Source organism: Eubacterium sp. 1001713B170207_170306_E7 (genome assembly GCF_015547515.1).
Taxonomy (GTDB): domain Bacteria; phylum Bacillota; class Clostridia; order Eubacteriales; family Eubacteriaceae; genus Eubacterium.
Genome location: NZ_JADMVE010000007.1, coordinates 173,014 through 230,684, shown reverse-complemented (window position 1 = coordinate 230,684; position 57,671 = coordinate 173,014). Strand labels below are relative to the sequence as shown.

47 protein-coding genes and 1 riboswitch (2 of these 48 only partly in view) are annotated in these 57,671 nt (G+C 48.7%); of the genes, 13 read left to right on the top strand and 34 right to left on the bottom strand.

The genetic code is table 11. The annotated features are described in order from the left end of the window. The 5 genes from I2B62_RS17035 to leuS form a co-directional block, all read right to left on the bottom strand. Window positions 1-229 carry the 5' end (the start) of a sugar transferase gene (locus tag I2B62_RS17035; RefSeq protein ID WP_207736042.1) on the bottom strand. 383 nt of this gene lie to the left of the window's left edge, so 229 of the gene's 612 nt are visible here — the first part of the coding sequence; the start codon lies at window positions 227-229; its stop codon lies off the left edge, out of view. Window positions 230-300: 71 nt separating this feature from the next. Continuing rightward, window positions 301-1,437 (bottom strand): DegT/DnrJ/EryC1/StrS family aminotransferase, encoded by a 1,137-nt coding sequence (locus I2B62_RS17030; protein ID WP_195270235.1) that lies wholly within the window; start codon window positions 1,435-1,437, stop codon window positions 301-303. Between the two features lie 305 nt (window positions 1,438-1,742). Further along, window positions 1,743-3,047: a hypothetical protein gene (locus tag I2B62_RS17025; protein WP_195270234.1), complete on the bottom strand. Its 1,305-nt coding sequence runs from the start codon at window positions 3,045-3,047 to the stop codon at window positions 1,743-1,745. 529 nt (window positions 3,048-3,576) lie between these two features. Further along, window positions 3,577-4,035 carry a ribonuclease H gene (locus I2B62_RS17020; protein ID WP_195270233.1) on the bottom strand — a complete coding sequence of 153 codons (459 nt, stop codon included), beginning with the start codon at window positions 4,033-4,035 and terminating at the stop codon, window positions 3,577-3,579. Window positions 4,036-4,037: 2 nt separating this feature from the next. Then, the gene (leuS, locus tag I2B62_RS17015) at window positions 4,038-6,449 is read right to left on the bottom strand and encodes a leucine--tRNA ligase (RefSeq protein ID WP_195270232.1); all 2,412 of its coding nucleotides are present in this window, start codon (window positions 6,447-6,449) and stop codon (window positions 4,038-4,040) included. A 178-nt stretch (window positions 6,450-6,627) separates the two neighbouring features. On the opposite strand from leuS, the gene I2B62_RS17010 reads away from it, so the two are divergent. Together I2B62_RS17010 and I2B62_RS17005 are read left to right on the top strand one after the other, a co-directional pair. After that, entirely contained in the window at window positions 6,628-7,689 is a 1,062-nt protein-coding gene (locus tag I2B62_RS17010; protein WP_195270231.1) for an alanine/ornithine racemase family PLP-dependent enzyme, read from the top strand. A 125-nt stretch (window positions 7,690-7,814) separates the two neighbouring features. Then, complete coding sequence (locus tag I2B62_RS17005) at window positions 7,815-8,759, top strand: DMT family transporter (protein ID WP_195270230.1); 945 nt, start codon at window positions 7,815-7,817, stop codon at window positions 8,757-8,759. 96 nt (window positions 8,760-8,855) lie between these two features. Here the strand turns inward: I2B62_RS17005 and I2B62_RS17000 are convergent, their stop codons facing one another. The 13 genes from I2B62_RS17000 to I2B62_RS16940 all read right to left on the bottom strand — a co-directional run bounded on the left by I2B62_RS17000 (window position 8,856) and on the right by I2B62_RS16940 (window position 25,866). Continuing rightward, window positions 8,856-9,536: a putative ABC transporter permease gene (locus I2B62_RS17000; protein ID WP_243259577.1), complete on the bottom strand. Its 681-nt coding sequence runs from the start codon at window positions 9,534-9,536 to the stop codon at window positions 8,856-8,858. Window positions 9,537-9,630: 94 nt separating this feature from the next. Continuing rightward, window positions 9,631-11,661 (bottom strand): ferrous iron transport protein B, encoded by a 2,031-nt coding sequence (gene feoB, locus I2B62_RS16995; RefSeq protein ID WP_195270228.1) that lies wholly within the window; start codon window positions 11,659-11,661, stop codon window positions 9,631-9,633. 117 nt (window positions 11,662-11,778) lie between these two features. Next, complete coding sequence (locus I2B62_RS16990) at window positions 11,779-12,003, bottom strand: FeoA family protein (RefSeq protein WP_013381339.1); 225 nt, start codon at window positions 12,001-12,003, stop codon at window positions 11,779-11,781. A gap of 96 nt (window positions 12,004-12,099) precedes the next feature. Then, a complete protein-coding gene (gene uvrA / locus I2B62_RS16985) occupies window positions 12,100-14,916 on the bottom strand; it encodes an excinuclease ABC subunit UvrA (RefSeq protein ID WP_195270227.1) in 2,817 nt (938 codons plus the stop codon). Beyond that, window positions 14,913-16,874, bottom strand: a complete 1,962-nt coding sequence (gene uvrB, locus I2B62_RS16980; RefSeq protein ID WP_195270226.1) for an excinuclease ABC subunit UvrB — start codon at window positions 16,872-16,874, stop codon at window positions 14,913-14,915. Before uvrB ends, uvrA begins: the two co-directional genes overlap by 4 nt. Before the next feature lie 140 nt (window positions 16,875-17,014). After that, on the bottom strand, window positions 17,015-18,235 hold the full coding sequence (locus tag I2B62_RS16975; RefSeq protein WP_243129363.1) for a S41 family peptidase: 1,221 nt from the start codon (window positions 18,233-18,235) through the stop codon (window positions 17,015-17,017). Between the two features lie 98 nt (window positions 18,236-18,333). Then, a complete protein-coding gene (locus I2B62_RS16970) occupies window positions 18,334-19,605 on the bottom strand; it encodes a peptidoglycan DD-metalloendopeptidase family protein (RefSeq protein WP_195270225.1) in 1,272 nt (423 codons plus the stop codon). Between the two features lie 22 nt (window positions 19,606-19,627). Beyond that, on the bottom strand, window positions 19,628-20,545 hold the full coding sequence (gene ftsX, locus I2B62_RS16965) for a permease-like cell division protein FtsX (protein ID WP_096920439.1): 918 nt from the start codon (window positions 20,543-20,545) through the stop codon (window positions 19,628-19,630). Next, window positions 20,535-21,224 carry a cell division ATP-binding protein FtsE gene (ftsE, locus tag I2B62_RS16960; protein WP_096920438.1) on the bottom strand — a complete coding sequence of 230 codons (690 nt, stop codon included), beginning with the start codon at window positions 21,222-21,224 and terminating at the stop codon, window positions 20,535-20,537. The genes ftsX and ftsE overlap by 11 nt, the downstream gene beginning before the upstream one ends. Before the next feature lie 518 nt (window positions 21,225-21,742). After that, window positions 21,743-22,924: a methionine adenosyltransferase gene (metK, locus tag I2B62_RS16955; protein WP_195270250.1), complete on the bottom strand. Its 1,182-nt coding sequence runs from the start codon at window positions 22,922-22,924 to the stop codon at window positions 21,743-21,745. 118 nt (window positions 22,925-23,042) lie between these two features. After that, a riboswitch (SAM riboswitch) is annotated at window positions 23,043-23,138 on the bottom strand. Between the two features lie 77 nt (window positions 23,139-23,215). After that, complete coding sequence (locus I2B62_RS16950; protein WP_195270224.1) at window positions 23,216-24,448, bottom strand: aminopeptidase P N-terminal domain-containing protein; 1,233 nt, start codon at window positions 24,446-24,448, stop codon at window positions 23,216-23,218. A 124-nt stretch (window positions 24,449-24,572) separates the two neighbouring features. Beyond that, window positions 24,573-25,370 (bottom strand): HAD family hydrolase, encoded by a 798-nt coding sequence (locus I2B62_RS16945; protein ID WP_195270223.1) that lies wholly within the window; start codon window positions 25,368-25,370, stop codon window positions 24,573-24,575. A gap of 4 nt (window positions 25,371-25,374) precedes the next feature. Continuing rightward, the gene (locus tag I2B62_RS16940; protein WP_195270222.1) at window positions 25,375-25,866 is read right to left on the bottom strand and encodes a small multi-drug export protein; all 492 of its coding nucleotides are present in this window, start codon (window positions 25,864-25,866) and stop codon (window positions 25,375-25,377) included. A 224-nt stretch (window positions 25,867-26,090) separates the two neighbouring features. Here I2B62_RS16940 and I2B62_RS16935 point away from each other — a divergent pair, with 224 nt between their 5' ends. The 5 genes from I2B62_RS16935 (at window position 26,091) to I2B62_RS16915 (ending at window position 31,882) form a co-directional block, all read left to right on the top strand. Further along, a complete protein-coding gene (locus tag I2B62_RS16935) occupies window positions 26,091-26,801 on the top strand; it encodes an ATP-binding protein (protein ID WP_195270221.1) in 711 nt (236 codons plus the stop codon). A 54-nt stretch (window positions 26,802-26,855) separates the two neighbouring features. Continuing rightward, window positions 26,856-27,542 carry a response regulator transcription factor gene (locus I2B62_RS16930; protein ID WP_195270220.1) on the top strand — a complete coding sequence of 229 codons (687 nt, stop codon included), beginning with the start codon at window positions 26,856-26,858 and terminating at the stop codon, window positions 27,540-27,542. Then, window positions 27,542-29,344: an ATP-binding protein gene (locus I2B62_RS16925; RefSeq protein ID WP_195270219.1), complete on the top strand. Its 1,803-nt coding sequence runs from the start codon at window positions 27,542-27,544 to the stop codon at window positions 29,342-29,344. Before I2B62_RS16930 ends, I2B62_RS16925 begins: the two co-directional genes overlap by 1 nt. Continuing rightward, on the top strand, window positions 29,331-30,479 hold the full coding sequence (locus I2B62_RS16920; protein ID WP_195270218.1) for a hypothetical protein: 1,149 nt from the start codon (window positions 29,331-29,333) through the stop codon (window positions 30,477-30,479). Before I2B62_RS16925 ends, I2B62_RS16920 begins: the two co-directional genes overlap by 14 nt. 134 nt (window positions 30,480-30,613) lie before the next feature. Beyond that, window positions 30,614-31,882, top strand: a complete 1,269-nt coding sequence (locus I2B62_RS16915) for a hemolysin family protein (protein WP_195270217.1) — start codon at window positions 30,614-30,616, stop codon at window positions 31,880-31,882. Window positions 31,883-31,936: 54 nt separating this feature from the next. On the opposite strand, the gene pyk is transcribed toward I2B62_RS16915, so the two are convergent. The 3 genes from pyk to I2B62_RS16900 are packed head-to-tail and all read right to left on the bottom strand — an operon-like array spanning window position 31,937 to window position 38,202. Then, on the bottom strand, window positions 31,937-33,679 hold the full coding sequence (gene pyk / locus I2B62_RS16910) for a pyruvate kinase (protein WP_195270216.1): 1,743 nt from the start codon (window positions 33,677-33,679) through the stop codon (window positions 31,937-31,939). Window positions 33,680-33,730: 51 nt separating this feature from the next. Next, on the bottom strand, window positions 33,731-34,687 hold the full coding sequence (gene pfkA / locus I2B62_RS16905; protein ID WP_013381359.1) for a 6-phosphofructokinase: 957 nt from the start codon (window positions 34,685-34,687) through the stop codon (window positions 33,731-33,733). Further along, window positions 34,684-38,202, bottom strand: a complete 3,519-nt coding sequence (locus I2B62_RS16900) for a DNA polymerase III subunit alpha (protein WP_195270249.1) — start codon at window positions 38,200-38,202, stop codon at window positions 34,684-34,686. The genes pfkA and I2B62_RS16900 overlap by 4 nt, the downstream gene beginning before the upstream one ends. Window positions 38,203-38,423: 221 nt before the next feature. On the opposite strand from I2B62_RS16900, the gene I2B62_RS16895 reads away from it, so the two are divergent. Continuing rightward, window positions 38,424-39,365 carry an LCP family protein gene (locus I2B62_RS16895; protein WP_195270215.1) on the top strand — a complete coding sequence of 314 codons (942 nt, stop codon included), beginning with the start codon at window positions 38,424-38,426 and terminating at the stop codon, window positions 39,363-39,365. Between the two features lie 59 nt (window positions 39,366-39,424). On the opposite strand, the gene I2B62_RS16890 is transcribed toward I2B62_RS16895, so the two are convergent. The 9 genes from I2B62_RS16890 to dhaK form a co-directional block, all read right to left on the bottom strand. Continuing rightward, window positions 39,425-40,144, bottom strand: a complete 720-nt coding sequence (locus I2B62_RS16890; RefSeq protein ID WP_195270214.1) for a hypothetical protein — start codon at window positions 40,142-40,144, stop codon at window positions 39,425-39,427. After that, window positions 40,145-40,966 (bottom strand): CpsB/CapC family capsule biosynthesis tyrosine phosphatase, encoded by an 822-nt coding sequence (locus tag I2B62_RS16885; RefSeq protein ID WP_195270213.1) that lies wholly within the window; start codon window positions 40,964-40,966, stop codon window positions 40,145-40,147. It abuts the gene before it with no gap. A gap of 12 nt (window positions 40,967-40,978) precedes the next feature. After that, entirely contained in the window at window positions 40,979-41,713 is a 735-nt protein-coding gene (locus tag I2B62_RS16880; protein ID WP_195270212.1) for a CpsD/CapB family tyrosine-protein kinase, read from the bottom strand. Next, window positions 41,713-42,423, bottom strand: coding sequence for a Wzz/FepE/Etk N-terminal domain-containing protein (locus I2B62_RS16875; protein WP_195270211.1), 711 nt, complete (start codon window positions 42,421-42,423; stop codon window positions 41,713-41,715). The genes I2B62_RS16880 and I2B62_RS16875 overlap by 1 nt, the downstream gene beginning before the upstream one ends. 120 nt (window positions 42,424-42,543) lie before the next feature. Next, complete coding sequence (locus I2B62_RS16870; protein ID WP_195270210.1) at window positions 42,544-44,418, bottom strand: nucleoside-diphosphate sugar epimerase/dehydratase; 1,875 nt, start codon at window positions 44,416-44,418, stop codon at window positions 42,544-42,546. Between the two features lie 184 nt (window positions 44,419-44,602). Continuing rightward, entirely contained in the window at window positions 44,603-45,994 is a 1,392-nt protein-coding gene (locus I2B62_RS16865; RefSeq protein WP_195270209.1) for a VanZ family protein, read from the bottom strand. A gap of 169 nt (window positions 45,995-46,163) precedes the next feature. Further along, the gene (gene dhaM, locus I2B62_RS16860) at window positions 46,164-46,547 is read right to left on the bottom strand and encodes a dihydroxyacetone kinase phosphoryl donor subunit DhaM (RefSeq protein ID WP_195270208.1); all 384 of its coding nucleotides are present in this window, start codon (window positions 46,545-46,547) and stop codon (window positions 46,164-46,166) included. Window positions 46,548-46,550: 3 nt separating this feature from the next. Next, window positions 46,551-47,192 (bottom strand): dihydroxyacetone kinase subunit DhaL, encoded by a 642-nt coding sequence (gene dhaL / locus I2B62_RS16855; protein WP_195270207.1) that lies wholly within the window; start codon window positions 47,190-47,192, stop codon window positions 46,551-46,553. A 182-nt stretch (window positions 47,193-47,374) separates the two neighbouring features. Further along, window positions 47,375-48,367, bottom strand: coding sequence for a dihydroxyacetone kinase subunit DhaK (dhaK, locus tag I2B62_RS16850; RefSeq protein ID WP_195270206.1), 993 nt, complete (start codon window positions 48,365-48,367; stop codon window positions 47,375-47,377). A gap of 553 nt (window positions 48,368-48,920) precedes the next feature. Here dhaK and glpK point away from each other — a divergent pair. The 5 genes from glpK to I2B62_RS16825 all read left to right on the top strand — a co-directional run bounded on the left by glpK (window position 48,921) and on the right by I2B62_RS16825 (window position 54,476). Then, entirely contained in the window at window positions 48,921-50,417 is a 1,497-nt protein-coding gene (glpK, locus tag I2B62_RS16845) for a glycerol kinase GlpK (protein WP_195270205.1), read from the top strand. A gap of 162 nt (window positions 50,418-50,579) precedes the next feature. Next, window positions 50,580-51,212, top strand: coding sequence for a glycerol-3-phosphate responsive antiterminator (locus I2B62_RS16840; protein ID WP_195270204.1), 633 nt, complete (start codon window positions 50,580-50,582; stop codon window positions 51,210-51,212). A 142-nt stretch (window positions 51,213-51,354) separates the two neighbouring features. Further along, window positions 51,355-52,842, top strand: a complete 1,488-nt coding sequence (locus I2B62_RS16835) for an NAD(P)/FAD-dependent oxidoreductase (protein ID WP_195270203.1) — start codon at window positions 51,355-51,357, stop codon at window positions 52,840-52,842. A gap of 3 nt (window positions 52,843-52,845) precedes the next feature. Further along, on the top strand, window positions 52,846-54,120 hold the full coding sequence (locus tag I2B62_RS16830) for an FAD-dependent oxidoreductase (RefSeq protein WP_195270202.1): 1,275 nt from the start codon (window positions 52,846-52,848) through the stop codon (window positions 54,118-54,120). Continuing rightward, on the top strand, window positions 54,117-54,476 hold the full coding sequence (locus I2B62_RS16825; RefSeq protein ID WP_195270201.1) for a DUF1667 domain-containing protein: 360 nt from the start codon (window positions 54,117-54,119) through the stop codon (window positions 54,474-54,476). Before I2B62_RS16830 ends, I2B62_RS16825 begins: the two co-directional genes overlap by 4 nt. 84 nt (window positions 54,477-54,560) lie before the next feature. On the opposite strand, the gene I2B62_RS16820 is transcribed toward I2B62_RS16825, so the two are convergent. The 4 genes from I2B62_RS16820 to I2B62_RS16805 all read right to left on the bottom strand — a co-directional run. After that, on the bottom strand, window positions 54,561-55,196 hold the full coding sequence (locus tag I2B62_RS16820) for a chitobiase/beta-hexosaminidase C-terminal domain-containing protein (protein ID WP_195270200.1): 636 nt from the start codon (window positions 55,194-55,196) through the stop codon (window positions 54,561-54,563). Between the two features lie 142 nt (window positions 55,197-55,338). After that, entirely contained in the window at window positions 55,339-55,851 is a 513-nt protein-coding gene (locus I2B62_RS16815) for a transcription repressor NadR (protein WP_195270199.1), read from the bottom strand. A gap of 29 nt (window positions 55,852-55,880) precedes the next feature. After that, window positions 55,881-56,741, bottom strand: coding sequence for a carboxylating nicotinate-nucleotide diphosphorylase (gene nadC / locus I2B62_RS16810; RefSeq protein ID WP_195270198.1), 861 nt, complete (start codon window positions 56,739-56,741; stop codon window positions 55,881-55,883). Next, a protein-coding gene (locus I2B62_RS16805) for an L-aspartate oxidase (protein WP_195270197.1) crosses the window boundary here: on the bottom strand, window positions 56,719-57,671 show its 3' portion. The gene runs 346 nt beyond the window's last position; the window shows 953 of its 1,299 coding nt (coding positions 347-1,299); its start codon lies off the right edge, out of view; it ends in the stop codon at window positions 56,719-56,721. The genes nadC and I2B62_RS16805 overlap by 23 nt, the downstream gene beginning before the upstream one ends.

The window sequence follows — 57,671 nt, the reverse complement described above, 5'->3', positions numbered from 1 at the left end:
CGGGTAATAACGCTCCCTTTTCGTCCCGCTCATCGGTCATGGTTCTGAATTTATACATGGTAAAGATTTTTTCGTCCTTACCCGGCCGTTTCTGTTTGAAGATCACGGGGCTTCCCAGTTTCTTTTTGACAAGGATGGCGGTGATGCCCATCACGGGTGACAGCACGATGATGGCCGCACCGGACAGGGTGATGTCGAGTATACGTTTGATGTATTTCTGATAGATCATTTTGAACCTCTAGAGTTTGACTTTGTTTTGCGGAACGACGAGGGTGTCGTTCCCTACACGCTTGCTATAAACTAAAACAATTTTTTGACAATTTTGATAATGCGCTGTTGGTCTGCTTCGATCATTTTGGTATCGCTCGGCAGGCAGACGCCCCGGTTAAAGATGTCTTCTGCAATGCTCTGTTCATTCTCTTTGTCGCAATGGCTGAAGAAATCAAAGGCTTTAAAGTAAGGTTGCAAGTGCATGGGTTTCCAGACTGGCCGTGATTCAATGTTTTCTTTTTCCAGAGCCAGCATGATATCTAACGGCTTAACTGTACTGCCTTCTTTTAAGGTCATGCAGCTGAGCCAGTAATTGGGCTTGCCTTTATCGGAAACGGGCATCATTTCAATATCGCTGATTTGTTTAAAGGCTTCTTGATAGGTCTCAAAGATTTGCTTTTTCTTTGCAACGCGTTTTTCGAGGACTTTTAACTGTCCTCTTCCGATACCGGCAACGATGTTGCTCATGCGGTAGTTGTAGCCTAATTCTTTGTGCTCATAGTGGCGTTCATTCTCTCTGGACTGGGTGGACCAGAAGCGGACTTTCTGGATGAGGGCTTCGTCATTACCGAGGAGCATGCCCCCGCCGGAGGTGGTGATGATTTTGTTGCCGTTAAAGGATAGAACGGACAGATCGCCAAAGTTCCCGCATTTCTGGCCCTGGTAGGTCGCACCTAAGGCTTCGGCGGCGTCTTCCAGTACTGGCGTGTGGTGGGCTTTACATAGGACTGACAGCTTTTCATAATCGGCGGCCTGTCCGTATAAATCCACAATGATCACGGCTTTGGGATTGGGGTATTTTTCATAGGCTTTTTTAAGAGCGACCGGGCTCATGTTCCAGGTCTCGGGCTCGCTGTCGATGAAAACGGGCTTTGCGCCCAGGTAGATAATGGGGTTGGCGCTGGCTGAAAAGGTCAGGCTGGAACAGAAGACCACGTCGCCTTCCCCTACCCCCAGTGCTTTTAAGCCGAGATGCAGGGCGGCTGTTCCGGCGGATAAGGCGGCTCCTGCTTTAAGTCCCACATAGTCTGCCATTTCTTTTTCGAACTGGTTGACATTTTTGCCCAGGGGGGCGATCCAGTTGGTGTCAAAGGCTTCCTGTATGTATTTCATTTCTTCGCCGCCCATGTGGGGCGAGGAAAGGTAAATTTTTTCTTGTTTTTCCATGGTAGTTCCTTTTTTCGGAACGGTGAGGGCACCGTTCCCTACATTACATTATGATTTATCATTTAATTTAAAACTCGTAGCACTCATGACCATCAACGGATCCTTTAATCTCTACTTTCATCGCATTGCGGCTGCTTTCTTTAATAAATAAGTAAGAAAACAAACACAATGCGACGCGAAATAAAAACAGGCGGTGCTAAGCCTGTACTTTTGGCCTTATAGGCGAAAAGCACACCTCCGGCTTTCACCAAAGGCTTTGATTTTACGTTTTATTTATTACTCATCTAAATATAATAATTAAAAAATTAAGACGCTTTTTCATAAAAGGTCTGATAAAAACTTTCTCCCAGATTTCTGGCGGTATTTAATATGGTATTGCCCTGATGGCCGTTTTTGCAGACAAAGTTTTGTCCGCCGTAGAACTTCTGGCTGGGGTTTTGATACTCAGTATTGTACTTGGCAATGTTTTCTCCGCATTTGGCGCAGTGTTTTGCGCTATCGCGCATGTTGCTCTGCTGTACCACGATACCGCACTGCCAGGCTTTGTACTTGACATCGTTGATGATCCGGCGGCCGATGAAGTCATAGACGCTGGTTTTCAAATAATGCTGTGTGCCTTTGGCAAAGGTATTGCCATAGTCGGGCATGACGATGATTTTGGCGTTATGGCTTTTGGCGTAGTCCACGATTTTTCTGGAAACTTCATGGGCATAGTGATCAGTGACACAGGTGATTTTTTGATAGTATTTCGTGTTTGTTCTTCCAGCCTTATCTCCATCCTCTCTCAATGGAGAACTCTGGAGCAAAATGCCTTTGGTATTTTGATTAGATTTCCCGCGTTTGATATACCCTATCAGCTGCTTCCTACGGTGTGCCAGTGCTTTTCCACCTTTGATAAAGGTTGGATGGCTAGCGCTACCGTCAGCTTTGATGGTTGTACAAACGGCCAGGGTATCGGCGTTGCTTAAAGCAACGGCTACAAAGCTTTCGCTCTGTTTAACACGTTCTTTCGCAGTTCTTGTGTCCTCTATTTTTTCTTTTACAGGAACGTGGAGCATCACCTTTTTTCCTCTGATAACAACAGTCGGGCTCATAATCTCGGTATTTTCCGGAAAAGATCTTCCGGTAATACGGTGCTTGACCCATACCCAGGCTTTTCCCGTATAGAGCTTAAGCATGATGCTTCTGTCGTCAAAGTTCTTATACATACCTTTGTAATAGAGCATAGATGCATGCAGCCTGCCTGGTGGGTTGGGTTTTCCTTTTCCTACTTGGTCTTTCTGCTTTTCTTTCCAAGCTTTGAGGCGGCTGTCATAGCTTCTGTACAGACTGATGGCCACATTGATGGCAGAACGTCTGAAGTACAGCGGTACTTTTTCATAAGGAATCGGATTTTCCGGCTGAGTGCCGTCCCGCTGCGGGATGGTTTTCAGCTCCAGATGGCGCAGTAAATTTTGATTCGTTAGACTTAATGTCTGGGGGGCTTGATCAATCTGCCCGTAATAAAAGGCCAGTACTGCGTCAAAAAGAGACTGGGTTTGCTTAAACCAGTCAAGATGCTTATAGCACAGCTGCATTTTGTACGTCGTAATGGCGTATCCAGCACTCATAATTGACCTCACCTTTTTTCGCAGACTGTTGGTAGTCTGCGAACTTTTTGTATTTTTTTTCCTAAGAAAATAATCTGTTTTTCAACTGCGTGATTTATTATAACATTCCCTCATTAAAAATGCACCACTTTTTTAAAAAAATTAAATAATTTTATTTAAAATCACTTTTATGTCTGGAATTTAACAATAATCAATTTCTCTACCCAAATAATCTTGTTTTTTTCCTTTCTGGCGATCTTGTCAAAATATGGTCAGAATTCTTTGTTATATACCGCGGATTTAAGCGAATTTTAAAAGGTTTAGTTCTCCTATATTTCTTCCCTAATCTGGTCAAGGCTATGGTCAGATTCTAGATCGGCATCACTGTTCACGGCGTTTCAGACAGCCTATTCGCAGACTACCAACAGTCTGCGAACTTTTTTTACTTCACCGCCACTCTCCGAACATCTTTCAAATACATCAAAAAAGCACGTCAAAGCCCCTTTTATAAAGGCTTTAACGTGCTTTTATTTGTTACTAATTAATTTCCTTACTTCCCATACGCGTCCATCGCCTCATTTACCAAAGCGTCGGCGCGGTTGTTGAGCGCGTTATCGGCGTGGCCCTTGACCTTGGCGAAGCGGGCGTCATGGGTGTTGACCAACTCGTCCAGCTCCATCCAGAGCTCCCTGTTTTTCAGGGGGCCTGCCTTGCCGCGGCTCCAGTTCTTGGCCTTCCAGCCGGCAACCCAGTTCTGGTTATAGGCGTTGACCACATAGGCGGAATCGCTGTGGATCACGACCTCACAGGGCTCTTTGAGCATCTTGAGGCCAGTGATGACTGCCAGCAGCTCCATCTGGTTGTTGGTAGTATTGGGGTAGGCTTTTTTATATTCCCTGCGGATATTTTTTTCCGGATAGATGAGGATACCGCCAATGGCGCCGATGTTGTCACCGGCCTGTCCATTGCCGCGGCATCCGCCGTCTGTGTACAGCTCGACATACTTCATGTTTATTTCACAACCAGGTTAAAGATTTTGCCTGGCACAAAGATTTCCTTCACGATATTTTTGCCTTCCACATAACTGCGGATATTTTCATGCTCAAGGGCGATGGCCTTGGCGGCTTCCTTGTCCGCGTCGGCGGGCAGGCTGATCTTACCGCGCACCTTGCCGTTGATCTGAACAGCCATCTCGATGACGTCGTCCACGGTTTTGGCTTCGTCATAAACCGGCCACGGGCTGTCGTGCAGGCAGCCCTCCAGTCCGGCGATTTCCCAAAGCTCCTCGGTGATATGGGGCGCTACCGGGTACAGCAGCTGCAGATAGGTTTTGAACTCGTCCTTTGTCACCTTGCCCACGCTGTTAAACTCGTTGAGCAAGGTCATCAGGGCCGCGATGGCGGTGTTGAATTTCATTTCCTCATAGTCGCTGCTGACTTTCTTGATGGTTTTGTGCATCATGCCTTCCAGCTCTTTACTGTAGCCTGTTTCGTCTGTCACAATTTCCTGAAGCTTCCAGACACGGTCCAGGTAACGCTTGGCGCCCTTGGTGCCATTTTCGGACCACGGAGCGGGCTTTTCATAGTCCCCGATGAACATGACATAGGTTCTCAGGGTATCGGCGCCGTATTCGTCGATAATATCGTTGGGGTTGACCACATTGCCCTTGGATTTGGACATTTTTTCGCCGTCGGAGCCCAGGATCAGGCCCTGCATGGTCCGTTTTTTGTAAGGCTCGGCTGTGGGTACCACGCCGATATCATACAGGAATTTATGCCAGAAACGGGAATAGAGCAGATGGCGTGTGACGTGTTCCATACCGCCGTTATACCAGTCGACTGGCATCCAGTATTTCATTTTATCATAGTCGGCCAGTGCCTGGTCGTTTTTGTTGTCAAAATAGCGCAGGAAATACCAGCTGGAGCCGGCCCACTGCGGCATGGTGTCGGTTTCGCGCTTGGCTGGGCCGCCGCAGTGCGGGCAGGTGGTATTGACCCATTCCGGGATACCGGCCAGCGGCGATTCGCCCGTGTCGGTGGGTTCATAGCTCTTGACCTTTGGCAGCTCTAAGGGCAGCTGGTCTTCCGGTACAGGGACCATGCCGCATTCTGGGCAGTGGACAATGGGAATGGGCTCGCCCCAGTAACGCTGGCGGTTGAAGGCCCAATCCTTCATTTTATAGTTGATGGTCTTTTTGCCAAGACCCTTTTCTTCCAGGTATTCGATGGTTTTGGCGATGGCTTCCCTGACTTCCAGCCCGTTTAAGAAGCCGGAGTTCACCATCTCGCCGCTGGCCGTATCGGTATAGGCTTCCACGCTCACGTCGCCGCCCTTAATGACCTCAATGATCGGCAGGCCGAATTTCTTCGCGAATTCCCAGTCACGGGTATCATGGCCCGGAACGGCCATAATGGCGCCGGTGCCATAGCCCATCATAACATAGTCCGCGATAAAAATGGGGACTTCTTCCCCGCTTAAGGGATTGATGCCGCGGATGCCCTCGATCATGACCCCGGTTTTTTCCTTGGCCAGCTGCACGCGCTCAAATTCGGTCTTGCGCTTGGCGGCTTCCTGGTAATCCACAATGGCGTCCATGTTGGTGATGCGGTCCTGCATTTCTTCGATCAGCGGATGCTCCGGCGCGATGACCATAAAGGTCACGCCGAACAGGGTGTCGGGACGGGTGGTGAAAACGCGGAGCTTCTGATCTGCGCCCGCGATGTCAAAATCGACCTCGGCGCCGATGGATTTACCGATCCAGTTTTCCTGCTCCAGGCGGATACGCGGCAGGTAATCCACATCGTCCAGGCCTGCCAGAAGCTTTTCGGCGTACTCGCGGATTTTCAGGAACCAGACGTCCTTTTCAAGCTGTACGACCTCGCTGCCGCAGATGGAGCATTTGCCCTCGCGGAAGTCTTCGTTGGCCAGCACGACCTTGCAGCCGCTGCAGAAATTGACGTAGGTGCGGTCTCTGTAAACCAGTCCGTGTTTAAAGAGCTGTAAGAAGATCCACTGGGTCCATTTAAAATAGTTGGGGTCCGTGGTGTCAATCTCGCAGTCCCAGTCAAAGGAGTACCCAATGGATTTCAGCTGCTGGGTAAATACCTTGATGTTTTCGTCGGTGACTTCTCTCGGATGGCGGCCGGTCTTGATGGCGTAGTTTTCTGTCGGCAGGCCAAAGGCGTCCCAGCCAATGGGAAACAAGACGTTAAAGCCCTCCATCCGGCGTTTTCTTGAAATGATTTCAAGGGATGTGTAGGCTCTGACGTGGCCGACGTGCAGTCCGGCTCCTGACGGATACGGGAATTCTACCAGACCGTAGAACTTTTCTTTATCCGAGTCCTGCTCGATTTTAAAGGTATCGTGATCCTCCCAGTACTTCTGCCATTTTTTCTCAATGTGATGATGGTCGTATATCTTCATGGGTTCCTCCAAATTAATAATCAAAATACGTGTATAAGTGCACCCTTAATTATAAACAAGGCGGAAAATACTGTCAACCTAAAGCCACGGAAAGGGCGTAATTATTTTAAAAATCTTCATACACTCTTTATAAAAACATGGTATACTAAGAGAACGTATAAAATTTTTGAGGTGAACCATGTATCCATTATTGCGATTTAACAAACAGCAAATTCTTGAAAATACACAGACGGTTGTAAAGGCCGCGGCGGAAAAGGGCATCTGCGTAACTGGCATTACCAAATGCACCGGCGGCAACTATGAGATTGCCGAAACCCTGCTCGCAGGGGGCGTTACCGCCCTTGGCGATTCCCGTGTCCAGAATCTCATCACCCTCGCAGACCTTAACTGCCCCAAGTGGCTGATCCGCATGCCCATGCTCTCCGAGGTTGAAGAAACCGTCCAGTACGCCACCCTTTCCTTAAACTCTGAGCTGAAAACCGTCCAGGCTCTGGACGCCGCGGCCGCCAGGCACCATAAAAAGCACGAGGTGCTGATCATGGTGGATCTGGGCGACCTGCGCGAGGGCTATTTCACAGAGGAATCCCTCTGTGCGGATATGGCCGAGATGCTGAAGCTTAAAAACATTGACATCCGGGGTATCGGCGCCAACCTGTCCTGTACTGGCGCCATCGTGCCCACCGTGGAAACCTACGAGCGCTTTGACGATTTCCAGACCCTTCTCAGAAAACGCTTTGGCCTGGACTGCGCCATCACCTCCGGCGGCGCGTCCAGCACCTATTTTATGGTGGAGGACAGCACCATCCCGGCCTGTATCAACAACCTGCGCATCGGCGAGCTGATCCTCATCGGAAACGACACCTCCAACAACCTGCGCTATGAAAAGCTTCACGATGACAATTTTATTTTGGATGTGGAAATCATCGAGATCAAGGATAAGCCCTCCATGCCCATTGGCAAAATCGGCTGTGACGCCTATGGCTGCACCCCGGTATTTGAGGACCGCGGTATCCGCAGGCGGGCCATCTGCGCCCTGGGCAAGCAGGATACCACCATGGAGGATCTGACCCCGCTGGATAAAGACCTTGAGATCATCGCCTCCAGCTCAGACCACCTGATTGTGGACATTACCGAATGCGGCCGTGATTACCAAATCGGGGATATTGTGTCCTTCCGCTGCAATTACGTCAGCGCCCTTCACGCCTCGACCTCGGAATACATTGACAAATGCGCTTTTTAAAAAGACTTATTTAAAAAGGGCCTGCCCATCGCGCAGGCCTTTTTTACTTTTTTGACCCCTTGTTTTTCCCCGGATTATGGTGTATGCTTGTGCTGTTGGGAAGCATTTATATCGTTGGAGGAAAAATGAAAAGCTTAAAAGGAAATTTGTTTATCATACTCTCGGCCTGTATCTTTGGCTTTACACCGATCATGGGGAAAATCACCTACCTTAACGGCAGCAATTCCATCATGCTGACTTTTTTAAGGACCTTTTTCTGTGTACCGGTTTTATGGCTTATCCTCAAGCAGCAGAAGGTGTCCTTTAAGCTGACCAGAAGCCAGCTCAGGCAGCTTCTGATCATCAGCTTTATCGGTTCCGCAGTCACCACCCTCATGCTGTACCAGTCCTATAACTATATTCCGGTGGGCACTGCCACCACCCTGCACTTTGTCTATCCGGTGTTTGTGGCCCTGGGCGCCATTCTGATCTTTAAAGAGCATCTGACCAAACCCAAGATACTGGCCCTGGTCATCGCCACGGCCGGCATCAGTTTTTTTATGGGCGGCAAAATTGAGGGCGGCCTGCTGGGGATCCTCCTGGCCCTGGTTTCCGGCCTGACCTATGCCTTTTATATCCTGTATCTGGATAAAAGCAGTCTTTTAGAACTGCACCCCCTCAAGCTGTCCTTTTACATCAACCTGTTTGTGGCCGGCTTTGTCTTTATCTACGGCCTGTTCACCGGCACCCTGACTCTTGCCATCACCCCTATGGGCTGGCTGCTCTCCTTTCTGGTGGCCATGCTCTGCGGCTTTCTGGGCATTACCCTGTTCCAGCTGGGCGTCAAGCTGTCCGGCGGCACCACAGCCGCCATTCTCAGCATGTTTGAGCCCATCACCAGCGTGGTCTGCGGCATCATCTTTCTGGGAGAACCCGTTACGCTGAAAAGCGTGCTGGGCTGTGTGCTGATTCTGACCGGCGTCACCATATTGACGGTCTTTAAGGAAAAGGCACCGGAATATGAAGGCCTTGACCTCAAAACGCCAGAGCCAGGCTTGGGCCTGGAACCAAACCGGGAAATCGAAAACTGACGGCGGACCGCCCGAAACCAACGCCCAAAAAGCCCCTGGCTTTTGATTGAGCAGCCGCTTCATCAAAAGTCAGGGGCTTTTTTTATGGTGCCTTTGCTAAAGGATCATATTCGGGTAAATCTTCCGCATAAAATCGTCAGGATAGGTCTTATCCAGAAATTCCTCAAAGGCATTGTCCGCCTTCACGCCGTGGTCACGCTGGTCCCAGCGCTGAACCGCCAGGGCGGAGATCGCCATGTTAAAGACCATAAACACCACCAGCACCCAGGTCAGCACTACCCCCACCTTATTGGGGATTTTTTCGATCCATCTGGAGAAATACGGGTAAATATCCTTTACCCACAAAAGCCCCAGAAGCCCCCAGAACAGGCCGTACAGCAGGCAGGTGCGCCCGCCGATGTTAAGGGGCAGATTGCTGTAATCCCAGGACACGGTCCCCATAAAATACTGCTGAAAGGCCGAACAGAGATACTCGAAGCCTGAGCCGATAACCATACTGAAAAGAAAGATGATCAGGTCTCTTTTGTGGGCCAGGGGCCTTAAAACAATGGTCAGCACCACGGCCCCAAAGCCGTAGACCGGGTTAAGGGGACCGTAAATCAGACCCGACCGGCTCTCAATCAGGCCATGCTGGGTGACAAAGCAGAAAATCATTTCAAGAATCGTCCCTAAAAAACAGCCGATCATAAAAATCCAGAATAATTTATAAAAATTCAAGCCCGCCGCAAAGGAGCGGCCGCCTGAATCGTTTTGGGCAGATGCCTGTGTCTTTTTCATGGTTTCCTCCATTTTGCTTTTATATTGCTATGATTATATCTACCCAAAGATGCTAAAGTGTTAACAAAAAAAGCGGCCCAGGGCCGCAGATAAATCAAATAAACAGGCTTCCGACCTGATAAACCAGCATGGAGATCAGATAGGCGGTACCCGTCTGGTACAAAATGGCAAAGCCAAAGGTTTTCCAGCTTCCCAGCTCCTTTTTCATGGTCGCCAGCGCCGCCATGCAGGGCGAGGCCAGAAGCACAAACAGGATAAAGCTGTAAGCCGAGAGCGGGGTGAAAATCTGTCCCAGCGCCATGGTAAAGCCGCCGTCAAAGGTACTGGTCAGAACACTCATGGTACTGATGATCATCTCCTTGGCCGCGATGCCGGACAATACCGAAACGCTGGCCACCCAGTTGCCAAAGCCCAGAGGGGCAAAAACCGGGGCGATGATTTTGCCAAAGGTTGCCAGAATGCTTTCATCGGCATTGGCGGTCATCTGGAAATCCGTGCCGAAATTCTGGAGAAACCACAGAATAACCGAAGCCGCGAAGATAATGGTGCCGGCCCGCACGATAAATTCCTTCACACGCTGCCATACCTGGGTGACCGTGTTTTTAAGCACCGGCAGGCGGTAGGGCGGCAGCTCCAGCAGATAACCGGAATCCTGCCCCTTAAACACCGTCTTGGATAAGACCACACCCGAGACAAAAACCACCAGCAGGCTTACGATATATAAGGAAAAAACCATGACCGACTGGGCCTTTGAGAAAAAGGCCGACGCCATAAGCACATAGATCGGCATCTTGGCCCCGCAGGAAATAAAAGGCGTCAGGATAATGGTGAGCTTGCGCTCCCGCTCATTCTCCAGGGTCCGTGTCGCCATAATCCCCGGCACCGAGCAGCCAAGCCCCACCACCATGGGGATAAAGGATTTTCCTGAAAGGCCGAATTTCCGGAACACACGGTCCATCATAAAGGCCACCCGCGCCATGTAGCCGCTGTCCTCCAGCACAGAGACGAAGATGAACAGCACGGTAATCTGTGGGATAAAGGTCAGCACCGCCCCCACGCCGGTAATGGCCCCCTCGGTGACCAAAGCGATGAGCCACGGGGCCACGTTCAGCCCCTCCATGAAGCCCGTTACACCCGGAATCAGCGTCTCGCTGATAAAGCCCTCGATCAAGCCCGTGGTGCCGTCTCCCACCACATTGATGGATACAAAGTAAATGATGAACATAAAGACAAAGAAAATGGGCAGGGCTGCGTAGCGGTTCATCAGCACCCTGTCCAGGCGGTCCTCAAAGGCCAGATGGCTCTTGCCGATCTTTTTCGTCGCCTTTGCCACCTGGCCGGTGATAAAACGGTAGCGGTAATCCGCGATGGTGCTGTCCACATCCTGTCCGCTGATCTCGTGGATCTTTTCCCGGGCGTCGTAAATATCCTGATCCAGGCCAAAGCAGTCCCCCACCTTTTTCAGGATTTCCTCATCCTTTTCAATGAGCTTGATGCTTCTGAACAGCTTTGGATAGCCGGGCAGAATATCCGGGTAGGACCGCTGTACCAGGTTGTCGAAGTCCATGATGGCCGCTCCGATCCGGTCTGGAAAAACCGGACGGAATTCCGGTGTTTTTCCGGCTTTCCGGTCCTCCTCCAGCTTTTTCTCAACCGCCTTGATCAGCGCCTCAATGCCCACCCCTTTTTGGGCCGATATCTCCACAAATGGGAAGCCAAAGCCTCTGTTCAGGGAATGAAGGTCCAGCTTCAAGCCCTTTTTCTCAACGATGTCCATCATGTTCAGCACACCGATGATGGGAATCTTCAATTCCATCAGCTGGGTGGTCAGGTACAGGTTCCGCTCGATGTTTGACGCGTCTAAAATATTGATGATCAGGTCCGGCGGTTCATTCAGCAAAAAATCCCTTGACACGATCTCATCCATCGAATAAGGCGCCAGCGAATAAATGCCGGGAAGATCCACCAGGGTGATCTTGTCCGTGGTATTTCGCAGGTCCCCCTCCTTTTTTTCAATGGTGACGCCCGGCCAGTTCCCCACATACAGATTGCTTCCGGTCAGGCTGTTAAATAGGGTGGTCTTTCCAGAGTTCGGATTTCCCACCAGTGCAACACGATAATTCATAAAATACTCCTCGGTTTTTAGGATGTCACATAAAACTAACTTACCCTTACAAGAGAAAAACCACCTTAAAAAAAGGCGGTTTTTGTGATTTAATATTTATTTTGACTCTTAAAACAATCAGGCGATCAATATATTTTCAGCATCGTTTTTGCGCAGGCTCAGTGCATAGCCTCTAAGGTGAATTTCAATCGGATCTCCAAAAGGCGCTACCTTATCGACCATGACCTCAACACCGGGGGTTACGCCCATATCCATGAGCTTGCGGCGCATGAGGCCCTCCACCGAAATTGTATCAACCACACCTGATTCACCAGGTCTTAAATCCTTCAATGTTGTTTTCATCTTTATCACCCACTGTCTGTTAAACTCTTTTGTTAGCTTTATTATACTTAATTAGACAGTACCTGTCAACGCATTTCGTGAAAAGATCGGTAATATTTAGTATTTTTTATGTAAAATCTTAGCCAGATACTGCCCCGTGTAGGATTTCTTCACCTTGGCGACTTCCTCAGGGGTGCCGGTGCACACCACCATGCCGCCGCCGTCGCCGCCCTCGGGTCCCAGATCAATAATATGGTCGGCAACCTTAACCATATCCAGCTGATGCTCAATGACCACCACGGTGCTGCCCGTATCGGCCAGACGCTGCAATACGTCGATCAGCCTCGAGACATCGGCCATATGAAGCCCGGTGGTCGGTTCATCCAGAATATAGAGGGTGCGGCCCGTATTGCGCTTTGAGAGCTCAGTGGCCAGCTTGATCCGCTGGGCCTCCCCGCCGGAAAGCTGTGTGGACGGCTGTCCCAGCTTCACGTAGCCCAGGCCCACGTCATACAGCGTCTGCATTTTATTGCGGATATTGGGCAGATGCTCGAAAAACTTCAGGGATTCCTCGACCGTCATATCCAGCACATCGGCAATGTTCTTGCCCTTGTACTTGACCTCCAGGGTTTCGCGGTTATACCGCTGCCCGTGGCAGACCTCGCAGGGCACATAGACGTCGGGCAGGAAGTGCATCTCGATTTTGAGGATGCCGTCGCCGCTGCATTTTTCACAGCGGCCGCCCTTCACGTTAAAGCTGAAGCGGCCCTTTTTATAGCCCCGGGCCTTGGCCTCGGGGGTCTTGGCGAAAAGGTCCCGGATCATGTCGAACACGCCGGTATAGGTGGCCGGATTGGACCTTGGCGTCCGGCCGATGGGTGACTGGTCAATGGCGATAACCTTGTCGATCTCATCCAGGCCTTCGATGCTTTTGTATTTTCCGGGCTTCTTAAAGCTGCGGTATAGCTTCTGGGAAGCGCCCTTGTATAAAATCTCATTGACCAGCGTACTCTTTCCGGAGCCGGAAACCCCCGTGACACAGATAAACTTGCCCAGCGGGAAGGACACGTCAATGTTCTTCAGATTATTCTGGGTCGCGCCCTTGATGGTGATGGCCGTGCCTTTACCGGCCCGGCGCTCCTTTGGCACCGCAATCTGCTTTTTACCGCTCAGGTACTGGCCGGTAATGGAGTCCGGTGCCTTCTTGATATCCTCAACCGTCCCCTCGGCAATGATCTCGCCGCCGTGAACGCCAGCGCCCGGGCCGATGTCCACAATCCAGTCCGCTTCCTCCATGGTTTCGTCATCATGCTCCACCACCACCAGGGTATTGCCCAGATCGGTGAGGCGGCGCAGGGTTTTCAGCAGCTTCTGGTTATCCCGCTGGTGCAGGCCGATGCTGGGCTCATCCAGCACATAGAGCACCCCCACAAGACCGGAGCCGATCTGGGTCGCCAGGCGGATACGCTGGGATTCGCCGCCGGACAGGGTTCCCGCGGCCCGGGACAGGGTCAGGTATTCCAGGCCAACATCCTGTAAAAATTTCAGGCGGGCGTTGATCTCGATAAAAATCTGTTCGCCAATCATCTGTTCCGTTTCCGTGAGCTCCATGTCTGAAAAGAAGCCTAAAAGCTCCCTGACCGACATATCGGTCAGATCGATAATGTTTTTGTCCTGCACGGTGACCGCAAGGCTGGTGGGGTTCAGGCGTTTTCCCTTGCACTTCGGACAGGGGATTTCGGACATGTACTTGTCGATAAGGCTGCGCATGCCCTCGGAGTGGGTTTCCTGATAGCGGCGCTCCATATTGTTGACAAGGCCTTCAAAGGTGGTCGTATAGGTGCCTGAAAACTTGCCCTCGTACTCAATTTCCAAAATTTCGTCCGAGCCGTAAAGCAGCTCCTGAAGAAAGGCCTCCGGCGCTTCTGTCAGGGGCTGGTCCAGGGTAAAGTTGTATTTTTTCGCAATGGCACGTATGAGGTTGACCATGATTTTCGAGTCGTTCTTCAACCCGAAAAACTTGATGGCCCCCTGTTCCACGGACAGGCTCTTATCCGGGATCAGCAGATCCGGGTCAATCTCCTTATGAAAGCCAAGGCCGTGGCACTCGGGGCACATCCCGAAGGGGTTGTTAAAGGAAAAGGTCCGGGGCTCCAGAGTATCCATGGCAATGCCGCAGTCGGGACAGGACAGCTTTTCGCTGAAAAGCTGCTGTTCGCCGCCGATTATGTCGCAGATTACCAGACCGTTGGCCAGGTGCAGGGCTGTCTCGATGGAATCGGTCAGGCGCTTGGTCATGTTTTCCTTGCTCTTAAGGCGGTCAACTACGACCTCGATGCTGTGCTTCTTATTTTTTTCCAGCTCGATGTCCTCACTGGTCTCTCTGGCCTCACCGTCCACGATCAGGCGCACATAGCCTTCTTTTTTCAAATGGTCCAGTAGTTTTTTGTGCTGTCCCTTTTCGCCGCGCACCACGGGCGCCAAAATCTGGAACTTGGTACCGGGCTCCAGGGCCTGGACCGTGTCCACGATCTGGTCCACACTCTGGGACTCAATGACCTTGCCGCATTTTGGGCAGTGCGGGATACCGATCCGGGCATAAAGCAGACGGAAATAATCGTATATTTCCGTCACGGTCCCCACGGTGGAGCGGGGGTTGCGGTTGGTGGTTTTCTGGTCAATGGAAATGGCCGGCGACAGGCCGTCAATGCTTTCCACGTTGGGCTTTTGGGTCTGTCCCAGAAACTGTCTGGCGTAGGCGGAGAGGGACTCGACATAGCGTCTCTGCCCCTCCGCGTAAATGGTATCAAAGGCCAGCGAGGATTTGCCCGAGCCGCTCAGGCCAGTCAGCACCACCAGCTGGTCCCTCGGTATTTTGACATTAATATTTTTAAGGTTGTGCTCTTTGGCACCCTTGACATCTATGTATTTCATTTATTTCCTTTCAATTCTTTAATCCGGTCACGCAGGGCCGCGGCCTTTTCAAACTCAAGATTTTCCGCGGCGGCCAGCATTTCTGCTTCAAGGTTCATGAGCTCAGCCTGTACGTCCATCACTTCGTCTTCCACCACATAGGATGCCTGATCCTCGGCCACCTTTGTGACCTCGAGGGAATCGCGGATTTCCTTATGGACCGACTGCGGTACAATACCGTGGGCCTCGTTAAATTCGCTCTGAATCTTGCGGCGGCGGTTGGTTTCGCTGATGGCGTAGTCCATGGATTTGGTGATCCGGTCTGCGTACATAAGCACCTTGCCCTCCACATTTCTGGCCGCCCGGCCAATGGTCTGGATCAGCGAGGTTTCAGATCGCAGGTAGCCTTCCTTATCCGCATCCAGAATCGCGACCAGTCCAACCTCTGGCAGGTCCAGCCCTTCTCTTAAAAGGTTGATGCCCACCAGCACGTCAAACTCGCCCATGCGCAGCTCCTTGAGGATTTTTGTCCGTTCGATGGTGTCGATATCGGAGTGCAGGTAATTGACCCGAATGCCGTTTTCCTTGAAATACTGGGTCAGATCCTCGGCCATCTTCTTGGTTAAGGTGGTCACCAGCACCCGGTTGCCCTTTGACACTGTCTCATTGATCTCACCCATCAAATCGTCGATCTGTCCCTTGATGGGCCGCACAAAGATTTCAGGATCAATGAGGCCTGTGGGCCGGATAATCTGTTCGACGGTTTGTTCGCTGTGTTCTTTTTCATATTTACTCGGCGTGGCCGAGGTAAAGACCATCTGGTTGATCTTGCCCTCAAACTCCTCAAAGTTAAGGGGGCGGTTATCATAGGCCGAGGGCAGCCGGAAGCCGTAATCCACCAAATTCTGTTTTCGGGCCCTGTCGCCCGAGGACATGCCGCCAATCTGCGGAATGGACACGTGGGACTCATCCGCGAACATTAAAAAGTCCTTTGGAAAATAGTCGATCAACGTATAGGGCGGCGCGCCCGGGGGCGAGCCGTTAATATAGCGCGTATAGTTCTCAATGCCGTTACAGTAGCCCATCTCCTTGAGCATCTCAAGGTCATAGTTGGTCCGCTGCAGGATACGCTGGGCCTCGACCAGCTGGTTGTGTTCGGTAAAATAATCGTAGCGGTCGGCCAGCTCGTCGCGGATCCCCTTGATGGCCACCTCCAGCTTTTCGGGCGTGGTGGTGTAATGCGACGCGGGAAAGATGGATACGTGGCTGAGCTCACCGGTAATCTCGCCCGTGATGGTGTCAATCTCGGTGATCCGGTCGATTTCATCGCCGAAAAATTCCAGGCGCACAGCCTTTCCCGACGATGCCGCTGGATAGATTTCCAGAATATCGCCCCTTACCCGGAAGTTGTTACGCTCAAAGGCGATGTCGTTGCGGGTATACTGGATGTCCACCAGCTTCCGGATTACCGCGTCGCGGTCCTTTTCCATGCCCGGACGCAGCGAAAGCACCAGATTTTCGTAATCGATGGGGCTCCCAAGTCCATAAATACAGGACACGCTGGCCACCACGATCACGTCACGGCGCTCGAAAAGAGCCGCTGTGGCCGAGTGGCGCATTTTATCAATCTCATCATTGATGGAGGAATCCTTCTCAATGTAGAGATCCGAGTGCGGCACGTAGGCCTCCGGCTGGTAATAATCATAATAGGATACAAAATACTCTACTGCGTTTTCCGGAAAAAAGCTCCGGAACTCGTTGGCGAGCTGTGCCGCCAGTGTTTTATTATGGGCGATGATCAGCGTCGGCTTCTGGACGGCTTCGATCACCTTGGCCATGGTATAGGTTTTCCCGGAGCCGGTGACACCTAAAAGGGTCTGAAATTTGAGCCCTCTGTCAATGCCGTCGGCCAGCTCCCGGATCGCTTTTTCCTGGTCGCCCTTTGGTTCATAGTCGGATACTACTTTAAATGGTTTCATTCAATCACCTTTGTAACCCTTCAATCCAAGAAACATGTGTTCTCTTATTGTACCACTTTTGCCGTTTTTGTCAATGGGAATCAGTTCAATATAGCAGAAAAAAGGATCGAAGTTTTAAAACTCCGATCCTCCCCTCCTTTTTACTTGCCTTTTAAAATCTCAAGCGCCTTCTGAAGCTGTGAATCCTGATCTTCCGGGACATTCAGCGTATTCTTGTAGGCTTCGTTCTGCTCAACCACCACGTCGGGCGTCAGGCCCTTTTCGTTAATGTTGCGGCCGTTCGGGGTAAAATATTCCGCATTGGTCAGCTTATAGCCGCTGTTATCCTTGAGCGGAACCACCTCCTGAACAATGCCCTTACCGAATGTTTGTGTTCCTAACAGCTGTCCGGCCCCAGTATCCTGGATGGCCCCGGACAGAATCTCGGAGGAACTGGCGGTCCCTTCGTTGACCAGCACGATGATTGGCAGATCCAGCTTCACCTCGCCGGTCGAGGTGTAGTCCTTCCGGCTGCCGTTTTTGTCAACTGTGTAGACCACTGTCGTGTCCCCCAGCAGACGGTCTGCCACTGCCACCGCGGAGGTAACGACACCGCCGCCGTTGTAACGTAGGTCGATGATCAGTCCGCTGATATTCTGGCTCAAAAGATTTTCAAGCTCTGCGTTAAAATCCTCTGAGGTCTTGTTGGTAAATTCAGAAATCGAGATATAGCCAATACCGTCGATAACGCTGGACTCAACCGTCGGGGTGTCAATGCTCTTTCTGGTCAGGTTATAGGTTTGTTCCTGCCCGTCCCGCAGCACCGTGACTTCCACCGCCGTTCCCGGATCGCCGCGCATCAGGCTCACGGTATATTCCGAGCCCTTTCCGCTGACATCCTCGCCGTTTACCCTGACGATCTTATCGCCGATCTGCATGCCTGCATCGCCCGCCGGGGTGTTTTTATATGGTGTGACCACCGTGGTCGTGCCGCTCTCATCCTCGGTTACCACCACGCCGATGCCGCTGTAGGTGCCCGTGGAGCTTTCCATCAGCTTCTGAAATTCTTCCTCGGTATAGTAACCGCTGTAGGGGTCGCCGGTGGCCTCAAACATGCCCTTCATGGCCCCTTCCATCAGGGTTGTGTCATCCATATCCTTGTAATATTCCTTATCGATGTGCCCCTTTAAGCTTACCAGCTTTTTAAGTCCATCGGCCATTTCTGTGCTGTCAACATTTAAAATCACCTTATTGCCCAGCGCCACGCCGGCGCCGGTTGTCAGGCAAAAAGTTAAAATATTTGTGACAATAAGCGCGATTACCGCTATAACGATAAACTTTTTTCTCTGCCCTTTATCCATTGTCAATCCTTTCAAATCCATTCTATTCTATACTCACCTGAAAAGAATACACTAAAAGCCTTAAAGAAACAATAAAAAAGGAAAGAATCAGACGATTCTTTCCAAATTCTGTCTTTATTTTAATAATAAATGTAATCCCACGGGTCAACTGAAGTGCTATTGTTTAACAGATAGGTCAGATGCAGGTGTGGTCCGGTGGAATTTCCGGTGCTGCCCACATAACCGATGATATCGCCCTGGTTGACACGCTGGCCATAGGATACGTTATAACCGCTTAAATGCCCGAATAACAGGGTATCGCCATTGTCCATGGCCACCATGATACAGTTGCCGTAGCCCCCGTTCCAGGATGCCATCGTGACATAACCGCCAGCCGGCGCGTGAATCGGTGTGCCGGTGGAGGCGGCGATGTCCATGCCGCCGTGGTTGGTGGAGCCGATCCCGTTGGTATCAGACGCCGGACGGTAGCCAAACCAGCTGGTGATGGTGTAGTTGCCCGGTAATGGCCACATAAAGCCGCTGGATACCACGACGTTGCTGCTGCCGCCGGAGGAACCGCTGTCCTCACTGCTGCCGCCGCCGGAGGAACCGTTTTGGGCTGCCTCTTCCGCTTCCCGCTGCTGTCTTTCAGCTTCTTCCTGCGCCAGACGCGCTTTTAACGCTTCGGCTTCCTGCTGCGCGATGACCGCCAGTTCGGCATTGGCCTGATTCAGAATTTCATCCTGTTTGTTGACTTCCGCCTGGTATTGCTGAACCACCTGCTGGTTCTTGGCCAACAGCTCATCCTTCTGTGACTTTATGCTCTGCTGGCTTTGCAAAGCGGTTTCCTGGTCGGCCTTTGCCTGTTCGACCTGGGTTTTGTTGGATTCAATGGTTTCTTTTTTCTCCTGTACCTCCGCACGGGTTTTTTCCAACGCGGTTGCACAGTCCTTATCGGCCTGTACGATGGATTTCATCATATCCGCCTTGGCGATAAAATCCGCAAAGTCGGTGGCTGAGAAAAGCACCTGCATATAGCCTTCGTTTCCGTACATGTACATGACACGGACACGCTCTTTTAATTCTTCTTCCTGTTTCGCCTGTTTTTCTTCAGCCGCTTCCAGTTCTGCCGTGGTTCTTTCCAGATTAGCGGTCAAATCACTGATCTGGCCATCCAAGGTATTGATCTGACCGTTGATCTTATCCATCTCTGCGTTGGCCTTGCTGATTTCAGCCTGAATCCCCTCGATGGTGTTCTGGGTCATGTCCACCTGGTACTGGGCAGCCTCTTTTTTTGCAGTCGCGTCGTCTTTTTGCTGCTGCAGTTCATCCTTTGTGGCTGCGTAAACCGGAGAAATAAATATTGATAAACAAAATAATGCCGTTACAATTAAAGAAATTTTCTTCTTCATTTTCTGAAGTCCCCTCCTGTTTTTATACGTCTAAGAATTTTCGGATCGCGAACACACTGCCCACCGCACCGATCACAACACCATAAACTGTAAAGAAAAAGATCAGCTGACCCATTACCTGATCCGGTGTCGCCAGTGCCGAGGTCATCGGAAGCAGTACACTGCCGCCGAGCATGCCCAATATATAGTAATAAGCCAAACGCACGATCATCACCGCCACGACAGCCGCGATGAGTCCCAGAAAAGTTCCCTCCAGGACAAAGGGCGTTCGGATATAAGCGTCGGTCGCGCCGACGTATTTCATGATACCGATCTCCTTCCGGCGCGCGAACACCGTGAGCTTGATGGTATTATAAATTAAAAACAATGAAATAACCGACAGAACAATCAGCACAACAATGCTCATGGTATTGGCGAAATGGTTAAAGTTCAGCAGCGCGTTAATGTATTCCTCGCCGTATTTGACATATTCCACCCCTTTGTCCTGATAGGTCAGCGCAAAGGCCTTGACATCGTCCATGCTTTCCGAGTCCTTTACCTGAACGATAAAAGAGGCGGGCATGGGGTTGTTCTCGGAACTGAAATCACTGAGAAGGCCGGTATAGTCCTCCAGTGAGCTTGAAAAGTTTTGCAGGGCCTCATCCTTTGTTTCAAAGCGAACCTCCGAAATAAGCGGATTAGCCTTCAGGTCCCGCTCCAGGTCGGCGCGCTGTTCCTCGGTGTAATCTACCTTCAGGAAAATTTTCATTTCCAGCTGAGACTCCACATTCACCGTCGCCTGGCGGATATTGATGGTAAGCACCAGAAAGATTCCCAAAATGATCAGCGCCGCAATGATGGAAAAAACAGCCGCAATACTCATAAGACTGTTTCGCTGCATGCTCTGTGCTGTATCGCGAAGGATCGTCCGGGGCATGGTTTTCCAGTGATTACTTCGCATTGCGGTACCGCCCTTTGACGTCATCGCTGGCAAGATAGCCATTTTCGAGGGTCAGAACCCTCTTTTTCATAATATTTACCATTTCACTGTCATGGGTTACCACCACCACCGTGGTGCCATGCTTGTTAATTTCTTCCAGAATACGCATAATATCACGCGATGTTTCCGGGTCAAGGTTCCCTGTCGGTTCATCACAGATCAAAATGCTGGGGTTATTGATAATGGCCCTGGCGATAACAACACGCTGCTGCTCCCCGCCGGAAAGCTCATTGGGATAGTGGTTTGCCCGGTGCGAAAGCCCGACCATTTCCAGCGCCAGAGGCACCTTCTTGCGGATCTTGCGCTCGGGCCGGCCAATGATCTCCATGGCATAGGCCACATTTTCATAGACACTTTTATTCTCAAGCAGCCGGAAGTCCTGGAAAACCACCCCCAGCTTTCTTCTCAGATACGGAATCTCTTTTTTGGAAAGCTTGGAAATATCGTGGCCCTTGATCTTAACCGTGCCCATGCTCGCGTCGATTTCACGAAGCAAAAGCTTGATAAAGGTAGACTTTCCGGCGCCGCTGCGGCCAACCAGAAATACAAATTCACCCTTGTCGATAAACAGGTTTACATTTTTTAAGGCGTCTTTTTCATTTTTATCATACGTTTTTGTAACATTTATAAATTCAATCATTCAATCATCTTCCTAGCAGCTTGGTCTTTTGGCAGTTGCCAATGATGCTGTACCGTTTATTTTATACTTTTTAACGCACAAAAACAAGATTTTCTATCCAAGTTTTATCTAAAAGTATTCAAATTATTACTCGAACGCATTAATTATACACAAAATGGTCGCACCTTGCCTTAATTTTTTGATACTTTATAGCCCTTTTAAGAAACAAAAAGATAAAGGATCACAACTTTTCAGCTGTGATCCTCTCATCATGCAAAAAACAAAGAAACGGAGCCTTTTACCTAAGGAAGAGAAAAGCGTCCTGCGGCGGTTATACCGGCACCTGCATCTTCTTTTCGAAAGTTGACACTTTAGCTCTCCGGTGTCCGGCTGCTCCGGTAACGCGATACGATTCCTGGCCGTTTACCGCGGCGCCTGGACCTTTTTTCTTATCTGGATAAAAGGCGCAGTCCCCGGCCGCACCCTTTTTGCAGCCTAAAAATAAGGATCACAACTTTTCAGCTGTGATCCCCGGTCTTTTAAGCCTCTGCTTTTAATTTTTCGGCAACGTCGGTTTTTTCCCACGGTAAATTCAGATCGTCTCTGCCAAAATGGCCGTAGGCCGCAACCTGCTTGTAGATTGGTCTTCTCAGGTCAAGGTTTTTGATGATGGCAGCCGGTCTTAAATCAAAATGCTTTTTCACCAGCTCCGCAATCCTGTCCTCAGCCACCTTGCCGGTTCCAAAGGTATCGACAAACACCGATACCGGCTCAGCCACACCGATGGCGTAGGCCAGCTGAACCTCGCATTTATCAGCCAGGCCTGCCGCCACAATGTTTTTAGCCACATAACGGGCCGCGTAGGCGGCCGAACGGTCAACCTTTGTCGGATCCTTTCCGGAGAAAGCGCCGCCGCCGTGGCGGCCATATCCGCCGTAGGTATCCACGATAATCTTACGTCCGGTTAAGCCGGCGTCCCCCTGTGGTCCGCCGATAACAAAGCGGCCGGTCGGGTTGATGAAATATTTGGTGTTTTCATCTAAAAGCGCCGGATCGATCACTGGCTTGATGACCTTTTCGATCATGTCCTCGCGGATGGTGGCCGCGTCCACATCGGCGCTGTGCTGAGTCGAGATAACCACTGTATCTACCCTGGTGGGCACACCGTCGTTGTATTCAACCGTCACCTGAGATTTTCCATCGGGTCTCAGATAATCCACAACGCCCTCTTTGCGCACGTCCGAAAGCTTTTTGGTCAGCTTGTGGGCCAGCGAGATGGGCATGGGCATGAGCTCGGGGGTTTCGTTGCAGGCAAAGCCGAACATCATCCCCTGGTCGCCGGCGCCGGTCGCCAGGTCTTCCTCCGCAAGCGTGCCTTCCTTGGCTTCAAGAGCCTTGTCAACGCCCATGGCAATGTCCGAGGACTGTTCGTCGATGGAGGTTAAAACCGCGCAGGTTTCACAGTCAAAACCGTATTTCGCGCGGTCATAGCCAATGCCGCGGATGGTTTCCCGGACAATTTTGGGAATATCCACATAACAGTTGGTCGTAATTTCACCGGCCACTAAAACCAGGCCGGTCGATACAGACGTTTCACAGGCAACGCGGGCCATTGGGTCCTGTTCGACGATTGCGTCCAGCACCGCGTCAGAAATCTGGTCACAGATTTTATCCGGATGGCCTTCAGTAACAGATTCTGAGGTAAATAATTGTTTCATTATTCGCTCCTTAAAAATAGTATTGTCGTAATTCTATTTACCCTTGAGAAAGATCACAGATTTTTTTAAATCCTTAAATAAAAATAACCCCATGCGCGCATGGGGTTTGATTCGTTCAAAAACCCCATCATTACAGTTTGACTGCAGGTATTGGCACCATGCTCACGCTGGTTGCCGGGTTTCATCGGGCCTGTCCCTCCACCTCTCTGGATAGGTAAATATTCAATTACTTGTACTAGGATAAACCTACAGGGCTTTTTTGTCAAGCCCCTTTCTTGGAAAAAACCAAACGGCTTATGGATTCATCCGCTTTTCAATCGCGTCAATATCCTTTGGAATCTGCGGCGACAGGTTTTCCGGTCCCTTTTCTGTGACAAGGATATCGTCCTCAATCCGCACGCCCATGCCCATTTCCGCAATGTAAAGCCCGGGCTCGCAGGTGAGGACCATGCCCGGCTCCAGGATGTATTCCCGCTTATCATTGGTGTCGTGGGTATCCAGCCCCAGTGAATGGCCGATACCGTGGTAATAGAATTCATTGATGTCCTTATTTTGGGGCACAATGTTGTTTTTTAAGCATTTTTCAAGGAAAATATCTTTAGTAGCCTGTTGGATATCCAGCATTTTCATACCCGGACGGTACATCGGGATCAGCTCCCGCTGGGCTTCCAGAACCATATTGTAGACCATGGCCTGTTCATCGGTATATTTTCCTGAAACCGGGAAGGTCCGGCTGATATCGCCGCAATAGCCCTTGTACCGGGCCCCCAGGTCCAGAAGCACCATGTCGCTGCCCTTCATGGCCGCCTGATTCTTAATGTAGTGCAGCACCGTGGCGCTTTTGCCCGATGCCGCAATGGTCTGGAAGGAAACACCCTGGGCGCCCAGCATATTAATGGTGTACTCAAAAACTGCCTGAATCTGGTATTCCTTCATATCCGGCTTCAGATTTTCCAAAATGGCGTCAATGCCCTTGGCGGTTATTTCAATGGCGTCACGCAGGGCTTCTATTTCCTCCGGCTTTTTAATCAGCCGCATGGCGGTCAGGTGGGGCTGTAGGTTCTGCAGCTCCATATCCGCAAAAAGCAGCCTGACCTGGGGATCGCTGGTGGCAAAGCTCTGGTGTTTCGGCATGGTAAAGTCAAAGTACAGGTTGTCGAAATGGGTTTCCTGAAGAATACAGGGCTCCAGCGCGGAATTATAGCGCACCTCCTCCACTCCGGAGCACCTTGCCGCTTCCTCTTTACTGATCTTAGCCCCCACCCATTTTTCTTTAAAGGGGTCCGGCTCATCAATGAACAGGCGTTCCGAGACCTCGCCGTTGGCATCCTTTTCCATCAGAAGGGTTACATTCGGCTCCTCGATCCCCGTCAGATAATAAAAGTTATTATCGGTGTAAAAGGGATAATCCGCGTCCAGGGACTGCTGGACCGCCCGTCCGGAATAAATAATCGCCAGGCTCTCCGGCTCCAGCTTTTCGCCTAATTCCCTGCGGGTTTGTCTATAAAAATTCTGTGATAATGGCATTTTCACACTTCCTTTTTGATTATTTTGTCACTATGGTCTATTGTAAACATAAAAAAGACCAAATTCAATACTGAATTTGATCTTAAATCAAAAGAGCCGCCGCGCTTCACAGCACCCCCTGCCGTCACAATACATATTTTTCCAGAAGCCAGGCCACACCGTCCTCATCGTTGGTTTTTTCGCCAACGACATCGGCGTGCCGCTTAACGCGGTCCATGGCATTCTTAACCGCCATGCCCAGTCCCGCGCCCTCAATCATCGGAAGATCATTTTCACTGTCCCCAATGCAGACCATTTCCGCCGCCGTAATCCTGTAGAGCCCTGCCAGCTCTCTTAAGGCCGCCATTTTGTTCAAGCTCTTCATGGTGATTTCCATGAGGTTGCGCCCCGCGTGAAAGGTAATGGTCCCGTCACACCGAATCGACCGGATCCGCTCGAGCTCTTCCCCGGACTGATAGGAAAACACAAACTTCAGGGCGTCCTCGATTGCCGAAAGATCCTCCAGCCTTTCAATATAAGGCCGGCGGACACCGGGCACCTTTCCGTAAACCTGGCACAGAGGCTGGTCCGGTATATCGTAAAACATGTTATGGCTCGTGGCCACAAAGCAGGGCACCCCAAGCTCCCGGGTCTGGCTTAACACACTGAGATACCGCTCCCGGTCGATGGCGCCCATGACCTTTAAAATTTCATCTTCGTTAAAAATGGTTCCGCCGCCATCGCCAACGTGGTATTCTTTTTCAAGCTCCAGCCCAATACTTTTGATAAACACCAGCTGCGATTCATTGAACCGCCCGCTCGCTGTAACCACCCGGATTCCCCTGTCCATGCACGCCCTTAAGGCCTCCCGGTTTTTATCGGTAATCCGTTTGTCTGTTGTCAAAAGGGTGTCGTCGAGATCAAGGGCAATCAGACGAACCATGCCATCATCCCCCCACTGCCATGAGCCCAAGGGCACACAGGGTTGTCACGATCACACCTGCGATGGCCGACCCCAGAATAACGGACAGCATGCCGCGCTTAAAGTCCATCTCGATGAGAGACGCGGCCAGGCAGCCTGTCCAGACGCCGGTTCCCGGAAGCGGAATCGCCACAAAAATCATCAGTCCGAAGAATTTATACTGTGTGATCTTCTGAGATTTTTTCATGCCCCGGGTGTGCAGCCAGTTGGCAAAGGGGCCAAAAACCTTTGTGCCGCGCATCCATTTTAAGACCGCCGGTAAAAACAGCAGAATAAAGGGCGCGGGAATAATACTGCCAATCCAGGATAACAGAAACACCTGCAGGTAAGGCATGTGCAGCACCAGGGTCCCCCACGGTATCGCACCTCTGAGCTCAACAATCGGGATGGCCGAAATAATAAAAACCTCCAGCCAGTCGGGTAAAAAAGCAAAAAAATTAATAATCGCCTGGGACATTCGTTTCTCCTTTGTTTTTAATCATCTTTATCAAAGCTTAGGCATCTTCAGTACTGGAAGATGCAGTTAAAAATTATATCATTAATTTCGATCCGAAACAACTATAAAGGTAACGGACAAGCTTTCCATAAGTTTTATTTTTGGCTGAAAAACCTGTACAAAGTTTGTCTTTTCCCCTGTATAATGGTAAAATACCAGTAGTTTATTTTATTAAAGGAGACATCATGAAAAAGATCCTCGGACCTTTAAGAAGAGCAGTTGAAAAATACGAAATGATACGCCCCGGCGACCGCATCGCGGTGGGCCTGTCCGGCGGTAAGGACAGCACCGCGCTACTGGTTGCCATGAAGCGTTTTCAATATTTCTCACCAGTTCCCTTTGAACTGGAGGGTATCACCCTGGACATGGGCTTTGGCGGCATGGACTTTGAACCGCTGATCCAGCTCTGCGCCGGGCTGGACATTCCCTACACCATCAAAAAAACACAGATCGGCCCCATTGTTTTTGAGGCCCGTCAGGAAAAAAATCCCTGTGCCCTCTGTGCCCGGATGAAACGCGGCGCGCTTCACGATCTGGCCATTGAACGGGGCTGCCGCAAAATCGCCCTCGGTCATCACGCCGATGACGCCATCGAAACCTTTTTCCTGAGCCTGTTTTATGAAGGCCGCATCAATACCTTCTCGCCGGTAACCTACCTGGACCGGAAAGACATTACCCTGATCCGTCCCTTAATTTTTGTTAAGGAAAAGGATATAATCTATAACCCCGAGGTAAAGGAACTGCCGGTTATCAAGAGCACCTGTCCCGCCGACGGCCATACCAAACGCGAGGACATGAAGGATATGATGAAGGCGCTCCGAAAAACCATTCCCGAGCTGGATGACCGCATCCTGAAGGCCATCCAGAATAAGGAACAGTTCCACCTGTGGTTCTGACCATTTTTATAACCCATTACACCATATGATACTTATATATAGAAGGAGAACAGCATGAACGAAAAAATTTTAGTTGTCGATGACGAAGCCGCTATCGTAGATTTAATCAAAATGGAGCTTGACTTTGAGGGCTATCAGGTAGAGACTGCCTACGATGGCCAGGAAGCCATTGAAAAGGCCCAAAACTTTGAGCCGGACCTCATTGTCCTGGACATCATGCTGCCAAAGGTCAATGGCTATGATGTCTGCAAAACCCTGACACCCATGATGGATGTTCCCATCATTCTCCTGACCGCCAAAACCGATATTATTGACAAGGTTCTGGGACTTGAGCTGGGCGCCGACGATTACCTGACCAAGCCCTTTGACAACCGTGAGCTTCTGGCCCGTATCAAGGCCCATCTGCGCCGCGCCACCAAGGCTCCGGCCGCCAAAAAGACCGATGCCGTGATCAAAAATGGGCCGCTCAGCATCATGCCGGATGAACGGACGGTTCTGCTCGACGGTGAGGAAGTGCACCTGACACCAAAGGAATTCGATCTTCTGTACCTGCTGGCCTCCAACCTCGAACAGGTTTTCCCCCGGGATACCCTGCTGGAAAAAATCTGGGGCTATGATTATTACGGCGACACCCGCACGGTTGACATGCATGTCCAGCGTATCCGCCGTAAAATTGACACCCAGCCCAATAAATTTATCCAAACCGTTTTTGGGATCGGATATAAAATGAGGAAAATCTGATGCAAATGACCTACCGGGGGCGAATGATTGTTTACAACATCGCCCTCTTTATCGCGACCTTTATCATTGTTATTTTCTGCGTTATCCAAGGGGTTACCTACTACTATATCAACCAGGCAAAGGATCGTCTTGGTGTCATGAGCCAGGATGCGGTGCTCTACATCGGGCAGGAGCTCAAGGCCGCCTCCTCCGAATCGGCCGACGAAACCCGCTATATCGACAACAGTCTGGCCTTCAGCAAAAGCATCGCCCAGCTTGAAAACAGCCGGGTCATTCTTTTTGACGCGGCCGGCAACGCCATCGCCGACTCGGTCTCCATCCCTGATAACCAGTTCCTCAGCAATGAAATCGAGCTCTCACGCCAAAAGGACAGCCCGGTTATGACCCTGAAAAACATTGACCACGTCAGTGTTCTTTATTATGTGTCGCCAATCCGGATTGACAATAATTTCCTTGGCTATATCGGTTTTATCTATTCCCTGGACAATATGGATTCCTTCCTCAGCCTGTGCACACTTTTGTTTGTTATCGGCGGGATTCTTGGGCTGACCATTCTGGTAGTGGTTACCCTGTCCTTTTCAAAGCATTTTGTCCAGCCCATCAAGGATCTGACCCGTATCTCAAGCGAGATCAACAAGGGGAACTACAACGTCATGGTGCACTACAGCCGGGATGATGAAATCGGGGATCTCACCCAGGTTTTTAATAAAATGTCACAGAACGTCAACAATGTGATCCTTCAGCTGGAGTCCGAGCGCAAGCGCCTCGCCAGTGTTCTGGCCTCTCTTGACGACGGCTTGCTGGCCATTGACAAAGAGGGCAACATCATCACGTCCAACTCCTATATAAAGACCTATTTTAACGTGTCCAACCCCAAAACGATCTATGACTTCCAGTACCAGTCCTTCCTCCGGGACATGTTCGATGACCTCAAAAACGGCAAGGACCATATATCTGAGGAAATTGACTGCAATGACCGCAACCTGCTGATTATCGGCAGCCCTATCCGGGAAGCGGGTTATGAAGAAAACTATATGATCATCATCCGTAACGTCACTGCCACCAAGCAGTTCCAGAACGAGCAGAAGAAATTCATCAGCTCTGTTTCCCACGAGCTGCGGACGCCGCTGACCACCATTATCGGCTACACCGACATGCTCACCCGGAGACAGGTCGTCGACCCGGAAATTCTGAACCGCTCCTTAACGACCATCAACCGCGAAGGCCACCGCCTGCTGCGCCTTGTCGACGATTTGCTGAATGTGAACCAGTTTGATAAAATCGAGTTTGACGTCAAAAAGGCCAATCTGGACCTGCATGCCCTGCTCATCGACGTTGTGGATCAAATGCAGATCAAATCCGGCCAAAACGATATTGAAATCAACTATAAATCCGATGAAAACCTGCCGGAAATACTCGGAGACTACGACCGGCTTCAGCAGCTTTTCATCAACGTCCTGCACAACGCCATCAAATACTCCGACAAAGGGGATATTATCGACGTGGTTTCCACGCGTGAGGATGGCAACATCGTCGTCTCAATCCGCGACTACGGGGTTGGTATCTCCGATGTGGAAAAGAATCGCATCTTCAATGCCTTCTACCGCGTAGATGAAGACCGCGCCCGCAGCGAAGGCGAGGGCGGCGCCGGACTTGGCCTGTACCTGGTAAAACAGATTGTTGAAAAGCACAACGGCTCTATCCGCGTCGACAGTCAGGTCGGCGAAGGGACTAATGTGATCGTAACCCTGCCTGTTATTGAAAAAGCACTTGCCGGAGGTGAAGAAAATGAAAAAGAATAGATGGATCGCCCTGCTTTTACTTCTCACGCTTCCCTTTTTCCTCAGCGGCTGCAGAAGCTTTCTGGTGCCGCAGGATAAACCGCTTGCCCTTAACAACTCCCTGCTTCAGCAGAAAAATCCACAGAGTAAAATGGAGATTCTGTCCTTTGAAAGCATTGGAAGCGGGACGGTTCAGGATATATCCTATGACGGCAGCACGCTTCTGCTGCTCAACACCACCGAGGCGCCGCCCATCACCTACAACATTAATCTGCTCAAGGTAAGCGAGAACGAAAACCAGCTGTCCAGCTTTGTCAATTCCGAAAAGCACCAGCTTTCAGCCAAATTTGACGAATACGCCAAAGGCGTCTTTTATGTGGAAAAGGGCCTGGACACCGGGGGTGAAAAATCCTCAAACCAGCTTATCTGGACCTCCATTGACAAGAGCGTAACCAAAACCATTTCCTCGCCCGAGGAAAATGTCCACTCAAACATCTGCACGGTGGACGAAAACAGCGTTATCTACAGCAACAGTAATAATCAGATCGTCGTGGCAACCTCGGACGGCAGCCGCCGTGTTTACCACACCGTCCGCGGCATTCCCGTTCATGATATCCAGTACTATCCCAAAAATAACGCGGTGATCTTCACAGGGACAGATCCGACCGACGATCAAAAAATAAACCTCTATATGTCCGATATAAAGGACGGCAGTGACGAGCTCAGCTCTACCCTCATCGACGAAAATGTCATCAATTTTGACCTTAACCGTCAAAACGGCAGCATCATCTATACCCAGAGCTACGGCGATTCCAACCGGATCATGAATTACAGCATCAGCAAGGGAACCCAGGCGTCTGTTATCAGCGAGGGGAATTTTACTTCAGCGGTTTTCACTCCCAATGGAGAAAAAATCCTGTACACACAGTTTTCCAGCATCAATACCAAGTCGTCCCAGTCCATCTGGATCATGGACGAAAATGGAAAGAACAAGCTTCAGATATCAGCGCCCCTGACCCTGACGTCGGCCATTATCGCCCATCCCTATAAATCCACCATCTATTTCTCCATCGAGAAAAAAAAGGACGCGGCCGCCACCGACGCCAAGGGACAGCCCATTTCGCAGCTCTATAAAATTGACTATAACATTAATTAGCCCTAACGCCCGGTACCGCAGCAGCGCCCGGGCGTTCTCTTTATAAAGATGCGCACGTTTTTAACAAAAGAAGCAGGAATTATGGTATAATAGCCATATATTGACCAATACATTTCAGGAGGAAAATTTATTTTATGGACAGTAGCAGTCTCATAATGATGTTTGTGCTCGCACTGCTTATTTTAATGTCGGCTTATTTTTCAGCCACCGAAACGGCCTTTTCAACCTTTAACAAAATCCGCATGAAAAACATGGCGGCTGAAGACAATAAAAAAGCTGCGCTTGTGTTAAACATCAGCAAAGACTACGACAAAATGCTCTCAACCATTCTCATCGGCAACAATATTGTGAATATTACCTCGGCATCGCTGGCAACCGTCCTTTTCACCAAATATTTCGGTGACCTGGGCGTGACGGTCTCCACCGTGGTAATGACCGTTCTCGTTTTGATTTTTGGGGAAATCTCCCCCAAGAGCATGGCGAAAGAGCACCCTGAGAAATTTTCTATTTTTTCAGCGCCGATATTAAATTTTTTTATTTATCTTTTAACGCCCCTGACCTTTATCTTTTCCCAGTGGAAAAGACTGCTCTCAAAGTTTCTCAAATCCACAGACGGCCCCAGCATTACCGACGAAGAGCTGAAAACCATTGTGGACGAAGCCCAAAGCGAAGGGGTGCTGGATGCGCATGAGGGCGAGCTGATCCGCTCCGCCATCGAGTTCGACGATCTCAGCGCCGGGGACATCGCCATTCCCAGAGTCGACATTACCGCCATCGACCTTGAAGAAACACCTCTGGACGAAATCGAACGCCTCTTTTTAACCACCGGTTATTCCAGACTCCCGGTCTATATCAAAAGCATTGACAATATCGTCGGCATGATCCATGAGAAGGATTTTCATACACTGATCAACCATGATATTCCCTCCATTCAGGGCATTGTGGCCGATGTGGTATACGCCAGCGAAAACATGAAGATCTCTACCCTGCTGCGGCTGCTGCAAAAGTCCAAAACTCACATGGCCATTGTCGCCGACGAGTTCGGCGGTACCTTTGGACTGGTCACCCTTGAGGATATCCTTGAGGAGCTGGTGGGCGATATCTGGGACGAGCACGATCAGATCGTGGAGGTTTTCAAACCCCTGGATGATCAGACCACCCTGGTTTCCTGCCATGCCAACCTCATTGATATGTTTGAATATTTCAATATCCCGTTTCAAAACAAAGACCTTGATTCCAATACGGTTAACGGCTGGGTGGTTGATCTGCTTGGCCATATACCAAAGGTCGGCGACACCTTTTGCTATGAAAACCTCACCGTCACCATCACAAAGGCCAGCTTAAAGTGCGTTCTGGAAATTAAAGTCGTGCGCCTTGAAGAGGATTTGCCGGCAGAGGCATAACCCTATAAAAAAAGAGCCTGAACAGGCTCTTTTTTAAATTCTTTTTGGATTTTATTAAACCATGCGCACCTTACCCTGATAGACCATGCCGCGCTTCGGATCGATGGAGATCAGCTTGCCGTGCCCGATAATTTCAAGGGCCTTTTCAACCCCGACTATAACCGGAATATTGTAGTGTAATCCCGCGATGGCGCCCTCTGAGCTCAGGCCACCTTCCTCAGTGATGATGGCTGCCGCTTTGTCCAGAATCCAGGAAATTTCAGGCGACAGGGATTTAACAACCAGAATATCCCCTTCCTTGAACTCGGAGGCATTATCCTCGCTGATCAGCTTCGCATAGCCAGTCACAGGCTTATCGCCGATACCGGTACCGCTCATGATCGCATTGCCCACAGTATGGACTTTGATCATATTGGTATTGCCCTGTACGCCAAGCGGCACGCCGGCCGCCACAACGGCCAGATCGCCAATCTTGACAACGCCCAGCTCTACGGCTGCCTGTACTGAGTCGTGGACCATGGAGTCGGTATCCCGGAGCTCTGGCATATACATACAGTAAACGCCCCAGGAAAGGGTTAAACGGCGGACCGTGGATACTTTATCGCTGACAGCCAAAATTGTGCATTCAGGACGGTATTTGGACAGCATACGCGGTGTATGACCGGAAGAGGTGGCCGCGATAATGGCTGTCGCGTCCAGATTCGCCGCAATCTGTACTGCTGCTTCACTCACGGCATTGGTAATGGTAAGCTCACCGTGTTCTGGTTTTTGACGGTTAATATATTCTTCAGAGCGCTCGGTCTTTTCCACGATATTTGCCATGGTTTCGACCGCCTGTACCGGATAAGCTCCGGCTGCGGTTTCACCGGAAAGCATTACCGCGTCCGTACCGTCAAATACCGCGTTGGCGACATCGCCGACTTCGGCTCTTGTCGGTCTCGGGTTACGCATCATGGAATCCAGCATCTGTGTGGCCGTGATAACCGGCTTGCCCAGAAGATTACATTTTTTGATGATGCTCTTCTGTACCAGAGGCACTTCTTCGGCTGGAATTTCTACACCGAGGTCCCCTCTGGCAACCATAATACCATCAGAAACCGCTAAAATACGGTCGATCTTCTCAACGCCTTCGCGGTTTTCAATCTTAGAGATAATCTGAATATTTCCGCCGCCGTTGTTTTCAAGAACCTTACGGATCGCAATGACATCCTGGGGTTTACGCACAAAGGAGGCTGCGACAAAGTCGACCTTCTGCTTGATCCCGAAGATCAGGTCACTTTCATCCTTTGGTGTCAGCCCCGGAAGGTTGATTTCGACATTTGGAATATTCACGCTTTTTTTAGAGCCCAAAACACCGCCGTTTTCAATGCCGCAGTAGATTTCGGTTCCCTCGATGCGTTCAACATTCAGCTCGATCAGGCCGTCGTCAATCAGGATTTTATTTCCGACAGACAGGTCTTCCGGCAAGCCTTCATAGCTTACGCTGACGCGGTCTGCGCCTCCCTCGATCTGTTCGGAGGTCAGCACGATTTTATTTCCTGTTTCAAGGGTGACCTTGCCTTCCTTTAAGTCCCCGGTACGAATTTCAGGCCCTTTTGTGTCCAGCATCAACGCTACCGGAATGCTCAGCTCCTTACGCACTTCCTTAATCCGCTGAATTCTTGCCGCGTGCTCTTCATGGCTTCCGTGGGAAAAGTTTAAACGCGCTACGTTCAGCCCGCCCTGGATCATCTGTGTTAAAATCTCTTTTGAATCCGATGCCGGTCCAAGGGTACACACCATTTTTGTTTTTTTCATACGATTAAAACCTCACTTTATATTAATATTTATGTCAAATTTCTTAAACAGTTAAATCGACAGGATCTTTGCAATTTTATACATGTCTTTACGGAAAGCTTTCGGGGTTTCCAGCGCTTCTTCAAGGGGAACCATGATGTACTCGCCCTTGCGCTGTACCACGACATTTCCGGTATTGTCATTAACGATCGCCTCTACCGCTTTATAGCCCATAAAGCTCGCGAGATTACGGTCAAAATGAGACGGCGACCCACCTCTTTGGATATACCCTAAATTGGTGCCTTTAGTTGTAACCTGTGTCAATTCCTCGATTTTTTTACAGTAATCGCGGTAACTGCCGCAGCCCTCGGCCAGCATGACAATGCTGTGAAGCTTGCCACGGTCCTTGCCGGCCAGCAGCCGGTCACAGATGCCCTCAAGATTGGTCTCAATTTCAGGGATGATCAGCGCCTCCGCGCCGACAGAGAAGCCCGCGTACAGGGCAATATCTCCGCAGGTGCGTCCCATCACCTGCACCACGTTGATCCGGTTGTGGGAAAAGGTGGTGTCACGGATCTTTCCGATGGCTTCGATGGCTGTGGTCACCGCTGTGTCAAAACCAATGGTGAAATCGCTGGCGCCAAAGTCATTGTCAATGGTTCCAGGAATCCCCACAACGCTCACGCCCAGCTTTTTCAGCGCCAGCGCACCGCTCAGGCTGCCGTCCCCGCCGATAATGATTAAGTGCTCAATCCCATATTCTCTCAAAACTTCCGCCGCACGCTTCTGTCCTGCCTCAGTCGGGAAAAACTCACTTCTGGAGGTTCTTAAAATGGTCCCGCCCTTTTGCAGAATATCTGCGACTGAATAGACGTTTAATGGGCTGATATCTTTATCCAGCAGGCCTGCGTAGCCGCGATTGATGCCGTAAACATCAATTTTATGATAAATGGCTGTCCGGACAACTGCCCGGATCGCCGCGTTCATTCCTGGTGCGTCACCACCACTCGTTAAAATACCAATTTTCATTTGAGTACCTCCACTTTATTCTGCCCCAGAATCGCTTCCAGGTTATTTATTAATTCATCACAGACTGTTACCCAAAGGTTCTTGTCTGCGCCAAATTTTTTATGTTCCTTTTGAAAATGCAGCTCCACCGGTATCGGCCCCGGTGTTTTCATTAAAACGGATTTGATTTCTTTTAGCAAGGGCTTTTGTGTAAAATCTGTAAAATGAATGACCAGCTTTTCCTTTTTATCCAAAGGGGCATACGCGGCCTTTTCCTCTTTGACCTGCGGCATATCCGCTTTCAGACTTAAAGGATAAACCTGTTCACAGATTACAGACACGTTCATTTCTTCATTATAGTTTATTTTGCCTCTTACAATTATCGCGTGATCCACGGTCAGGAGCGGCCGGTACTTCTCCAATGTATTGGGAAATACCACCACCTCCAGGCGGCCGTACAAATCCTCCAGTGTCATAAATGCCATCAGCTTGCCGTTGCGGGTAATCTGGTTTTTGACATCGTCGATAAGTCCGCCGATGATCACTGCGCCGCCGTCCCGGATTCCAGAATCCCTTAAGTCTTCATAGCTGTCAAGCATACTGCTGTTAAGGTTTGTCTTTTCCTTTAAGGTATTCTCATACTTTTCAAGGGGATGTCCGGTAACGTACAGGCCAAGTACTTCCTTTTCCAGCGCCAGGCGCTGTTCCTTGGTAAAGGGGGCGACATCGGGCAGAAAGTCCTCCTTCAGACTGCTGTTCCCGCCAAAATCCAACAGCGAGATCTGGCCGGCCAGACGGTCGCGCTTTTCACGCTGTACCTGGTCTACCATCCGTTCGGCCCCGAGCAAAAGCTGGGCACGGGTACTGCCTGTATAGTCAAAGGCGCCGCCTTTAATCAGGCCCTCAACCATTCGCTTATTCAGCGCTTTCAGGTCTACCTTTTCACAAAAATCCCGGAACCCTTTGAAGGGCCCTTCGTTTTCTCTGGCATTTACAATTGATACAATGGCATTTTTGCCAAGGCCCTTGATGGCGCCCAGGCCAAAGCATATTTTGTTGTTTTTCACAGAGAACTTATCATAGCTGACATTCACGTCCGGCGGCAGCACCTTGATGTCATTTTTACGGCAGTCCTCAATATATTTAGATACCTTTTTTTCGTCATCCATAACAGAGGACATCAGCGCCGCCATAAATTCTGTGGGATAATAGCATTTCAGCCAGGCCGTCTGGTAAGCGATAACCGCATAAGCAGCGGCGTGGGATTTATTAAAAGCGTACTTGGCAAAATCCTTCATCTCTGCGTAAATCTGTTTTGCCACACTCTCAGGCACGCCCCGGCGCACTGCGCCGTCGATGATGGGCACGCCGTTTTCATCCACCTCACCGTGGATAAAAACCTCGCCTTCCTGGTCCATGACGTCGATTTTCTTTTTCGACATGGCACGGCGGACCAGGTCGCTTCTGCCCATGGTAAAGCCTGCCACATCTCTGAATATCTGCATAACCTGTTCCTGATAAACCATACAGCCATAAGTAACGTTCAGGATCGGCTCCAAAATCGGATGCAGGTACGTGATGGCTTCAGGACTCTTTTTATTTTCAATATATCGCGGTATCTGATCCATCGGTCCGGGGCGGTAAAGCGAAATTCCGGCGATGATATCTTCGAAATGCTCTGGCTGAAGATCGCGCATAAACGCGATCATCCCTTTGCTTTCAAGCTGGAATACCCCAAGGGTATCACCCTTTGACAGCATCTTGTAAACCTTGGGATCCTCGAGATTGATGCTGTCCAGATCAATGTCCATTCCCTGACTGTGTTTTATATTTTCAAGGGCATCGCGGATAACGGTCAGGGTCCGCAGCCCGAGGAAGTCCATCTTGATAAGTCCAAGATCCTCCAGAAGCCCCATGGGAAACTGGGTGGTTATCATGTCCCCGTTTCTGTAGAGCGGGACATATTCCATCAGCGGTTTATCTGAAATAACCACTCCAGCCGCATGGGTGGAGGCATGACGCGCCAGACCTTCCATGGACTCCGCCATGTCCAGCAGCTTGGAGACCTCGGGATCGCTTTCCTTCATCTTCCGCAGCTCGCTGTTTTCCTCCAGAGCCTTTTCGATGGTTACGTTCTGTCCCGGGTGCATTGGAATTTCCTTGGCGACCTTATCCACCGCATTATAGGGCATATTCAGGGCCCGTCCCACGTCGCGCACCGCGCCCCGCGCCGCCATGGTACCAAAGGTGATAATCTGCGCCACATGGTCGGCGCCGTATTTCCGGATAACATAGTCAATGACTTCCTGCCGGCGTTCATAGCAAAAATCGCAGTCAATATCCGGCATGGTGATCCGTTCAGGATTTAAGAAACGTTCAAACAGCAAATTGTATTTCAGCGGGTCCAGGGTGGTTATATCCAGCCCGTAGGCCACAAGGCTTCCCGCGGCGGATCCCCGGCCCGGCCCAACCATGATGTCATGATCCTTGGCGTATTTGATAAAGTCCCAGACCACCAGGAAATAATTGTCAAAGCCCATGGAATGAATCACGTCCAGTTCATAATCCATGCGTTCTTTTATTTCAGGCGTAAGCTCACCATAACGCACCTTAAGGCCGGCTTCGCAGAGCTTTCTCAGATAATCGCCTGCGGAGGCTTCGCCCTCCGGCAGCTCAAACTCCGGTAAATGGGCGCTTTCAAGGTCAAAGCTTACATTACAGCGCTCGGCAATTTTATTGGTATTTTCAATGGCCTCCGGCACATCTATAAACAGCCGGGACATCTCATCCGAGGATTTCAGATAAAATTCGTCATTCGGGAAACGCATCCGCTCTTCATCGTCCACAGACGCGGCTGTCTGGATACAGAGCAACACGTCGTGGGCTTCGGCGTCCTCTTTGCGGACATAGTGCACATCATTGGTTGCTACCAGCGGAATATCGTATTTCCTGGAAAAATCGACCAGTACCTCATTGACCTGGGCTTCCTTCTGCATCCGGTGATCCTGTATCTCGAGAAAAAAATTGCCTTTCCCGAAAATGTCCTGGTAAAGCTGGCAGATATCATTGGCCTTCTGAAGCTGCCCTTCAATGATCAAACGTGGAATCTCACCGCCGATACAGGCCGACAAACAGATGATGCCTTCATGGTGCTTCCTTAAGTATTCATGGTCGACCCTGGGTTTATAATAAAATCCATCAATGAAGCCTTCGGATACAATTTTCATCAGGTTTTTGTAGCCGTCATTATTTTCAGCCAGCAGTACCAGATGGTAAGGATTGGTGTCGATATTCCCTTCCTTCTGGTCCAGACGCCGGGGCGAAACATAAACCTCGCAGCCAATAAGGGGTTTAATGTCTTCCTCAAGGCACGCCTTATAAAAATCGACCGCACCAAAAAGCACCCCGTGATCCGTAAGCGCAAGACTTTTCATTTCTAAATCCTTTGCTTCTTTCACGAGCTGCTTAATTCTTCCAAAGCCATCTAAAAGGCTAAATTCACTGTGGACATGTAAATGTGTAAATTCAGATTCGATCTGGATTCCCTCCTTTCTTTGCTATTTTTCAATAATTTCTCATATTATATCACATTACGAAAACAAAATACACCCCCTATTGTCCCAGATGGATAATATTGTTCCCGGTTACAATTATTTTTATTTAAAAACTTATAAAGATTTTTTTAAATTAAATAGAAAGGCCTAGTGACTTATGGTATAATTGTCAATTATAAAATAAGTAAGGAGTGTCTTTTTATATGGGAAAAAACAAAACCGGCGGCATGAGTACCGGTAAAAAGGTGGCCTTGATTATCCTGGCCGTCATCATCGCCTTGTTTTTAGGCGGTGGTCTGTATGCTTATTCATATATTCAGAATACCATGAATAAAATGGATAAGGTCGATATTTCAAACAACGCCGAGGACCTGGGGGTCACCGAGAATAAAAACGCCGATATTGTCAATATTGCCCTCTACGGCATCGACGCTGAAGAAGGTGAGACCGGCCGTTCCGACTCCATCATGATTCTGACCTTAGACAATGTTCATAACCGCATCAAGCTGACCTCTGTCATGCGTGACTCTTATGTTGATATCGCAGGACACGGTATGGATAAGATTAACCATGCCTACGCCTTTGGCGGACCTGAGCTTGCCATCCGCACGCTGAACGAAAACTTCGGGCTTAATATCACAGATTTTATGTCCGTCAATTTTACCTCAATGCCTGAAATCATCGACATGCTCGGCGGCGTCAGCATTGACATTACCGAAGAGGAAATCGCAACCGGCCAGATTCCAGGGCTTTATCAGTCCGGCACCCAGCTTCTGACAGGTGAACAGGCCCTGGCTTATTCCAGAATCCGTTACGCCAGCGGCAATGACTTTAAACGAACGGAACGTCAGCGAACTGTATTGAATGCCTTGGTGGTAAAGATGATCCAGCAGCCTGTAACCAGCTATCCTGGTTTAATCGGTGATCTGGCTCCCTATATTACCACCAGCCTCTCTAATCAGGAAATGCTCGATATGACCACCAAGTACGGCGCCCTCGCAAAACAGGGGATCCGCCAGAACCGTTTCCCGCAGGATGACGATGCCAGCGGCCAGATGATTGACGGCGTGTATTACCTGGTCTTTGATATTCCAACTGTCCGTGAAAAAATGGATGCCTATATCTTTGAGGATCAAAGCATCTGACAATCTGATTGCAACAAAAAAGAACACCATTTATCGGTGTTCTTTTTTTTATATGCTTTTTAATAATCATTTGTAAAGGTAAAGGTTGAGCTTGCCCCGCTGCTGTCTGTAACCACAACCGTGTGCTTGCCAGACATATAGCTTGTTACCGTCCCGATAACCTCCATCGTCTCGCCGTCAAGCGTAACAGAGGTGACCTGCTGAGGGCTGGAGTAGGCCAGGGTTACAAACTCAGCGCTCACGGTTCCCCCGTTCACCAGTCCAGACGGGGTCTGGGCGGTAATTGTGGGGCCCTGTACCTGAGCCACTTCGCCTGTATAAGGTTCAGATTTAATGTCAGAAGCCTTTTTTCCGCCTTCTGCGGGAACAACCACGTTAGGATCAATGGAAAATCTTAAAACAGCCTTGCTGCCGCTATTGTCCTCGACGATGACTTCATAGGTGCCCGGATTTAACAATAAAGCCTCTGTTACCTTTTCCTGTGACTGCGGATCATTCAGGGACGTCCCGTTGACATAGGCATCCTTTAAATCCGAAGCCTTAAACATAACCGATACATCGCCATTCGTCACATTGTTTTCATTAAAAATATTGTTCGAGGTGATCGTAATCGTCGGGCTTGTGGTTTTATCCGTATTTTGTGCGGTTACTGTGGGCTGATCGCCATTGGCCTCAACCTTCTTTTTACCATCATTGTTCCAGGTTTTTAAACCATACACGATGATCACACAGAAAACCACAAACAGTATTACAATCACTGTGTTTTTTACCTGTTTCATTTATTGAATTCCCACCCCTCCTAAACGTTTTTTACCACTCTTCTTAAACGAAGGGAAAAAATGATGTTTTTTCTTAGGGCTGTATTCGGTCGGACTGCACTGAATCGTTCCTTTGTTGCTCAGAACAATTGCGGGATTCAAATTCATAATTTGTTCAAATTTTTTATGCCCGACAATTTCCTCAGCGCGGTTCAATGCTCTTTCCATCAGTTCATAGCTTTTAACACGGTGTGCGTCGCTGGCCAGAAACTGGACCATATTGTGCTCCAGCATGATCTCGGCCGTCTCTTTTGACGCACTTCCGTAAAAGCCTGTTAAGCTTAATGCGTTTGTCTGTATATAGGTTCCTTTATCCATAAAATCCAACAAGACATTGGGGTCTTCCCTGACAAAATCATATCTTTCAGGATGCGCTAAAATCGTTGAGTACCCCTTAGCCTGTAACCGGTAAAGGAATTCCTGTAAATGTTCGACACTGGAATCATGCCGCATGGTTTCCACTAAAAAATAATTACTCTTGTTCAGGGTGGTAAACTCACCAGTTTCAACCATCTTTATCATATCCGGTTCATAATAGAGCTCATTTCCCAAAAACAGCTGTATATTGATATTTTCTTCCGCAACTGCTTTTATCAAAGCCTTCAGTCTTTTTTTGTTCTCAGCAACTCTTGAAACAAAATTTGTATAGCTCATGTAGTGCGGTGTTAAAACGACACCGCGGAAGCCAATCCGCTCCGCAACTCTGAGCATCTCAAGACTATTTTCAATCGTCGGGGAGCCATCATCGATACCGTATAGCACATGCGTATGTATATCAATCATTCTGTTTGTCCCTTACTTTCCTTTTTTTTCTTTAATCTTCCGCTGCTTTTTCTCTCTCTTGCTTTGATGCTGATCCTCTTCGTAAGCACTGTAGTAATAGTAATATCCGCTCCGCTTGCTCACAGGCGCGTTGTTCGCTACAACACCGACAATATTACCATTGACATTGCGCAGTGTTTCAAGGGCCATACGGACCCCTTCCTTATTGGTAACACTGATTGCCGCAACCACGATATAACCGTCTGTTACATGCGAGAGCACCGCGGCATCCGTTACAACTCCGACCGGCGGCGCATCAATCAAAATATAGTCAAAGGCCTGTTTGAACTGGTTAATCAGGTCAATCAGACGTTTGCTGGCCAGGATTTCCGACGGGTTCGGTGGAATCGGCCCAGAAGAAATAATAAAAAGATTTTCGACATCGGTAGTCTGAATGGCCTCTGTGGCTTCACATTCTCTCAAAAGGATATTGGTCAGTCCTCTTTTATTTGGCTGTTCAAACAAACGGTGAATTCTGGGACGTCGCAGGTCACAGTCAATCAAAAGCACCTTTTTCTTCGACTGGGCGAGGGCAACAGCGTAATTTGCAATGATCGTTGATTTTCCTTCGCCTTTTCCGGTGCTTGTAATTGTGAGAACCCTTAACTCCTCATCAATATCTGCAAAGGTAATATTTGTACGCATATTTCTGAAAGCTTCAGAAATCGGGTCTTTAGGAGATTTATAGGTAATAATTGAATCCTTCATTATTTTTTACCTCCTTCAGAATGGGTCATCAGCTCTTCGGAATGGGGTATAACCGCCACAACCGGCACGCCCTCGATCAGCTCTTTTAGTTCTTCAACAGATTTAACACTGGTATTAAGCATTTCACGGATAAAAATAATGAAAACACTCACAACAATGCCTAGCAAAAAGGCAATCGCGACATTCAGCTTTAAATTCGGAGAAACTGGATTTGAGTTGACCTCCGCCGCGTCTACCACCTGCAGGTTGCTGATTTTCATTAATTCGCCAATATTTGACATGAATACTTTAGCGGTCTCATTGGCAATGTTGGCCGCTTCAACAGGATCCTCATCCGTCACCGTAATTTTAATCAGCTCTGTATCGTTGACGGTTGTGACATCAATCATTTTAGATAACTGGCCATCGCTTAAGTCAAGGTTTAAATTATTTTCGACCTCTGAAACAACGCTTTTACTTTTCGCAATTTCACTGTACGTGCCAACTAATTTCTGGTTTGTTAAAACTTCATTGTAATTCGCGTTTGCGTTTGTATCCGAATAACCCTCTGACTTACCAATCATTAGTGTTGTGTAGCTGCTGTACTCTTTGTTCATAAAAAAGATGGTAAACACAGAAACAACAATCATAAAACACAAGGTTAAAATGACAATAAATTTCCAGTTTTCCTTTAACATATCCAGTATGTCATGTAAACTAATCTCTTCCATCAAAATTTTCCCTTCATTATTTTATATACTTTAAATTATAACTATTTTATTATAACAAAAACAATTATAACTTAAAAGAGAAAGAGATACAAGGAATTTTTATATTCCTTGTATCTCTTTTTAAATATTAGTTTCGCGGTTAGGGTGATAGTCCGGAACGATTATTTTCAACTGGTCAATCACCTCCGTCATTGTTCCGCCATTGACAATTTGTTTCAATTTTTCAAGCTCTTCATTTATTATCATTTCATCAAAGACTTCTGCCTTTTCAACAAAAATATCCTTGTACCGTGTTTTATCAAACTCACCCATATCGTAGGAAAGCTCCTCAAACAATTTTTCCCCTGGCCTCAGGCCCGAAAAAACAATCGGCATCTCTGTATAAGGTTCATAACCGGAAAGGCGCACCATCCGCTCAGCCAGATCCTTAATTTTCACCGGCTCACCCATGTCCAGCACAAAGATTTCACCTCCATGGGCGATACTGCCGGCCTGGAGAACCAGCTGCGTCGCCTCGGGTATGGTCATGAAAAACCGCTCAATGTCAGGATGCGTTACTGTCAGCGGGCCGCCGTTTGCGATCTGTTCCTTAAATATGGGAATAACACTGCCATTGCTTCCCAGTACATTCCCAAAACGGACCGCCACAAATTCCGTCTTATTGTGCTGGTCGTAGAGCTGAACCAGCATTTCACACACGCGCTTGGTCGTTCCCATGACATTGGTAGGCTTAACCGCCTTATCCGTGGATATCTGCACAAACTTCTCAACCTCATACTCGACACAGGCATCCAGCACGTTCCTTGTGCCAAAGATATTGTTCTTCACGGCTTCCTTGGGTGTCTTTTCCATCAGGGGGACATGCTTGTGCGCTGCCGCATGGAAAACCACCTGGGGCCGATAGCGTTCAAACAAACTGTCAACGCTGGCTTTATCGCGAATACTGGTAATTTCCAGGTCCAGCCGGATGCCATAGCCGCTTTCAATTTCCAGCTCATGGATATAACGGCGCAGCTCCAGCTCCAGATAATACAGCGTGTTCTCATAAATGTCTAATATGACAAGCTGCTTTGGCTGATATTTAATGATCTGCCGGCAGAGCTCGGAGCCAATGGAGCCCGCCCCGCCGGTCACCAGTACGACCTTGCCTCTGATAAAGTCGGAAATCACACTTTTATCCAGATGGATTTCGTCACGGTCCAATAAATCCTCTATCTGCAGATCTCTCAGCTTGCTGAGGCTGACGTCATAGTTCAAAATATCGTCGAAGCTCGGCAGAACACGGACCGGACGGCCGGTTTTATGGCAGATCTCCGCAATTTCATTCATTTCCTTCTTGGGAACAGATGGCAGTGCGATAATGATTTCATTAACCTGTTCATCCTCGACAATTTCAGGAATATCCTCTCTTCCGCCCAGGACTGTCAGGCCATTGATCTTTTTCTTTTGCTTATAGACATTGTCATCCACAAAACCGACGACATAGCTTTTAAGCTCGCCTGCCGCAAGTTCTCTTAAAATTTTGATGCCTGCCTCGCCCGCGCCGATGATCAAAACATTTCGGCTGTTGCCCTTACCGCCGACACCCTGTTTTATGCGTCTTCCGGTCCGGTAAAAAATACGGATAGCCCCCACCATGATCAAATCAAACACAAAGGACAGAATCTGAACCGTCGTCGGAATCCCGGCGCCAATGGCAAAATAAAGCACAAAGGTCAGAATATTTGCCAGAATCACCGAAAAGGTGATCTGCCAGAGTTCTTCTATACTTGCATAGCGCCAAAGGGTATTGTACATGCCGGTGATAAAAAAGACAAGCACCTTAATGCCAATCCCCATGGCTAAAAACCAACGCGCACCGCTGACAAAATTAAAAGGAATTTTAAAATTGTAGGTCAGCAAAAACGCGAATAGATAGGATAAAAAGAGTACCACAACATCCAAGAAAATCAGGAATGTGACGCGTACCACTATATCCTTGGAATCTTTTTTCATTAACTTCTCCCATGTCTCAGACATATTAAAAGCATTATTGTTTTAAGCAATAATGCTTTTTAATTAATTTATTTATAAGTGATTATACTATTAAACAACCAATAAATCAATTTTTTATTTTATAAATCATCTATTTTTTGTGCTGTAAAGTTTAACAGCACCCATTAGAACTGGAGAGCATCGTTTATTGAAGTCTTTCCAGGGTAATCAAGCATACTTCAGGATTATCGAGGATCCGTACCGGTATGGTTCCGCTGCTGCCGATTCCTCTGTTTACAAACATAACCTTATCACCAATATGGTAGTCGCCTGCATAATATTGTGGCCAGAGGCTGTATTCAGGCGAAAACATGCCGCCTTTAAACGGTACATAAATCATCCCGCCGTGGACATGGCCCGTCAATGTCAGGTCTGCTCCCCAATCGGCATAGGCCTCAAAATAAAGCGGATTATGGGCCATCAGAGCCACAAACCGGGAAGCCTCTGCCGGTCCGATCAATTCCTCGACATGGCCTTCTGTGAGCTTTAATTGATCAAAATCCGGGTTTCTGCGGTCCCGGTAATAGGTCATTTCTATTTCCAAACCGTATAAATCAATACTTTCGCCGCCTCTGTTCAAAACGACCTTTTTATTATCCAGACGCATCACCCCCAGCGCCGCAATGCGCTCAAAATATTCACGCGCGCTTTTGGGGTCTGTTATCTCATCCACCGTTTCATGATTGCCCGCTGTATAATAGATCGGAATATCCGCGTCTATTTTGGGGATCAGCTCAAGAAACGCTTCGCCATCGTCATCCTGGGCTGCATTCAGCATATCTCCGGTTGCCACGATAACGTCCGGCTCCAGTTCATTGATGGTCTTTGCCAGTCCCCCGTTATTATCCGGAAACCTTTTCGAGTGAAAATCGGATATCTGGAGTATTTTATAGCCGTCAAAGGCTTCCGGTATATCCGCTGATTTCATGGTGTATTTTGTCGTCACCAAAATATTTTTTCCAAGGTACAGGTAAAGGCAGCATAAAATGATCACAAAAAGAACGCCGGCAATTCCCCACAGAATCCCGCGAATACGGATATCTTTAAAGGTTTCCTTCCACGGCCTGCCATCCTTAATACGCCTTATCCAGTTGACAAAAATGACAAATCCGATGCCTAAAAGGGCTCCGGCAGTATCAATACAGACATCTCTGAATTCACAGCTCCTGCCTGGAACAAAGCGCTGATGAAATTCATCGGTGCAGGCATAGAAAAAGCAAACCGCGATGGCCATAAAGAAACGTTTCTTCCGGCTGACATTTTTTCCGGTTGCCGTATATACCAGAATCCCCAAAATGAAATAAATCGAAGCATGGGCTGCTTTCCGAATAAAAAAGGAGATCCATAATTGCAGATGATTCAGCTGCACCTGCCGTATATCCGGGAATACCGTCTTAATGGCATGGAGAACCGCGCCGACCACACTCCCGCTTAAGGAGGATGATTCCGTGGCATTCTGTGCAGAAAACATAAAAATAACGCCCATCCATGCCGCGACGCTTATCCAAAGAACAACTCGTTTTTGCTTTTCACTCATGCCACACCTGCTCTCTCATCGTTTATAAAAATGGATTTATACCTTTTTTAAAATAGTATCATACTTTCAGGGGTGTTTCAAGCTTAACGGCCTTCTCAGCTTCAGAGCGGAAAAAGAAAAAGGACCGTACCTTGAGGATACGGTCCTTCACTTGCTTATTCAATATTGATCAGAACTTGGGCTGTGTCTTTGCCTGCGCCAAAACATCCATAATCTGTTCCATTGAAGAACCAATCGAAGCCTCGACGGCTCCAAAGATTGTTCCCTCAACAACAGGCGTATCGACAATTTTAATTTTATCCGGATTGTCTGACATTTCGATGGCCATTTCAGAGGTCATGATGGCTGATCCCATGTCCACAAGCATGATTACGCCGTCATCGGACATCACTTCATTGATGGCATTGGTAATTTTTTCCATATCAGTACCAATACTACCGTCCTGAAGGCCGCCTGCCGCCGCAATCTTGGCGTCCGCTGCCATCTGCAGAGCCAGCTCTTTGGCGCCTTCTGCCACTTTCTGTGAGTGTGATACAACAACGATTCCTACCATAGCTTACGCTCCAGCCAGCTCTCCGGCTTCTTTCGCCGCCTGAATTAAATAGGTGATGGAAGTCGCCCCGGGATCCTGATGCCCGATGCTGCGCTCACCCAGGTAGCTCGCGCGGCCTTTGGTCGCGATAATTGTTTTTGTATACTCAACGCCGTCCCATGCGGCAGCTTCAGCGTCGGCCAGTGCCGCCGCAATGCCTTTTCCCTCGCCGACAGCCTTGTCATAGGCTTCTTTAGCGGGTACAATAGCATCGAGCATGGTTTTTTCACCCGTAGTGGATTTACCACGCTGCTTGATTCCCTCAATAGCGGCTTCCAAAGCCGCGCTGATATCCTCAGCAGTCAGTGCTTCTTTGCCCTTTGAGGCCATTCCGGCTTTCATAAACGCAGTGCCATATAAGGGGCCTGAAGCGCCGCCAACAGTGGAAACCAGTGTCATGCCAACGCCCTTCAGGATATCATCAATATTCTTTTCCTCAAAGGTCGGCAATTTTTCCTCAACGGCTTTCATACCGCGGCTCATGTTAATACCGTGGTCCCCATCGCCAATGGCCTGGTCCATATCGGTCAAGGCCTGACGGTGTTCCTGCATTTTATCATTAAACAGATGGATAAAGCTTACTACATTTTCTTTTGTTGCTGCCATAATTAAGTCCTTTCTATCCTATTATATATATTCTATAAAAAAACACAAAGACACAGAGCCGCAGGTTCGTGTTTTCTTCTCCATATCCTCTCCGCGTCTCTGTGTTATTTTTACTCTGCCCTAAAATGACAGGCCATGCCGGCCTGTCATTTTGATGTTCTGTCCTTTAATTAAAATGTTGCTTAAAACTGTGTTAACGCAATGGTATCTGCCGGTGCGTTCAGCAGTTCCTTCATTTCATCGTCCAGTTTTAACAAGCTGATGGAAGCCCCTGCCATATCAATGGAGGTCATATAGTTTCCAACGAAGGTTTTGGCGATTTTAATGCCTTTTTCAGCCAATACATCATGAACGCGTTTGTTGAGGATATACAGTTCCATCGCCGGTGTTGCGCCACCGCCGTTAACCATAACCGCAACTTCGGAGCCTGAATAGTCAATATCTGCTAAAATCTTTTCAAGCAGATGGTCTACAATTTCATTTGCCGGTCTTAAAGCTTCGCGGTGGGTACCCGGTTCACCATGGATACCAATACCGATTTCCATTTCATCTTCAGCCAGTTCAAAGCCAGGTTTGCCTGCTGCAGGAACGGTTGATGGTTTGATGGCAACGCCCATGGTGCGTACATTGGCAATAACTTTTTCAGCAACTGCTTTAACATCGGCTAAAGAAGCGCCAGCTTCTGCCTTGGCTCCGGCAATTTTATGGACAAAAATGGTTCCGGCGACACCGCGGCGTCCGGTTGTGTAGAGGCTGTCCTGTACCGCAACATCATCGTTGGTAACAACAGAAGCCACTTCAATGCCGTCGCCTTCAGCCATTTCAGCTGCCATTTCAAAATTCATAACATCACCGGTGTAATTCTTGATGACTAATAATACACCATTGCCAGCGTCTACTGCCTTGATGGCTTCGTAAACCTGATCCGGTGTTGGAGAGGTGTAAACCGCACCTGCTACCGCAGCGTCAAGCATTCCCCTGCCGACAAAACCGCCGTGTGCCGGTTCGTGTCCGCTGCCGCCGCCGCTGACAAGCGCAACTTTTCCTTCTTTTTTATCTGCTCTTACCAGTACGTCTAAGCCTTCAAGGCGTTTAACATAATCTGGATGGGCGTCTACAATCCCTTCAAGCATCTCGTTTTCAACGTTTTCAACATCATTGATAAATTTTTTCATAAGAATTCCCTCCTAATGAACTTTGCTTATTTAATTTATACTATATCACAGTTTTACCCAATTGATAAGTTAATTTTTCATTTGGCAAAATTTTATGTTTGGTGAGCAAAAAAACACTCCTTCCCTTTGGAAAACCTGAATTTTTCTTTTCTTGATGGTTTCTGAAAATATTAATAGTTTCAGCGTTAAACCGCATAAACAGGGGCTTTCAGCATTTGTTAAAAAATTAACTTTCTTTTTAGGTTGTAAATCCTTTACACAATATCAAGATTGTGCTATAATATCATTAAATCGAACTGAGAGCGACACACCGCCGTAAAGGTGATGTAATCGCCGACATGTCAGTAGAATTGTTGTTATCTAAATATTGGGCAGGAGTCTAGGAGGGCCATACTTTCGCATTGCATAAAGAGAATATGTTAATGTTGTTAGTCTGTGCCTTTTTTTAATGAAAACTGTACCATTTATTAACATTTGATTTATTTATGCTGATAGTATCTTCAGAAGCATAATTAAATAAATATATTTTAATTTATTTTAGGGGGTTATACTTATGTCTAAAAAGTATGTATTAGCACTGGATGCCGGAACCACAAGTTCAAGAGCGATTTTATTCAATCATGAAAGCGAAATTGTAAGCGTTGCACAGAAAGAATTTACTCAGATTTATCCGAAGCCAGGTTGGGTTGAACATGATCCAATGGAAATTTGGGCTACTCAGAGTGGTGTAGTAAGTGAAGCAATGGCAAAAGTTGGCGCAACCGCTGATGATATCGCTGCGATCGGTATTACAAACCAGCGTGAAACCACCGTTGTTTGGGATAGAAAAACAGGCGAACCTGTATACAATGCAATCGTTTGGCAGTGCCGCCGTACCGCCAGCTATGCTGATGACTTCAATGCCATCCCTGGCTTTGCAGATTATGTTCAGGACAATACTGGTCTTATTCTTGACCCATACTTCTCTTCTACTAAATTATTATGGATCTTAGACCATGTTGAAGGCGTTCGCGAAAGAGCTGAAAAAGGCGAATTAGCTTTCGGTACCATCGACACATGGCTGCTTTGGAAATTAACCGAAGGCCGCGTTCACGCAACCGACTACTCCAACGCTTCCAGAACAATGCTTTTCAACATCAAATCCTTAAAATGGGATGAAAAATTATGTTCTGAATTCAAATGCCCAATGTCCTTATTACCTGAAGTTAAACCTTCCTCCGGTGTTTTCGGAACCACCACCTTATTCGGTGGCGAAATTCCAATTGCCGGTATCGCTGGTGACCAGCAGGCAGCCCTGTTTGGACAGGCTTGCTTCGAACCTGGTATGGCTAAGAACACCTATGGTACAGGCTGCTTCCTGTTAATGAACACAGGTGATAAATTCGTTAAATCTACAAACGGCTTGTTAACAACCATCGCCTGGGGCCTTGACGGACAGGTTGACTATGCTCTCGAAGGTTCTATCTTCGTAGCTGGCGCTGCTATCCAGTGGTTAAGAGACGAATTAAAGATCATCGATACTTCCCCGGACTCCGAACATTTCGCTAAGAAAGTTCCGGATACCAGTGGTGTTTACATGGTTCCTGCCTTCACCGGTTTAGGCGCTCCGCATTGGGATGCTTACGCTCGTGGCGCGATTGTCGGCTTAACCCGTGGCGCTAACAAATGCCACTTAATCCGTGCGACACTTGAATCCTTAGCTTATCAGACAAAAGACATTCTGGATGCTATGGAAAAAGACTCCGGCGTTTCCTTGAAATCTCTCAAAGTTGACGGCGGCGCATGCAACAATGATTTCTTAATGCAGTTCCAGGCTGACATCCTTGGTGTTCCAGTAGACAGACCGTCTATCGTTGAAACTACCGCTATGGGTGCTTCCTACTTAGCTGGTTTAGCTGTAGATTTCTGGCATGGTAAAGAAGAAGTTACCGACGCCTGGAAGATCGACAGAACCTTCGAACCAATGATGGATTCCGAAGTTCGCGCTAAACTGTACAAAGGCTGGGTAAAAGCTGTAGAATGTGCAAAGGGCTGGGAAGAAGCTGAATAAGCCTCTTTATTGTCAAAAGTAAAAATGTTGGGTTTTTGTCGGGGAGTTTTAGGGCTTTCCCGACAAAAACTTTAACAAAAGTACAAAAAGTGCAAAAAAACTATTTACCTCCGAGTGCCTTTATGCTAGAATACAGGCATAGATGAGTTTAAGGAGGACCTAATGTCGACAAGAAAATGTTTTCTTATGTTTCAAGCGAATCCGATCATCGCCGCTGTCCGAAATCCCAAGGATATTCACGATGCCATCGCATCGGACACACAGGTTATCTTTTTGCTGGGTGGTAACATTTATAACCTCAAAAAAATGGTTGAATATGTGAATCATGCCGGCAAGTATGCCTTCGTCCATCTGGACCTCATTAAAGGCTATGCCCAGGATAACTATTTTATCAAATATCTGAAGGAAGAGATCAACCCTACTGGCATCATTTCAACCAAGAATTCTCTGGTTGCCCGTGCCAAGCAGGAGGGCCTCATGACCATACAGCGTTTATTTTTGCTGGACTCATCCGCCATGGATGTTTCCATCAACTCTGCAAAAAAGATCCGGCCTGACGCCGTTGAAATTTTGCCCGGACTCGTTCCCAAGATTATCCACAGTGTAAAAAAGGAACTGACGGTTCCGATTATTACCGGCGGGTTTATCGAGACAGAAGAAGAGGTTCGTTCTTGCATCGACGCTGGTGCGATCTCTGCCAGTACCTCATATAAACCGTTATGGGACGCCTTTTCAAGCATAAAAAGTGAGCAAAATAATAGAGAAGATGAACCCCTTAAACCTGAGGGAGAATAAAAACTAAATCAATGGCAATGGAGAGCCGCACTAATTTTCTTAGTATTTCATAATTTCTGAGAAAATTGTGTGGTTTTTTTATTGAATAACTAACTTTGTCTATATTTTTAAATATATTATAACAAATCAAGGAGGATTTATTATGTATGATATCGCTATTATAGGCGCTGGTATTGCCGGTTCCTACATAGCCCGGGAGTTATCCCGCTTTCAGTTGGATGTGGTTCTGTTGGATGGAGAAAATGATGTGGGAAATCAGATCACCATGGCAAACTCCGCTATCGTTCATGCTGGCTTCGACGCACCTTCCTATAAATTAAAGGGTAAATTCAACGCACCTGGAAACATTATGTACGAAAAGGTATGTGACGATCTGGATGTTCCTTACAAACGTACCGGTTCCCTGGTCGTTGCCCATAACGAACACGAAATGATGAAACTCCACGAACTCTATCAGAACGGCCTGGTTAACGGTGTTCCGGATATGCGTATCCTGTTTAAGGATGAAGTTCATGAAATGGAGCCAAACATCAATCCGGATATCTGTGGTGCTTTATACGCTGGCACTGCGGGCCTGGTTTCACCTTTCGAATTATGCGCCAAGGTTGCTGAAAATGCAGTTGACAATGGTGTTACACTTAAATTGAACCATCTGGTCACCAATATCCAGAATAAAAATGGTTCCTTCTTAATCAAAACCACCGGTGAAGACATCGAAGCTAAAATCGTAGTCAACGCTGCCGGTGTTTATGCTGACGATATCTACAAGATGGTTGGTGAACCTTACTTCAAGCTTTTAGCACGTAAGGGTAACTATTTCATCTTTGACAAAGAAGTTGGCGGACTGGTTAACAACGTTATCTTCCCCTGCCCGACTAAAAACGGTAAAGGTATCCTCGTTGCCCCAACCGTACACGGCAACCTGTTAATCGGACCAGATGCCTCCCCTGTTGAAAAGGGTGATATCTCCACCACACAGGAAAAACTCGACTACATTAAGGAAAACGCATTAAAGAACTGCCCGACCTTAAAGAACAGCTTCAATAAAATTATCCGTTCCTACGCAGGAACAAGAAACACCCCGGTTGCGGACACCTATACGACCACTGACGGCGACTTTATCATTGAAGAATCTCCGGTTAAGAACTTTGTCAACTTTGCGGGCTATGAATCTCCGGGCCTGACCTCTATTCCTGCTGCCGGCTGGTACGTTGTTGAAGAAATCATCATCCCAATGCTCGAACGCCAGGGCATCGACGTTAAGGAAAATGAAAACTTCAATCCTAAAAACAGAAAACACGTTTACTTCAATGAGCTGTCTGAAGAAGAAAAACGTGAGCTGATCGCTAAAGATCCTAAATATGGTAAGGTTATCTGCCGCTGTGAAACCATCACCGAAGGCGAAATCCTTGACGTTATTCACCGCAGCGCTGGCGCAACCACTGTTAAGAGTGTTAAAAAACGCTGCCGTGCCGGTATGGGACGGTGCCAGGGCGGTTTCTGTTCTCCGAGAGTCGTTGAAATCTTAGCGAGAGAACTGGGCTGTGAAATGGATGATGTTATGTACGACTCAAAAGACAAGGCATACATCCTGTGCGGAAAAACAAAATCTAACGGGGAGGAAGCATAAGCAATGATTTATGATGTAGTTATTTTAGGCGGCGGCCCTGCTGGCCTTGCTGCAGCAGTAGAAGCAAAAAAAGACGGTGCTGAAAATGTGCTGATTCTGGAACGTGACCGTGAACTCGGCGGTATCCTGAACCAGTGTATCCATAATGGATTCGGCTTACATACATTTAAAGAACAGTTAACAGGCCCTGAATACGCAGAGCGTTATATTGATCAGGTGGTTGAACTGGGAATCCCCTACGAACTGAACACCATGGTCCTTGACATGGAAGACAAGGGCGATACTAAGATTGTCCACGCCATCAATGAAGCCGATGGCTATACCGCCATTGAAACAAAATCTGTTATCCTGACCATGGGCTGCCGCGAGCGTACCTCCGGTGCCATCGGTATCCCGGGCTACCGCCCGGCCGGCGTTTTCACCGCTGGTACTGCACAGCGCTTCATTAACATGGAAGGCTACATGGCCGGTAAAGAGGTGGTTATCCTGGGCTCCGGCGATATTGGACTCATCATGGCACGCCGTATGACGCTGGAAGGCGCTCACGTACAGGCTGTCTGCGAATTAATGCCTTACTCCAACGGTCTGGTTCGTAACATTGTCCAGTGTCTGGATGATTACGACATTCCTTTGAAGTTATCCCACACCATCACCTTTATCCACGGTAAGGACCGTATCGAAGGCGTTACGGTCATGCAGGTCGGCGATGACCGCAAGCCAATTCCAGGAACTGAAGAATTTATCCCTTGTGATACCCTGCTCTTATCCGTTGGTCTGATTCCTGAAAATGAAATCTCCCGCAACGCAGGCGTTGATATTGACGGCCGCACCAGTGGACCGGTTGTCGGTGAGTTGCGTGAAACCAGCATGTCTGGCGTATTTGCCTGCGGTAATGTTGTACATGTGCATGACCTCGTCGACTTCGTATCCGAAGAATCCGTACTGGCTGGCAAGGGCGCAGCCAAATATATCAAAGGTGAATTATCCACCGAAACGAACTTTGACACCGTCAACGGCGAAGGAATCTCCTACGTTGTTCCGCAGCACGTTTCTTTGGCGAACATGGATGATGCCCTGACCTTCTACATGCGTGTCCGCAACGTTTATGCCGACAGTGTTGTCAATGCTTACATTAACGGCGAAAAGATCGCCACCAAAAAAGCAAGAAAATTCCTGCCTGCTGAAATGGTAAACTTCAATATTAAAAAAGAAGTACTGGAAAAATATCCAAATGGTAAAATAGAATTTATTGTCGAACCGAAGGAGGCAAAAAAATGAAAACTAATGTAACATGTATTTCATGCCCTTTAGGATGCCAGATGGTCGTTGAAGAAAAAGACGGCCAGTACACAGTAACGGGCAACACCTGTAAAAACGGTGAAAAATATGGGATTGAAGAAGTAACCAATCCTAAACGCGTTATCCCGACTACGGTTGTGATTAACGGCGCCTTGATGGCCCGTCTGCCGGTCAAAACCGCCGACGCTGTGCCAAAGGGAAAAATCTTTGATGTCATGAAAGAAATCGACAAGATTGTTGTCGACGCTCCTGTAAAAATGGGCGATGTCATCATCAAAGACGTTTTAGGCACCGGCGTTGATGTTGTTGCGACAAAAACCATGCCGCGCGTATAAATCCTCGTTCTTTACCTACTAATCTCTTATACATAAAAAGAACCGCTCAACTGGGCGGTTCTTTTTATTGGAGCTTATTGTCGCTTATTCTTCTTCATCCTCATCTACCGGCTGGTAGGTAGTCCCGTTAATGACCAGCGAACCATCGTCCCAGATGGCGTTGGCGTCAATTTCGTATTTTGCCTCCTTGCCCTCACTGTTGATATAGGTAAGGGTCGCCTTTAACGGGTCTTCGTCGCTGGACATGGTAATGGTATAGGCTGAGCTGCCTGTGTCGGAACCGTTTTGCCATTCAAGAGAGCGGTCCTGATTAAAGATGATTCTGGAATCGCCGCTCTGGTAGGTTCCGCGGATATAGGCTGTAAACATCAGCGCGCCTGAGCTTTGATCGGTCTGTTCCATATTCTTGATGGTATAGGTGGCCTCAGCGACCTTGCCCTTGCTGCCGCCATCCCTGGTACAGGCCTTTAAGGTTGAATCAAAATTGATCTTTAAAGGTGTCTCCGGATCATACACGTTGCCACCGTCCCTGGGATCGGAGCCGTCAAGGGTATAATAAATGGTTCCAGTACCGGCATTTGAAAGGGTGACTTCCTGTTCGCCATAGTATTCTCCTGATTCCAAAGATATTTTGGTGGTAAGATCTTTTCCGCAACCGCTGAGCGATGGGATCAGGAGCAAAATGATCATAATAAGTGCGATTAAATGTCTCTTTTTCATTCTTTACCTCTTTTCCTTGATATTTCTATTATATAACGGTTTCATCAAAAAAGAAACCCTTATTTGCTGTCATTTATACCCACTTCGTATCTATTGCGAACAATGAAAAAGCAGAAGCACTTAGCGGCTTCTGCTTTATATTTTATTCAACGCCTATTAATATGCCTGTCCCCCGCAGGGCTTCCTCGACCTCATCCAGAATGCTCTCGGAATCCGCTTCGACGGTGTGGTAATGCTCGCCGCCGGTAATGTCGGTCAGGGGCTTTACCCCGTGGTTCTTGACCTTATCCACAAAGAGCCGGACGTCACGCCTTGAAAATACATTGAGCTCAGCTTCGATTTTGCCGTAGATGGCGTGTCTTACAAAGACATCCACTGCCCGGGCGCCCGCATCCACAATGCGGTTGAGCTCATCCTCAATCTGTTCGGGCCCGTGGCAGACCTTAAAAATCCGGCTGACATAGGCTGGCTGGGTCATTATATAGCCGCGATGGGTGGAGATAATGCCCGGGCAGCTGGCCCGGATCAGGGCAATGTCCTGAACGATCACCTGCCGGCTGACATTAAATTTTTTTCCCAGAAAGGCGCCGGATATGGGGGCTTTGGACGTTTTGAGCACGTCCACAATTTCTCTGCGCCGCTGTTCTCCGTCCAAATAATCACCAACCTTTCTCTTTTTTTATTCTACGCTTCAAGGGGTTTGAGATTCTTGAGCGAAAAGTCCAGAATGGGCGCGGAATGGGTCAGTGCGCCGCAGGATACATAGTCGACGCCAATGCCGGCGATCTCGGCCAGGCGCTCCAGGGTAACATTGCCTGAGCACTCGGTCTCGGCCCGTCCGGCCACCATTGCCACGGCTTTTTTCACGGTTTCATTGTCCATGTTGTCCAGCATGATGATATCGGCTCCGGCTTCTAGGGCTTCCTCCAGCATGTCAAGGCTCTCGACCTCCACCTCGATTTTTCGCACAAAGGAAGCATACTCCTTTGCCAGGGCCACTGCTTTTTTCACGCTTCCCGCCGCCCCGATATGGTTATCCTTGAGCAAAATGCCGTCAGACAGGTTATAGCGGTGGTTATGACCGCCTCCGACCTTGACAGCGTATTTCTCAAAAACACGCATGTTTGGGGTGGTTTTGCGCGTATCCAGCAGCTTTGTATGGCTTCCCTCCAGCGCGGCGGCCAGCCGTTTGGTATAGGATGCGATGCCGCTCATGCGCTGGAGAAAATTCAGGGCAGTCCGTTCACCGGTGAGCAGACAGCGGATATCGCCGGTGACCACACCGATCAGCGCGCCGTTGGCCACCTGGTCTCCGTCCCCATAGTAAAACTCAAAGGCGGCGGTATCGTCCAAAAGCTCGAAAACCCGCCGGAAAACGCCGATGCCAGCCAGCACCCCATCCTGCTTGCAGATCAGCTCAGCTCTGCCCTGCCGGGGCTCTGGCATGACCGCGTTTGTGGTAATGTCCTCGCTGGTCACATCCTCCCGCAGGGCGCTCAGTATTGCATCGTCAACATTTATTTTAATTGTTGCACCATTGTTCATAAAAATGTGTGTCCTCTCTCTTGATTTCCTCTAGTATCAGTGACCTGTAGTCCGGAATTGCCGGGACGGCTGACAGCACCGAGGGGCCAGGCAACCCAAAGGCCAGGCTGCGCGGCGGCTCTGCCGCAATATGCCGGGCGGCCCTTTCGGCAAAGACCAGACTTTCCAGCAGGGAGTTGCTGGCGAGGCGGTTGGCCCCGTGGACGCCATTGCAGCTGGTTTCCCCCACGGCGTACAGATGGTCAAAGGAGGTCCGGCTGTCCAAATCCACCTCAATGCCGCCCATAAAGTAATGCTGGGCCGGTGTGACCGGTATGGGCTCCCTTGTCATGTCATAGCCCTCCTCCAGACAATGCTGGTAAATATTGGGAAAACGGTTCTTTATGGCCTCTGCCCCCAGATGGACAACCGATAAGCGCACGTACTCGCTGTGGTCGATGGCCTTTTGCTTTTCAATGGCCTCGGTCAGCAGGTCTCTTGGCAGCAGCTCATTGACAAACCGCTCGCCCTTGGCGTTTAACAGAATACCGCCCTCGCCCCGGACCGATTCGGAGATCAGAAAAGAACGGCCCGGCTTCTGGGAATACAGGGTGGTGGGATGAATCTGGATATAATTGATGTTCTTTACCGCGATGCCATGCCGGATGGCAATGCCCAGCGCATCCCCGGTAATGTGGGGATAGTTGGTGGAATAGCGGAACAGGCCGCCCAGGCCGCCTGTGGCCAGCACAATGTTTTCTGCGTAAAGCGGGAAGGTCTCTCCGGTTTGGCTCCGGGCCACAATCCCCGAGCAGCGGGTGTTTTCGCAGATGAGGTCGATCATGGTCGTAAACTCATGAAACTCAATGTTTCTGCGGGTTTTTACCTGCTCCAGCAGCTTGCTGGTGATTTCCCTGCCGGTCACATCGTCGTGAAACAGGATTCTGGGCG

Bases quoted from the DNA above. Each gene is read 5' to 3' on its own strand.
- I2B62_RS16825 (WP_195270201.1), top strand. From the start codon at position 54,117: ATGAAAACTAATGTAACATGTATTTCATGCCCTTTAGGATGCCAGATG.
- pfkA (WP_013381359.1), bottom strand. From the start codon at position 34,687: ATGAAAATTGGTATTTTAACGAGTGGTGGTGACGCACCAGGAATGAAC.
- I2B62_RS16885 (WP_195270213.1), bottom strand. From the start codon at position 40,966: ATGATTGATATACATACGCATGTGCTATACGGTATCGATGATGGCTCC.
- dhaK (WP_195270206.1), bottom strand. From the start codon at position 48,367: ATGAAAAAATTTATCAATGATGTTGAAAACGTTGAAAACGAGATGCTT.
- I2B62_RS16840 (WP_195270204.1), top strand. From the start codon at position 50,580: ATGTCGACAAGAAAATGTTTTCTTATGTTTCAAGCGAATCCGATCATC.
- dhaM (WP_195270208.1), bottom strand. From the start codon at position 46,547: ATGGTAGGAATCGTTGTTGTATCACACTCACAGAAAGTGGCAGAAGGC.
- I2B62_RS16835 (WP_195270203.1), top strand. From the start codon at position 51,355: ATGTATGATATCGCTATTATAGGCGCTGGTATTGCCGGTTCCTACATA.
- I2B62_RS16830 (WP_195270202.1), top strand. From the start codon at position 52,846: ATGATTTATGATGTAGTTATTTTAGGCGGCGGCCCTGCTGGCCTTGCT.
- I2B62_RS17000 (WP_243259577.1), bottom strand. From the start codon at position 9,536: ATGAAAAAGACACAGGCATCTGCCCAAAACGATTCAGGCGGCCGCTCC.
- I2B62_RS16930 (WP_195270220.1), top strand. From the start codon at position 26,856: ATGAACGAAAAAATTTTAGTTGTCGATGACGAAGCCGCTATCGTAGAT.
- I2B62_RS17025 (WP_195270234.1), bottom strand. From the start codon at position 3,047: ATGAGTGCTGGATACGCCATTACGACGTACAAAATGCAGCTGTGCTAT.
- pyk (WP_195270216.1), bottom strand. From the start codon at position 33,679: ATGAAAAAAACAAAAATGGTGTGTACCCTTGGACCGGCATCGGATTCA.
- I2B62_RS17030 (WP_195270235.1), bottom strand. From the start codon at position 1,437: ATGGAAAAACAAGAAAAAATTTACCTTTCCTCGCCCCACATGGGCGGC.
- feoB (WP_195270228.1), bottom strand. From the start codon at position 11,661: ATGAATTATCGTGTTGCACTGGTGGGAAATCCGAACTCTGGAAAGACC.
- I2B62_RS16970 (WP_195270225.1), bottom strand. From the start codon at position 19,605: ATGAAGAAGAAAATTTCTTTAATTGTAACGGCATTATTTTGTTTATCA.
- I2B62_RS16865 (WP_195270209.1), bottom strand. From the start codon at position 45,994: ATGAGTGAAAAGCAAAAACGAGTTGTTCTTTGGATAAGCGTCGCGGCA.
- I2B62_RS16940 (WP_195270222.1), bottom strand. From the start codon at position 25,866: ATGTCCCAGGCGATTATTAATTTTTTTGCTTTTTTACCCGACTGGCTG.
- ftsX (WP_096920439.1), bottom strand. From the start codon at position 20,545: ATGCGAAGTAATCACTGGAAAACCATGCCCCGGACGATCCTTCGCGAT.
- I2B62_RS16895 (WP_195270215.1), top strand. From the start codon at position 38,424: ATGGGAAAAAACAAAACCGGCGGCATGAGTACCGGTAAAAAGGTGGCC.
- ftsE (WP_096920438.1), bottom strand. From the start codon at position 21,224: ATGATTGAATTTATAAATGTTACAAAAACGTATGATAAAAATGAAAAA.
- I2B62_RS16975 (WP_243129363.1), bottom strand. From the start codon at position 18,235: ATGGATTTGAAAGGATTGACAATGGATAAAGGGCAGAGAAAAAAGTTT.
- I2B62_RS16935 (WP_195270221.1), top strand. From the start codon at position 26,091: ATGAAAAAGATCCTCGGACCTTTAAGAAGAGCAGTTGAAAAATACGAA.
- I2B62_RS16875 (WP_195270211.1), bottom strand. From the start codon at position 42,423: ATGGAAGAGATTAGTTTACATGACATACTGGATATGTTAAAGGAAAAC.
- uvrB (WP_195270226.1), bottom strand. From the start codon at position 16,874: ATGAAACCATTTAAAGTAGTATCCGACTATGAACCAAAGGGCGACCAG.
- I2B62_RS16880 (WP_195270212.1), bottom strand. From the start codon at position 41,713: ATGAAGGATTCAATTATTACCTATAAATCTCCTAAAGACCCGATTTCT.
- I2B62_RS17010 (WP_195270231.1), top strand. From the start codon at position 6,628: ATGTATCCATTATTGCGATTTAACAAACAGCAAATTCTTGAAAATACA.
- I2B62_RS16945 (WP_195270223.1), bottom strand. From the start codon at position 25,370: ATGGTTCGTCTGATTGCCCTTGATCTCGACGACACCCTTTTGACAACA.
- I2B62_RS16950 (WP_195270224.1), bottom strand. From the start codon at position 24,448: ATGCCATTATCACAGAATTTTTATAGACAAACCCGCAGGGAATTAGGC.
- I2B62_RS16925 (WP_195270219.1), top strand. From the start codon at position 27,542: ATGCAAATGACCTACCGGGGGCGAATGATTGTTTACAACATCGCCCTC.
- leuS (WP_195270232.1), bottom strand. From the start codon at position 6,449: ATGAAGATATACGACCATCATCACATTGAGAAAAAATGGCAGAAGTAC.
- I2B62_RS16820 (WP_195270200.1), bottom strand. From the start codon at position 55,196: ATGAAAAAGAGACATTTAATCGCACTTATTATGATCATTTTGCTCCTG.
- I2B62_RS16920 (WP_195270218.1), top strand. From the start codon at position 29,331: ATGAAAAAGAATAGATGGATCGCCCTGCTTTTACTTCTCACGCTTCCC.
- glpK (WP_195270205.1), top strand. From the start codon at position 48,921: ATGTCTAAAAAGTATGTATTAGCACTGGATGCCGGAACCACAAGTTCA.
- nadC (WP_195270198.1), bottom strand. From the start codon at position 56,741: ATGAACAATGGTGCAACAATTAAAATAAATGTTGACGATGCAATACTG.
- I2B62_RS17020 (WP_195270233.1), bottom strand. From the start codon at position 4,035: ATGAAGTATGTCGAGCTGTACACAGACGGCGGATGCCGCGGCAATGGA.
- I2B62_RS16870 (WP_195270210.1), bottom strand. From the start codon at position 44,418: ATGAAAAAAGATTCCAAGGATATAGTGGTACGCGTCACATTCCTGATT.
- I2B62_RS16990 (WP_013381339.1), bottom strand. From the start codon at position 12,003: ATGAAAACAACATTGAAGGATTTAAGACCTGGTGAATCAGGTGTGGTT.
- I2B62_RS16890 (WP_195270214.1), bottom strand. From the start codon at position 40,144: ATGAAACAGGTAAAAAACACAGTGATTGTAATACTGTTTGTGGTTTTC.
- I2B62_RS16915 (WP_195270217.1), top strand. From the start codon at position 30,614: ATGGACAGTAGCAGTCTCATAATGATGTTTGTGCTCGCACTGCTTATT.
- dhaL (WP_195270207.1), bottom strand. From the start codon at position 47,192: ATGGCAGCAACAAAAGAAAATGTAGTAAGCTTTATCCATCTGTTTAAT.
- uvrA (WP_195270227.1), bottom strand. From the start codon at position 14,916: ATGAAATACATAGATGTCAAGGGTGCCAAAGAGCACAACCTTAAAAAT.
- I2B62_RS17005 (WP_195270230.1), top strand. From the start codon at position 7,815: ATGAAAAGCTTAAAAGGAAATTTGTTTATCATACTCTCGGCCTGTATC.